This is a genomic window from Donghicola tyrosinivorans (assembly GCF_003003355.1).
In the GTDB taxonomy this organism is placed as follows: Bacteria; Pseudomonadota; Alphaproteobacteria; order Rhodobacterales; family Rhodobacteraceae; genus Donghicola; species Donghicola tyrosinivorans.
In genome coordinates, this window is record NZ_PVTQ01000018.1 from 1 (window position 1) to 55821 (window position 55821).

Annotated in this window: 55 protein-coding genes and 2 pseudogenes (1 of these 57 only partly in view); 25 read left to right on the plus strand and 32 right to left on the minus strand. The window is 59.0% G+C overall.

Going from position 1 to position 55821, the window contains the following annotated elements; all coding sequences use genetic code 11:
• Positions 1 to 181: 181 nt before the first annotated feature.
• Positions 182 to 511: pseudogene (locus CLV74_RS18650) on the plus strand (amino acid ABC transporter ATP-binding protein); the annotation flags it as partial.
• Positions 512 to 604: 93 nt separating this feature from the next.
• On the opposite strand, the gene CLV74_RS18655 reads toward CLV74_RS18650, so the two are convergent.
• Positions 605 to 2272, minus strand: a complete 1668-nt coding sequence (locus CLV74_RS18655) for a methyl-accepting chemotaxis protein (protein WP_106267834.1) — start codon at positions 2270 to 2272, stop codon at positions 605 to 607.
• Positions 2273 to 2527: 255 nt separating this feature from the next.
• Between CLV74_RS18655 and CLV74_RS23220 the strand changes: the two genes are divergently transcribed.
• Positions 2528 to 3286, plus strand: coding sequence for an SDR family NAD(P)-dependent oxidoreductase (locus CLV74_RS23220; protein ID WP_106267837.1), 759 nt, complete (start codon positions 2528 to 2530; stop codon positions 3284 to 3286).
• Between the two features lie 77 nt (positions 3287 to 3363).
• Here CLV74_RS23220 and CLV74_RS18665 read toward each other — a convergent pair whose 3' ends face one another.
• Positions 3364 to 3648 (minus strand): Cif family virulence factor, encoded by a 285-nt coding sequence (locus CLV74_RS18665; protein ID WP_146134982.1) that lies wholly within the window; start codon positions 3646 to 3648, stop codon positions 3364 to 3366.
• Positions 3649 to 3660: 12 nt separating this feature from the next.
• Complete coding sequence (locus CLV74_RS18670) at positions 3661 to 4275, minus strand: NADPH-dependent F420 reductase (protein ID WP_106267842.1); 615 nt, start codon at positions 4273 to 4275, stop codon at positions 3661 to 3663.
• Positions 4276 to 4313: 38 nt separating this feature from the next.
• Between CLV74_RS18670 and CLV74_RS23405 the strand changes: the two genes are divergently transcribed.
• From CLV74_RS23405 to CLV74_RS18680, 3 genes are all read left to right on the plus strand, one after another.
• On the plus strand, positions 4314 to 4613 hold the full coding sequence (locus tag CLV74_RS23405; RefSeq protein ID WP_281260668.1) for a LysR family transcriptional regulator: 300 nt from the start codon (positions 4314 to 4316) through the stop codon (positions 4611 to 4613).
• Between the two features lie 112 nt (positions 4614 to 4725).
• Entirely contained in the window at positions 4726 to 4878 is a 153-nt protein-coding gene (locus CLV74_RS23490; protein WP_211299079.1) for a type 2 periplasmic-binding domain-containing protein, read from the plus strand.
• A 426-nt stretch (positions 4879 to 5304) separates the two neighbouring features.
• Positions 5305 to 12756: a LamG-like jellyroll fold domain-containing protein gene (locus CLV74_RS18680; protein WP_170108104.1), complete on the plus strand. Its 7452-nt coding sequence runs from the start codon at positions 5305 to 5307 to the stop codon at positions 12754 to 12756.
• A gap of 430 nt (positions 12757 to 13186) precedes the next feature.
• Here the strand turns inward: CLV74_RS18680 and CLV74_RS23035 are convergent, their stop codons facing one another.
• The 8 genes and pseudogenes from CLV74_RS23035 to CLV74_RS18705 all read right to left on the minus strand — a co-directional run bounded on the left by CLV74_RS23035 (position 13187) and on the right by CLV74_RS18705 (position 15958).
• Entirely contained in the window at positions 13187 to 13486 is a 300-nt protein-coding gene (locus CLV74_RS23035; RefSeq protein ID WP_211299080.1) for a putative antibiotic biosynthesis monooxygenase, read from the minus strand.
• 18 nt (positions 13487 to 13504) lie between these two features.
• Positions 13505 to 13750 carry an antibiotic biosynthesis monooxygenase gene (locus tag CLV74_RS23040; protein WP_211299081.1) on the minus strand — a complete coding sequence of 82 codons (246 nt, stop codon included), beginning with the start codon at positions 13748 to 13750 and terminating at the stop codon, positions 13505 to 13507.
• The gene (locus tag CLV74_RS18690) at positions 13747 to 13947 is read right to left on the minus strand and encodes a 2-hydroxymuconate tautomerase (RefSeq protein WP_106267848.1); all 201 of its coding nucleotides are present in this window, start codon (positions 13945 to 13947) and stop codon (positions 13747 to 13749) included. Before CLV74_RS18690 ends, CLV74_RS23040 begins: the two co-directional genes overlap by 4 nt.
• Positions 13948 to 13950: 3 nt before the next feature.
• A complete protein-coding gene (locus CLV74_RS23230) occupies positions 13951 to 14187 on the minus strand; it encodes a hypothetical protein (RefSeq protein ID WP_245888605.1) in 237 nt (78 codons plus the stop codon).
• Between the two features lie 24 nt (positions 14188 to 14211).
• On the minus strand, positions 14212 to 14535 hold the full coding sequence (locus CLV74_RS23235) for a 2-keto-4-pentenoate hydratase (RefSeq protein ID WP_245888606.1): 324 nt from the start codon (positions 14533 to 14535) through the stop codon (positions 14212 to 14214).
• Positions 14499 to 14705 (minus strand): hypothetical protein, encoded by a 207-nt coding sequence (locus tag CLV74_RS23240; protein WP_245888607.1) that lies wholly within the window; start codon positions 14703 to 14705, stop codon positions 14499 to 14501. Before CLV74_RS23240 ends, CLV74_RS23235 begins: the two co-directional genes overlap by 37 nt.
• On the minus strand, positions 14705 to 14938 hold the full coding sequence (locus CLV74_RS18700) for a hypothetical protein (RefSeq protein ID WP_245888608.1): 234 nt from the start codon (positions 14936 to 14938) through the stop codon (positions 14705 to 14707). Before CLV74_RS18700 ends, CLV74_RS23240 begins: the two co-directional genes overlap by 1 nt.
• Before the next feature lie 61 nt (positions 14939 to 14999).
• Positions 15000 to 15958 (minus strand): annotated as a pseudogene (locus tag CLV74_RS18705) (DDE-type integrase/transposase/recombinase).
• 179 nt (positions 15959 to 16137) lie between these two features.
• On the opposite strand from CLV74_RS18705, the gene CLV74_RS22905 reads away from it, so the two are divergent.
• Positions 16138 to 16299, plus strand: coding sequence for a hypothetical protein (locus CLV74_RS22905; protein ID WP_170108105.1), 162 nt, complete (start codon positions 16138 to 16140; stop codon positions 16297 to 16299).
• Between the two features lie 83 nt (positions 16300 to 16382).
• Here CLV74_RS22905 and CLV74_RS18710 read toward each other — a convergent pair whose 3' ends face one another.
• From CLV74_RS18710 to CLV74_RS18730, 5 genes are all read right to left on the minus strand, one after another.
• Positions 16383 to 16934 (minus strand): cupin domain-containing protein, encoded by a 552-nt coding sequence (locus CLV74_RS18710; RefSeq protein ID WP_106267850.1) that lies wholly within the window; start codon positions 16932 to 16934, stop codon positions 16383 to 16385.
• Between the two features lie 131 nt (positions 16935 to 17065).
• A complete protein-coding gene (locus CLV74_RS18715) occupies positions 17066 to 17908 on the minus strand; it encodes a winged helix-turn-helix domain-containing protein (RefSeq protein ID WP_106267852.1) in 843 nt (280 codons plus the stop codon).
• Positions 17909 to 18002: 94 nt separating this feature from the next.
• Complete coding sequence (locus CLV74_RS18720) at positions 18003 to 18377, minus strand: DUF983 domain-containing protein (protein WP_106267854.1); 375 nt, start codon at positions 18375 to 18377, stop codon at positions 18003 to 18005.
• A gap of 15 nt (positions 18378 to 18392) precedes the next feature.
• Positions 18393 to 19511 (minus strand): aminotransferase class I/II-fold pyridoxal phosphate-dependent enzyme, encoded by a 1119-nt coding sequence (locus tag CLV74_RS18725; protein ID WP_106267856.1) that lies wholly within the window; start codon positions 19509 to 19511, stop codon positions 18393 to 18395.
• Positions 19512 to 19796: 285 nt separating this feature from the next.
• Positions 19797 to 21161 (minus strand): aminotransferase-like domain-containing protein, encoded by a 1365-nt coding sequence (locus CLV74_RS18730; protein ID WP_245888609.1) that lies wholly within the window; start codon positions 21159 to 21161, stop codon positions 19797 to 19799.
• Positions 21162 to 21541: 380 nt separating this feature from the next.
• On the opposite strand from CLV74_RS18730, the gene CLV74_RS18735 reads away from it, so the two are divergent.
• From CLV74_RS18735 to CLV74_RS18755, 5 genes are read left to right on the plus strand one after another with little or no spacing between them, the layout of a single operon-like run.
• Positions 21542 to 22372: a class I fructose-bisphosphate aldolase gene (locus CLV74_RS18735; RefSeq protein ID WP_106267860.1), complete on the plus strand. Its 831-nt coding sequence runs from the start codon at positions 21542 to 21544 to the stop codon at positions 22370 to 22372.
• Positions 22369 to 23514, plus strand: a complete 1146-nt coding sequence (locus CLV74_RS18740; protein WP_106267862.1) for a Gfo/Idh/MocA family protein — start codon at positions 22369 to 22371, stop codon at positions 23512 to 23514. The genes CLV74_RS18735 and CLV74_RS18740 overlap by 4 nt, the downstream gene beginning before the upstream one ends.
• On the plus strand, positions 23511 to 24161 hold the full coding sequence (locus CLV74_RS18745; RefSeq protein ID WP_106267864.1) for a D-lyxose/D-mannose family sugar isomerase: 651 nt from the start codon (positions 23511 to 23513) through the stop codon (positions 24159 to 24161). The genes CLV74_RS18740 and CLV74_RS18745 overlap by 4 nt, the downstream gene beginning before the upstream one ends.
• Positions 24158 to 25138, plus strand: coding sequence for a carbohydrate kinase family protein (locus CLV74_RS18750; RefSeq protein WP_106267866.1), 981 nt, complete (start codon positions 24158 to 24160; stop codon positions 25136 to 25138). Before CLV74_RS18745 ends, CLV74_RS18750 begins: the two co-directional genes overlap by 4 nt.
• A gap of 14 nt (positions 25139 to 25152) precedes the next feature.
• Entirely contained in the window at positions 25153 to 26196 is a 1044-nt protein-coding gene (locus CLV74_RS18755; protein WP_106267868.1) for an aldose epimerase family protein, read from the plus strand.
• Here CLV74_RS18755 and CLV74_RS18760 read toward each other — a convergent pair.
• From CLV74_RS18760 to CLV74_RS18775, 4 genes are all read right to left on the minus strand, one after another.
• Positions 26145 to 27167 (minus strand): LacI family DNA-binding transcriptional regulator, encoded by a 1023-nt coding sequence (locus CLV74_RS18760; protein ID WP_106267870.1) that lies wholly within the window; start codon positions 27165 to 27167, stop codon positions 26145 to 26147. The genes CLV74_RS18755 and CLV74_RS18760 overlap by 52 nt on opposite strands.
• Before the next feature lie 154 nt (positions 27168 to 27321).
• Positions 27322 to 28062, minus strand: coding sequence for an ATP-binding cassette domain-containing protein (locus CLV74_RS18765; RefSeq protein ID WP_106267871.1), 741 nt, complete (start codon positions 28060 to 28062; stop codon positions 27322 to 27324).
• The gene (locus tag CLV74_RS18770) at positions 28059 to 29063 is read right to left on the minus strand and encodes an ABC transporter permease (protein WP_245888610.1); all 1005 of its coding nucleotides are present in this window, start codon (positions 29061 to 29063) and stop codon (positions 28059 to 28061) included. Before CLV74_RS18770 ends, CLV74_RS18765 begins: the two co-directional genes overlap by 4 nt.
• A gap of 9 nt (positions 29064 to 29072) precedes the next feature.
• Positions 29073 to 30059, minus strand: coding sequence for an ABC transporter substrate-binding protein (locus CLV74_RS18775; RefSeq protein WP_106267873.1), 987 nt, complete (start codon positions 30057 to 30059; stop codon positions 29073 to 29075).
• Between the two features lie 196 nt (positions 30060 to 30255).
• Between CLV74_RS18775 and CLV74_RS18780 the strand changes: the two genes are divergently transcribed.
• The 5 genes from CLV74_RS18780 (at position 30256) to CLV74_RS18800 (ending at position 34408) form a co-directional block, all read left to right on the plus strand.
• Positions 30256 to 31167, plus strand: a complete 912-nt coding sequence (locus tag CLV74_RS18780; protein WP_245888611.1) for a sugar-binding transcriptional regulator — start codon at positions 30256 to 30258, stop codon at positions 31165 to 31167.
• Between the two features lie 139 nt (positions 31168 to 31306).
• The gene (locus tag CLV74_RS18785) at positions 31307 to 32212 is read left to right on the plus strand and encodes a tagatose-bisphosphate aldolase (protein ID WP_106267876.1); all 906 of its coding nucleotides are present in this window, start codon (positions 31307 to 31309) and stop codon (positions 32210 to 32212) included.
• The gene (locus CLV74_RS18790) at positions 32196 to 33071 is read left to right on the plus strand and encodes an ROK family protein (RefSeq protein WP_106267878.1); all 876 of its coding nucleotides are present in this window, start codon (positions 32196 to 32198) and stop codon (positions 33069 to 33071) included. The genes CLV74_RS18785 and CLV74_RS18790 overlap by 17 nt, the downstream gene beginning before the upstream one ends.
• A 13-nt stretch (positions 33072 to 33084) precedes the next feature.
• Positions 33085 to 33630, plus strand: coding sequence for an AAA family ATPase (locus tag CLV74_RS18795; protein WP_106267880.1), 546 nt, complete (start codon positions 33085 to 33087; stop codon positions 33628 to 33630).
• A gap of 49 nt (positions 33631 to 33679) precedes the next feature.
• Positions 33680 to 34408 (plus strand): SDR family oxidoreductase, encoded by a 729-nt coding sequence (locus tag CLV74_RS18800; RefSeq protein WP_106267882.1) that lies wholly within the window; start codon positions 33680 to 33682, stop codon positions 34406 to 34408.
• Positions 34409 to 34470: 62 nt separating this feature from the next.
• On the opposite strand, the gene CLV74_RS18805 is transcribed toward CLV74_RS18800, so the two are convergent.
• The 6 genes from CLV74_RS18805 to CLV74_RS18830 form a co-directional block, all read right to left on the minus strand.
• Positions 34471 to 36144 carry a methyl-accepting chemotaxis protein gene (locus CLV74_RS18805; RefSeq protein ID WP_106267884.1) on the minus strand — a complete coding sequence of 558 codons (1674 nt, stop codon included), beginning with the start codon at positions 36142 to 36144 and terminating at the stop codon, positions 34471 to 34473.
• A gap of 590 nt (positions 36145 to 36734) precedes the next feature.
• Positions 36735 to 37850, minus strand: coding sequence for a Fic family protein (locus tag CLV74_RS18810; RefSeq protein ID WP_106267886.1), 1116 nt, complete (start codon positions 37848 to 37850; stop codon positions 36735 to 36737).
• A 132-nt stretch (positions 37851 to 37982) separates the two neighbouring features.
• Positions 37983 to 38765 carry an HpcH/HpaI aldolase/citrate lyase family protein gene (locus CLV74_RS18815; protein ID WP_106267889.1) on the minus strand — a complete coding sequence of 261 codons (783 nt, stop codon included), beginning with the start codon at positions 38763 to 38765 and terminating at the stop codon, positions 37983 to 37985.
• Entirely contained in the window at positions 38759 to 39589 is an 831-nt protein-coding gene (locus CLV74_RS18820; protein WP_106267891.1) for an HTD2 family dehydratase, read from the minus strand. The genes CLV74_RS18815 and CLV74_RS18820 overlap by 7 nt, the downstream gene beginning before the upstream one ends.
• Entirely contained in the window at positions 39579 to 40688 is a 1110-nt protein-coding gene (locus CLV74_RS18825; protein ID WP_106267942.1) for a CaiB/BaiF CoA transferase family protein, read from the minus strand. The genes CLV74_RS18820 and CLV74_RS18825 overlap by 11 nt, the downstream gene beginning before the upstream one ends.
• Positions 40689 to 40699: 11 nt before the next feature.
• Entirely contained in the window at positions 40700 to 41863 is a 1164-nt protein-coding gene (locus tag CLV74_RS18830) for an acyl-CoA dehydrogenase family protein (RefSeq protein WP_106267893.1), read from the minus strand.
• A gap of 129 nt (positions 41864 to 41992) precedes the next feature.
• Between CLV74_RS18830 and CLV74_RS22610 the strand changes: the two genes are divergently transcribed.
• The 3 genes from CLV74_RS22610 to yghX all read left to right on the plus strand — a co-directional run bounded on the left by CLV74_RS22610 (position 41993) and on the right by yghX (position 44461).
• Positions 41993 to 42913, plus strand: coding sequence for a LysR family transcriptional regulator (locus CLV74_RS22610; protein WP_170108106.1), 921 nt, complete (start codon positions 41993 to 41995; stop codon positions 42911 to 42913).
• Between the two features lie 252 nt (positions 42914 to 43165).
• The gene (locus CLV74_RS23410) at positions 43166 to 43291 is read left to right on the plus strand and encodes a hypothetical protein (protein WP_281260669.1); all 126 of its coding nucleotides are present in this window, start codon (positions 43166 to 43168) and stop codon (positions 43289 to 43291) included.
• 270 nt (positions 43292 to 43561) lie between these two features.
• Positions 43562 to 44461 carry a YghX family hydrolase gene (gene yghX, locus CLV74_RS18845; protein ID WP_106267897.1) on the plus strand — a complete coding sequence of 300 codons (900 nt, stop codon included), beginning with the start codon at positions 43562 to 43564 and terminating at the stop codon, positions 44459 to 44461.
• Positions 44462 to 44610: 149 nt separating this feature from the next.
• On the opposite strand, the gene CLV74_RS18850 is transcribed toward yghX, so the two are convergent.
• The 3 genes from CLV74_RS18850 to repA form a co-directional block, all read right to left on the minus strand.
• Positions 44611 to 45696, minus strand: a complete 1086-nt coding sequence (locus CLV74_RS18850) for a helix-turn-helix domain-containing protein (protein WP_106267900.1) — start codon at positions 45694 to 45696, stop codon at positions 44611 to 44613.
• 241 nt (positions 45697 to 45937) lie between these two features.
• Positions 45938 to 46855, minus strand: coding sequence for a plasmid partitioning protein RepB (gene repB / locus CLV74_RS18855; RefSeq protein ID WP_106267902.1), 918 nt, complete (start codon positions 46853 to 46855; stop codon positions 45938 to 45940).
• The gene (repA, locus tag CLV74_RS18860; RefSeq protein ID WP_245888612.1) at positions 46852 to 48054 is read right to left on the minus strand and encodes a plasmid partitioning protein RepA; all 1203 of its coding nucleotides are present in this window, start codon (positions 48052 to 48054) and stop codon (positions 46852 to 46854) included. The genes repB and repA overlap by 4 nt, the downstream gene beginning before the upstream one ends.
• Before the next feature lie 507 nt (positions 48055 to 48561).
• Between repA and CLV74_RS18865 the strand changes: the two genes are divergently transcribed.
• Genes CLV74_RS18865 through CLV74_RS18875 form a run of 3 tightly spaced genes read left to right on the plus strand, consistent with a single transcriptional unit; the run spans position 48562 to position 50970 of the window.
• Complete coding sequence (locus tag CLV74_RS18865; protein WP_106267906.1) at positions 48562 to 49914, plus strand: adenylate/guanylate cyclase domain-containing protein; 1353 nt, start codon at positions 48562 to 48564, stop codon at positions 49912 to 49914.
• Positions 49911 to 50273 carry a DUF3307 domain-containing protein gene (locus CLV74_RS18870; protein ID WP_106267909.1) on the plus strand — a complete coding sequence of 121 codons (363 nt, stop codon included), beginning with the start codon at positions 49911 to 49913 and terminating at the stop codon, positions 50271 to 50273. The genes CLV74_RS18865 and CLV74_RS18870 overlap by 4 nt, the downstream gene beginning before the upstream one ends.
• Positions 50274 to 50289: 16 nt before the next feature.
• A complete protein-coding gene (locus tag CLV74_RS18875) occupies positions 50290 to 50970 on the plus strand; it encodes a cyclic nucleotide-binding domain-containing protein (protein WP_106267911.1) in 681 nt (226 codons plus the stop codon).
• Here the strand turns inward: CLV74_RS18875 and CLV74_RS18880 are convergent.
• Together CLV74_RS18880 and CLV74_RS18885 are read right to left on the minus strand one after the other, a co-directional pair.
• Positions 50955 to 51584, minus strand: a complete 630-nt coding sequence (locus CLV74_RS18880) for a glutathione S-transferase (protein WP_106267944.1) — start codon at positions 51582 to 51584, stop codon at positions 50955 to 50957. The two genes, CLV74_RS18875 and CLV74_RS18880, sit on opposite strands and share 16 nt — an antisense overlap.
• 101 nt (positions 51585 to 51685) lie before the next feature.
• Entirely contained in the window at positions 51686 to 52045 is a 360-nt protein-coding gene (locus CLV74_RS18885; RefSeq protein WP_106267913.1) for a hypothetical protein, read from the minus strand.
• Between the two features lie 464 nt (positions 52046 to 52509).
• Here CLV74_RS18885 and CLV74_RS22615 point away from each other — a divergent pair, with 464 nt between their 5' ends.
• Both CLV74_RS22615 and CLV74_RS18895 read left to right on the plus strand, forming a co-directional pair.
• A complete protein-coding gene (locus CLV74_RS22615) occupies positions 52510 to 52827 on the plus strand; it encodes a hypothetical protein (RefSeq protein WP_146134984.1) in 318 nt (105 codons plus the stop codon).
• Positions 52828 to 53352: 525 nt separating this feature from the next.
• Entirely contained in the window at positions 53353 to 53673 is a 321-nt protein-coding gene (locus CLV74_RS18895; protein WP_106267917.1) for a DUF1801 domain-containing protein, read from the plus strand.
• A 158-nt stretch (positions 53674 to 53831) separates the two neighbouring features.
• Here CLV74_RS18895 and CLV74_RS18900 read toward each other — a convergent pair whose 3' ends face one another.
• A complete protein-coding gene (locus tag CLV74_RS18900; RefSeq protein WP_106267919.1) occupies positions 53832 to 54566 on the minus strand; it encodes a 16S rRNA pseudouridine(516) synthase in 735 nt (244 codons plus the stop codon).
• A 601-nt stretch (positions 54567 to 55167) separates the two neighbouring features.
• Here CLV74_RS18900 and CLV74_RS18905 point away from each other — a divergent pair.
• Positions 55168 to 55821, plus strand: the 5' portion of a protein-coding gene (locus CLV74_RS18905) for an SMP-30/gluconolactonase/LRE family protein (protein ID WP_106267921.1). It continues 267 nt past the right edge of the window; only the first 654 of its 921 coding nucleotides appear in the window; it begins with the start codon at positions 55168 to 55170; its stop codon lies beyond the right edge, outside the window.

The window sequence follows — 55821 nt, forward strand, 5'->3', positions numbered from 1 at the left end:
AGGACGAGCAACAAAAAACATCAAAGCAACCGCTATGGCGGGTCAATTGTCTTGGGCAAAACTGCTTGACTGAGACGCCCCCGTTACCGAAGTCCAGAGCCTAGATAACTCTCTGTTATCTAATGGGAGTCGCACTTGAAGGTAGCGCGCACCCCACATCCCCGATCAGGCGCATAAGTTTCCGGGTCAACTTTCAGGCGGTCAGCAACAGCGCGTGGCCATCGCGCGGGCGCTGTGCATGAACCCCAAGGTTCTGTTGTTCGACGAGCCGACTTCGGCCATTGACCCCGAAATGATCGCAGAGGTTCTGGACGTTATGACCTCGCTTGCGTCTGAGGGCATGACCATGATCTGCGTCACCCACGAAATGGGCTTTGCCCGCAAGGTTGCCGATCGGGTGATCTTTATGGACCAAGGCGAAATCGTCGAGGAAAGCCCGCCCGAGGCCTTCTTCACCGCCCCCCGAAACGAGCGCACAAAGATGTTTCTTGCACAGGTGCTGGGTCACTAAAGCGGGCGGTCGGTAAGCCTGACATGCAAAAGGCGGCACCGAATGCTATCGGTGCCGCCTTTTCTTCATGCTGAACCCGTAGGCTCTACGCTGTTAATCAAGATTGAAGCTGAAATCTCCGGACTTGCCGCCACCAAGATTGCCTTCCGGCAGCTTCACGATTTCAGCAGTTGCCTGAGGCGCCGCTTTGGCCGCTGTAGCCGCAGCTTTTGGTGCCGTTTGGGCATGTTTTATCGCATTAGGATCAACCGCCACGGTTGCGTCAGTGGTCTTGAAGAAAAGCACCGCATCCGCCAGGGCCTGCGCCTGACTTGAAAGCTGGGTCGCTGCCGAAGACATCTCTTCCGATGCCGCGCCATTGCCTTGGGTGACCACATCCAGTTCCTGAATCGAGCGATTGATCTCGACCGAGCCCTGCGCCAGTTGCCGCGACGCCACGCTGATTTCGGTAACCAGTTCCGAGGTGCGCTCGATATCCGGCACCAAGTCCACAAGAACCTTTCCGGCAGCAACGGCAGACTCGACCGTGTTCGCCGACAGCGCCGAGATTTCTGCAGCCGCTTTCTGGCTGCTTTCGGCCAGTTTGCGCACTTCGGACGCCACAACAGCAAAACCCCGACCGTGTTCACCCGCACGTGCCGCTTCGACAGCCGCGTTCAGGGCCAAAAGGTCGGTCTGGCGGGCGATTTCCTGCACGACCAGAATACGCTCTGCGATGCGCTTCATATCGTTGACCGCCGTAGCCACCACACGGCCGGATTCTGTTGCACTCGACGCCGATCTACGGGCGATCGTTTCGGTGGTGTTTGCATTTTCAGAGCTATTCGAGATGTTTGACGCCATCTGTTCAACCGAAGCCGAAACGCGCTCGGTCGAGCTGGCCTGCTGCACAGCGCCCAACGCCAGATCTTCCGAGGTCGACGCCATCTGGTTCGCGCCGGCTGCCACGTTGCGTGCAGCCTCAGCCACTTGGCCAACGGTTTGACGCAGCCGAAGGACCATCTCGTTCTGCTCGCGCAGCAGATCCCCGATTTCATCATTGCGCTTGAAAACGGACAGCTCGCGCAGATCGCCTTGCGCCACACGCTTGGCCTGCGCCAAAGCCTTGCGCATCGCACGGTTGAACGACGTGATAATCATAAAGGCCGCATATACACCAAACAGCGCGACAAGCCCTGCTGCGCCCAGTGAATAAAGGACGACATCGGACTTATCGATATCTGCCTGTTTGACAGAAACCTTCATCTCGTCGGTGAAATCAGCAACCAGTTGTTCAACAAGCTGGAAAATCTTGGCGGAAGCAATCTTGGCGGTGGAATGGAACACCAGGTTTGCATTTGTTCCATCGCCCGAAAGCTCATAAGCAATCGACTTTTTGTTCAGGCCCACAAGCTCGGTGTGCAGCGCCGCAATCTGCTGCAATACATCCTTGGTTTCACCGGGCATCCGGTCTGCCAATTCATTGATCTGATCAAGCAGCTTGGCGCTGTCAGCTTCGATCTGCTTTTGCAAATTCGGAATGCGCGCCGGATCATCCTCGTCCAGTCCGATCAGGATTTCAGCAACCATCGAACGGATGGTCAGCTCATCTTCCGCGATGCCCTTAACGAACATCAGGTCTTTCGCTTCAACGTGAACGATCTGCGCGAATTCACTCGTGACACGCTGGAAGCTTTGGATTGAATAGCCGATCACACCGCCTAGCATTATGAAAATAAACGAGAATGTCAGGATCAGCTTTGATTTGATGGTAAAACGCATTGTTCCTCCTAGAGGTCAGCCTAATGTGATCAGCAATTTAACGAAGTGTGGCGACCAGTCAGGCAGCGCCATCCCGTATCGCTGAATCACCAACGATATTGACTGACCCAGAAATACGCCGAAAAAACGGGCGTCGTTAGTAGCCCCAATCTAAGTCGATTCAATCATATACCAAATGAAAGGAACCCTCTCGGTCGAACGGAATTCCAGACAATTAGTTAGCACGCCTCAAAGCCCAATTACGACGCGGTTCCTATGGCCTTTGGATATCAAGGTGTCCCTTTGGCAGAACAAAGCGGGCGGGCGTGGGGGTCGCATGGGGCCAACACGCCGAAGTCATCAGCAAAAGCACCCAGATCGCATGCAGCGCGTCATCGCGGCTCAACTCTGGCAGATGCCTTTGTAAAGCAGCGGCGACTGACTGCGGACGGGTTCGAGCTGCAATTGGGCACCAACCATCTGGGCCATTTCGCCTTGACCATGTGCCTGATGCCGTTGCTTCTTCGGTCCCCTGCCCCGCGCGTTGTCAGCCTGTCCAGCAGCATGCACGAACCCGGCAAGATCAGCTTTGATGCCCTGCAATCGGCCAAAGACTATTCAGCCGTCGCGGCCTATGGGCAATCAAAGCTAGCCACGCTGATGTTCGCAGTTCAACTGGACGCCCGCATGAAGGCCCAAGGCCTGCCCCTGATCAGCGCGGCAGCCCATCGGGGGATTGCACGCACCGAACTGATGAACAACCGGCCTGCCGGTCAGCCGGTTTTGCAAGCGATCTTACATTTGATCGAATGGATCATGGGCCAGTCCGCCGCTGATGGCACCCTGCCCGTCTTACGCGCAGCCACTGATCCGGCGGTCAAGGGCGGCACCTATTTTGGCCCCGCAAAGTGGGCAGAATCCAAAGGCCCGCCGGTTCCGGCAAGTAGCACTGCCAGTGCGCAGGACAAAGACGCCCACGCACGGCTATGGCAGGCCTCGGTGCAGCTGACCGGTGTCGACCGGCCAGAGGGTTAAGGGATCACAAAACGCCCCCGCCATCATGGATCGCGGGGACGGATGCGTTATTGCGCGGGTAAGGTTGTTGCAAAGTTCTAGCGGGCAATCTTCCACGCCGTGCCCTCTTCGCGATGCAGAACAAACAGTTCCTGATTGGCGTTGGGGATCGTCGCGGGCGCATCCCCCTTGATCGTGATCTGACCGCCGGAACGGGTGCGGACCACGGCGTAATCGGGACCGGTCTGCAACGACTCGTCAAAGCTGAAGTCGATCTCAAGGTCCAGCATACCGATCAATCCGCCATAGGTGGCCTTCACGGCTGCGCGGCCCACGGCAAGGGCGCTGGCCATCTGAGCCAAAGACAGACAAATCGCTTTCATCATCTGTCCTCCTCACACCCACGCCGGCGCGACCGAGGTTCCAGGCCCCTGAAACGCGCCAAGCTGGATATTCAGCATTCCGGTCGGCTCGATAAAGCGGGCGTTGCGCAGGGGGCCAGCAGTCACAGGCGTCAGACCAATCAACCGCGCCACCTGCCCCACTTGGGCCACCACATCCGCATCATTGGCGGCCACAAAGGTCTGCACATTCTTGCCTTTGCGGGCTTCAGGGGAAATCAGACCAGCAAACAGGGTGTTGAAGGCTTTGACCACATGCGCCGTCGGGGCCAGCGCCTGTAATTCCTCAGCCGCAGAGGTGGTGTGACCGACCACTATGCGCTGGAAATCTTCGGTGATCGGGTTGCTGATATCCACCAGAACCTTACCCGACAAATCACCGGCCTGCGCCAGAAACGCCTGTGCCTGCGCGTAATACAGCGCAAGGATCACCACATCCGCCTGTGCGGCTGCCTCATTCGGGGACAGCACATCTGCGCCGGTCTCTGCCGCCAGCGCCGCCACCTTGGCCGCATCCCGCGCCCCAAGCACAACCTGCACCCCAGTTCCGGCCAAAGCGCGGGTAAACGCACCGCCCAAATTGCCTACTCCGATAATCGCGATCTTCATGAACCGAAAGTGGATCACTTGAAACCAAAAGGCGGCAATTGGACAAGCTTGCAGGATTTGAAACCTTCGTCTGCGCGGTCGAGATGAGATCATTCACGGCAGCCGCCGACAGTCTTGGTCTGTCCTCGCAGCAGGTGGGCAAACAGATCCGCAATCTGGAACAGCATCTTGGCGTCAAGCTGCTGCACCGGACCACACGTCGCCAAAGCCTGACCGACTTTGGCCGAAGTTTTTACGAACAGGTCACGATCAATGCGCGTCCACGGGGCAAGCTGCGGGTGAATGCTCCGGTCAGTTGGGGATGCGGGCGCTGGCCCCGCAGCTACCTGCCTTCATGATCGCCAACCCCGATATCAAGGTTGAACTGTCCCTGAGCAACCGCATGTGCGATCTGGTCGACATGGGCTTTGACGCGGTGTTCGGGTGGGCCAACTGGACGATAGCAGCCTGATGGCGCGCAAGCTGGCGCCTTACCGGCTGCTCCTATGCGCCGCGCCCGCTTATCTGGCCGCCCATCCGCCAATCACCTGCCTATCCGATCTGGCCGCGCACAATTGTCTTGGGTTCGTACATACGGAATTTCGCGCGCAATCACAGACCTAGGATGTTACAAACGTCCCGTATTTAAGGCCGCAACCTCAACAGTTGTTAGGCGATTAGTCCCTGCACTGCACGGCGCTTTGGGATGAATCGGACGCTCTATCTTCAGGACTATATCCCGATCCGAAACATTATGTTTACAGCGGCGACGTGATCTCTTCCGCGAGTTGCCACCGAGAATGGCGTACAAGCAAAAGATTAGGGCAAAAATTCTTTACCTTCTTTCTCTCTAACATGATGTGTTTTCGACAGCTTCCCGCAAGAGTTGCGCGATCTTCACACACTCAATCTAGCACTACTTACAGCTCATCCTCACCTTACAAAAATGTACGATGTAGCGCTGGAAATACCTGTTCGTAAGAGTGTCTGATGCGTTTGCGAAAATGGCGATCAAGCCACGCAACAATGCAACTCAGGACGGAGCCAGCCATGTCGCTAGCCACGCATGTCGATGTCACCCGCAGCACCCAAACCATTGCGGATCTAACGGGTTTGCCCTCAGGGGTCCGACTGACGGGGACTGGGTTGGATGGATTGTTGACCTTGGTCGCGACGGATCGGGCGCTAAACTACTATGTCTCGAGTTTTGACATCCAGACGGCCATTTCGGCAATGGGCGAGCTGAATGCCATAGTTGTCCAGTCGGTCCATGCAACCGGAGTTGCGGCAGACGGAGAAATCGGCACGCCTGATGTGCATGCCCTATCCGAATATATCTCGACGAATTTCTCCGACGAATGGGCCAAATTTCACGGTGATGACGAAGGCACCGAGGAAACCGGTTTCCATCTGGTCCAGAACGACGGAGCGCGCAGCACCTTGTTCGGGGAAAACGCAGTAAATACCGTCATTGATGGGCTGTACCACTTGGGCTTTGGCAGTATCGGGAACAACCTGATCAACGAAGATGGCAACCGCAACGTGCAGGTTGATGATGCTGCCTTCTGGCTGAATGCCTTGCTGGCGCAAGACATCGCAAACGGTGTTTTCGCCAATGACGTGGCGCCTGCTGCGATCGCCACCACGGGGACCGGGCTGGATGCTCTTGTGGCCATGATCATGACCGACGAGCGACTGAACCAACGCCTGAGCGATGCCGATTTGCGCGGTGGGGCCCAGGCCGCGAACACGATGAACACGATTATCATCGAGGGAATCAAGGCGCTTGGCTTGGCCAATGATGGAACGATCACGGCCTCGAACGTCACGGCTTTGTCTGACTGGATCCGCGCGAACTATTACGACGAATTTGTGACCGCCCATGGTGACGACGAAGGCAACGAGGAAACCGGTTTCCATTTGGTCCAGAATGACGGTGCGAACACGCGCCTTTTTGGTGAAAACGGTGTGAACACCGTTGCCGATGGCATCTACCATCTGGTCTTTGGCTACTCTGGCAAAAATCTGATCAACGAGGACGGCAACCGAAACGCCAATACCGAAGATGTTGCCGACTGGCTGAACCGCCTGCTGGCGGATGATTTGGCTGCGCTGGCCAATCCCGACGTTGCTGAAAAAGTTGTCGGGACCACAGGCAGCGGACTGGACCGGCTGGTTTCCATCATCGTGAATGACGACGGCCTGAACCGCAATGTCTCGGACTCTGAACTGCGCGGCGGAGCCGAGGCCGCGAACACAATGAACACCATTATTGTCGAAGGGATTAACGCGCTTGCACTTGGCGATGACGGGAAACTAACAACCTCTGAAATCCTGACCCTGTCTGATTGGATCGCCGAAAATTACTACGACGGCTTTGTCACTGCCCACGGCGACGATGAAGGAAGCGAGGAAACTGGCTTTCACCTGGTGCAGAATGACGGCGGCGAAACGCAGCTGTTCGGCAACAACGCAGTTAACACGGTGGCCGACGGCATTTACCATCTGGTGTTTGGCTACGACCGCTCGAACCGTTTGGTAAACGAAGATGGCAACGCCAATGCCCGCGTCGAAACCGTGGCCTATTGGCTAAACGAGCTTTTGGCCGAGGATCTGGAAAACTGGCGCGCGGCGGCAGATACAGGAAACGCGATCGAAACGGGTCTGGACCAGATCCTGTCTGTCATCGTCAATGATCCAGAGTTAAATAATCGTCTGCCACTGACCGAAATTCTGGATGGTATGGCTGCGGCCCAAGGCATGAACGCAATCATCATCGAAGCCATCAAGGCGACGGGTGTGGCCGCCAATGGCACCTTGTCAGCAGGTGACGTGCGCGCGATTTCCGACTGGATCAACACCAACCGCTATGACCAGTGGGTGACCCTCCACGGCGATGACGAAAACGGCGAGGAAACAGGTTTCCATCTGGTGCAGAATGACGGCGCTGTCAGTCGGCTGTACGGTGAAAATGCCGTGAATACGGTGGCGGATGGCATCTACCATCTGGGCTTTGGCTATAATCAAAGTGGCCGACTTATTAACGAAGACGGCAATGCCAATGCCTCGACCAATGATGTTGCTTATTGGCTGAACGATCTACTGGCGGACGCGCTGGCAGATGGGTCGCTGCGCTCTGATATCAATCCATATGACGTCGCAAGCACGGGCACCGGACTGGATGCGATTACCAACGCGGTGTTCTCGGACGCGGTTCTGTCGCGTAACTTTGCGACCTCTGATCTGAATGTCGCCGCGACCGCAGCCGATGGGCTGAACACCATTCTGCTACAGGCAATCCATGCCACCGGAACTGGCAATAACGGTGCCTTTGACGAAAACGACGTGCGTCTGATCAATGCATGGATCGCGCAAAACGCCCAAGCCGAATGGAACGCCCTTTATGGGGCGGACAGCACCGCCAGTGATGGCTTTGGCAAGATCCAGCGCGAAGGCGCTGTCGCGACAATCAATAACGAAAACGTCATCGATAAAATGGCTCGGCTTATCTATGCGATGGGCAACACGATCACTTGGAACGTGCAAATCCGTGATGCCAATGGCTCTTACATCGGACGGGTTGAGGATGCCGCCAACTATCTGAACATCCTGCTGGCGGACGAACTGGCCTCGGGCACGCTTACGAATGCGGACCTCTTGGCGGCTGACCCCGCAAGTTTTGCGGATGCGTTGGTTCTTGATATCGACACCCCAATGACCTTTGGCAATGGCGAGAACGCCCTGCTGGTTGCCCACGATGCTGCTCAGGAGGTTGCGCAGGGCGCGATTGCGGTTACTTTTACAGCCGACACGATCGAAAGCTGGCGTTCCCGCACACTGGTGTCGAAGGACTTCCGTTATTTCGAAGACGGCGGACATCTGACCATCCTTGTGCGGAACGAACGAGTCGAGGTGCGTCTGGAATCCGAAGACGCCACCTATGTGCTGACGTCGCCTTTGGGAATGCTTCAGGCCGGTGTGTCCACCGACATCGCCGTGAACTTTGGCGAAAATGGCGCACAGCTGTATCTGGATGGTGCCTTGGTGGCCGAGAATACGGATGCCGTCACCAGTTGGCTAAACAACGACAATCCGATCGCCATAGGCGAGTCCCGCATTTGGGCGTGGAACGATGGCAACACGAACCGCGACCTGTTTGATGGCGAGATCTCTTTGGTTCAATTCTACAACCGCAACCTGACTTCTCAGGAGGTTCTGGCACTGGACAACGACCTGCCAGAAGCGTCCGCAGCCGTGGCTGTGGATTTGCCAGAAGGTGCCCTCCAAACAGTCGGCAATGGCCTGAGCGGTACGGTCTATGACGTCAATTCGTCCTTCTCGGCGGTCGAAAAGCTGATCACAGGCATTGATAACGGGACCCTGGCAGCGACCCATACCTTCACTGCCAATGCGATCAGCTTTTCCGGCACGGGCCGCCAGAGCCTGACCGATTTCCTCTCTGAACATGGCACCGTCACATCCGGCGAGGGCAGCACCGCAGTGCATACGATGGGCATGCACCTGACCGGCTATATCTGGCTGGATGCGGGCGAGCACACTTTCACCGTTCGTTCCGACGATGGCTTTGCACTGGAGATTGGCGGGACGGAACTGATCAGCTTCTCTGCGGCCCGCGCTGTCGGCTCCAGCATCGGGACCGGCACGTTCACAGCGGGTCTGTATCAAATCGACCTCTACTACTACGAGAACGCCGGCTCTCAGGTGCTGGATTTGGCTCTGGATGGGGAAGCGATCAAAACGGCTCAGCTTTACACCAGTATCGAAGCCTATCTGAACGCAGCAGAATACGATGCCGCCGCAAGCGAAGTTGCCCTGACCGGCACGGGTCTGGATCAGATCGTTGACTGGATTTCCGAGGATGGAGGTCTACAGCTAAGCACCCTGTTTGCAGACCGCGCCGAGGCGATCGAGGCAGCCAAAGGCATGAACCAGATCATCGTAGAGGCGATCAAGGCCCTTGGCGCCGCAGATGATGGCACCATCAGCACATCCGAAGTGTACGACATCGCCACTTGGATCAACGAAAACCGCCTGGAAGACTGGGGTCTTTTGCACGGTGATGACGACGGGAACGAAGAAACAGGCTTCCATCTGGTGCAGAACGACGGCGGACAGACTCTGGTCTTTGGTCAGAAGGCCATCAACACTGTCGCGGACGGCATCTACCACCTAGGCTTCGGTTACAAGAACCAGCGCCTGATCAACGAGGATGGCAACAACAACGCCAAGGTCGAAGATGTCGCTGACTGGTTGAACCACATTCTGGCGGCTGATCTGGCCGACGGCACGCTTGCCTCTGGCAATGATGTCTATGTTCAGGGCACCACCGGCACCGGGCTGGATGAATTGGTCGAGGTGATTGCCACCGACACCGAATTGGGCCGGCGTATTCCCGAATCCGATCTCATCCGCGCAGCAAATGCCATGAATACCATGAACGCGCTGATCCTTGAGGGGGTTCAGGAACTGGGGCTGGCAAATGACGGTGTGATTACGGCTGCTGAAGTTGCTGGCCTATCCGATTGGGTTCAGACAGATGCGCACCGTCTGGCCACCTTTATCGAGGCACACGGCGATGACGAGGGGAACGAGGAAACGGGCTTTCATCTGGTACAAAACGATGGTGCCTACACCCGTCTTTATTCCCAAAACGCCATCAACACCGTCGCCGACGGTATTTACCACCTGCCGTTCGGTTACGCCAAGGGTCGCCTGATCAACGAAGATGGTAACACCAATGCATCACTGAACAGTGTGGCGGAATGGCTATCGAACCTCTTGGTTGATGACATGGGGGCCTTGGCGAACCCTGACGCGACAGCCGTGGTGACGGGAACCACTGGCACCGGCCTTGATGATTTGGTTAGCCGGATCGGCGCGGATCTGGGACTACAGGCGCGCATCACGTTGGCCGAAATCAACGAAGGTGCAGCGGCGGCAGATGGAATGAACCACATCATCGTCGATAGCATCAAGGTGCTGGGTTATGCGAATGACGGCACCCTGACCGAGAGCGAAATTCGTGGCCTGTCCGAATATATCGCCGCCAACTACGCAGATGGCGCAGCATCCGCTTGGCTGACCCTGCATGGGGATGACGAAAATAACGAAGAAACGGGCTTTCATCTGGTTCAAAACGATGGCGCGAATGCGCGGATTTTCAACGAGAACCTCGTAAACACCGTTGCTGATGGCATCTACCACTTGGGCTTTGGCTACAACAAGTCGGGCCGTTTGATCAACGAGGATGGTAACTCCAATCAGACGATCGCGGACATTGCTGACTGGCTGAACACGTTGCTGACGGACGATATGACGGCACTGGCCAACGCTGATGTGGTTGCCTTTAGCGGCAGTACCGGCACCGGACTGGATCAATGGGTCGACTTGATCATGGCCGATATCGGACTGAATCAGAATATCTCGATTAACGATATCACCACGGGCGCGTTTTATGCCGACCAGTTGAACACCATGATCGTGGACGGGATTATCACGACTGGCATCGCCAGAAACGGTGGCTTTAGCGCCAGCGATATTCGGGTTCTGTCGGACTATATCGCGCAGACCTACTATGGTAGCGACGCGACCTCGGCCTTTGCCATCGCGCATGGTGATGACGAAAATGACGAGGAGACAGGCTTTCATCTTGTCCAGAACGATGGTGCAACTGCTGAATATTACGGCGAAAATCTGGTGAACACCGTGCTAGATGGGGTCTACCATCTGGGCTTTGGCTACAACGCTTCAGGCCGCCTGATCAATGAAGATGGCAATTCCAACCAGCGCCTGTCCGATGTTGCCTACTGGCTTGAGGCCGCCTTGGCCGTGGAACTGACCACCGGCGCATTGGTCACCGAAGCCTCTGCCAACCCCTATGTCACGGGCAAAACCGGCACCGGACTAGATGCCTTGGTGAATTTGATTACCGAAGATGACGCACTGAACGCCAAGCTGACCACGACCCAGATCGCCGAGGCCGCCTCTGCCGCTGATGGCCTGAACACGCTTCTGCTAGAGGCGATTACCGCGACCGACGTGGCACGGGACGGGGCGCTGACCATGTCCGACCTCAAGGATATCTCGGTCTGGCTACAAAATAACTATTCGGCTGAATGGGCAGTCCTGAATGGCTCATCCGCATCCGGTTTCGGACTGTCGATGGATGCGCGAACGGGCTTATTTGGTGAACGGGCTGTGCAAACCGTGATGGATGGCCTCTATAACCTTGGCTACGGTTACCGCTATGATCGCGTGGTCAATGAAGCCGGCGGGACCGATGAAAAACTATCGGAAATGGCGCTGTGGCTCTCTGATCTTCTGGCCGACGAATTGGCAGATGGGTCGTTGGTCGGGCCGGCTGTGACGGCTGACAGCTTTGACGCTGTTCCGTTTATGACCCGCACGGATTTGTCCGTGCAAAGTTCGCAGCAGGCAGAGCTAAGATATGTGGATGCCACCGCTGAAGGGTCGATTGTGGCCAGCTTCACACTGGATGAAATGACCTCTGGCAGCCGCTATACCCTGTTCTCTCGCGGGGCGAATGGTGATGCGGACGGCTTCTATCGGGTCTACATGCTAAATGGTGAGCTCCGGATGGATGTCCGCCAGGGCAGCCATTACGCTTACCTGAGAAGCGATCAGCTGGGGATCGAAGCGGGTAAGGAATATACCGCTGCGCTCAGCTACGATGGGGACACGATCAGCCTCTACTTGAATGGCGTCAAAGTCGAGGCCGAGCATAATCCGTCGATCGACTTCGGCACTATGGATCAGGACCTGATGCTGGGGGCGGCCTTCAGCACCGGATCGGCGGGGCAGGTCTATCCCTGGTGGAGCTTTGACGGCACCATCAGCGCGCTGTCGGTCTACGATGAGGCACTGAGCAACACCGAGATGGACTACCTGAACACTTCGGGCAGTTGGGTTCAGGCCCTGATTGTGGAAAATGTTGCGCTTGCCGCCGAAGAGGCCGCCATGGGTGACGGCTTGAACGGCGCGGTATTTGATGTGGACAGTGCAATCGGTTCTGTCGAGGTCTTCCGCACGTTGACCGAAGGCACAGAGGCCGACATCACCTTTGACGCCAAAGCGGTCGAATTCACGTCCCCAGCATATGGGTCCATTGATGCCTTTGTCGCGTCTAGCGGAGATAACCAGACCGGTGATGGGTCAGCCCGCGCGGATACCTTTGGTTTGACGCTTGACGGCTTTATATTTGTCGAGGCTGGTACCCACAGTTTTGACGTTTACAGTGACGATGGTTTTTCCATGAGCATCGGCGAAGAGGTCGTGGCGGAATATGCCGGACTGCGGTCACAGGAAACAACCCGTGCCGAGGTCATATTTACCGAAAGCGGCTATTACCAAATACACATCGACTACTTCGAAAACGGCGGTGCTCAGGTCCTGCGTCTGGAAATGGACAATGACATCCTAGACGAGGAAGTGCTTTTCAGTGCCCTGCCGGAATTGGTCTAGAATGAAACACAGAGGTGGTCGCCGAAATCAAGGCCAACGCCGAAGGTGGATCGCATGACGAAAGAGACGATCCAGAAAGGCAACGAGAAAGAACCACTCTCCTGATTTCAAGTCTAAGTTGGCTATTGGCGCGATCCGCGAGGAGATGACACTCGCGGGGCTGTCTAGGCTCCAGACTTCGGTAACGGGGTCGTCACGGACAAGCGTCTTCACCCAAGTCAAACTGATCCGCCTCGGCGGTTCTCTAGTTGCATTCAGAAAAACCAAATGAATGCGCGAACGAAGCCAGCAGCGAGCGCAGTGCCTGTGAAGCGAAATTTACACTGGTTTGGTGATTGATTGTTGGCAGGCAATGGATGTTTGGTGTTTCTGCTCGAAAACCGCGGCTAACGCTCGTGACGGGGCAGGCGTGCGCCAGTCAGCGAAACAGCTATCCCTTAAGGGCGCGGGTCACGCGGGGCATGACGAAGTAAGTCATGAGCAAGACCTGCGTTACCGCGATAGTCAGGGTGCGCAGACAATGCGGCCAGCCTGCCGTCAACGGGGTCACGATCAGCTGGAGCGGGTAGACGATCACGAAGACCACGACGATCAGGGTGATGGCCATCTTCCACCGGGGCGCGTGCTTTGCCGTGGGGACTTCGGGTAAGTCGAACCAAGCGTCCAGCCCCGTCACGCGGCGCATTTCCGCTTCGCCTTCGACCAAACCTTCGAGCCGATCGACCCACATAGCTCGGGTTTCGGATTTTTACCAAGCCTCGCAATGGGCGAAACTGTCGAAACGGTAGATCAACACGTAGCGCCCGTCCGTTTTGCCAGAGGGGCGCAGGATGTTAACGCCGAGGTGGCCTGGAAAATCGGAGGCCGCCTCGACAACACCATGTAGCCAGTCTTCATAGTCGGCCTCGCGGCCCGTGACGACACGGCGGCTGATTTGCAACGTGACCGGGCCCTCATGGCCCGGTTCGACGGTGGTTTTTTGCGGAGTGCTCATTCCGCTGCCTTGGCCTTCGGGAACTTAGGCTTTCCGCCCACCCCCCACTGGTTGCCCGGCACTTCGCGGATCACAACGCGCACCGTTTCCATCGGCACGCCCGTGGCCTCTACCGCAGCGGCGGACAGCTTTGCGATGAGATCCTCTTTCATCTCATCACTGCGGCCCTCAATCATTGTCACGTCAATGAACGGCATGGGTTACTCTCCCACGTTGAAGGCGACGTGACCGAGACCCTCGACTTCTAGCAGGATCGACTGACCCGCCTCCATCGGAACCGCAGCCGTTCCCCCGCCAGCAAATACGATATCGCCAGCCGCGAGCACTTCGCCTGCTTCCGCAACCATACGCGCCGCTGCGACCAACGAGCGTACTGGATGACCGAGGATCGCCGCCGAAGAACCGATCTTTGCGGGGCGTCTGTTGACGTTGAGCACCGAGATATCGGTCTCATTGGGCGCCTATTGGCCAAGGATAAAGCCCGAGGACGAGGAGTTGTCGGAAAAAACAACGCCCACGTCGAACTTGAAGTGCTTGTAGCGGCTGTCGATGATCTCAATGGCGGGCGCGATGGCCTCTACCGCATCCATCGCCTCAAGTGCAGAGACCTTGCTCGAGAGCGGCTTCTTCATCAGAAACGCGATTTCGGGCTCGGCGCGCGGGTGCACGTAATCGGCCATGGATACGGTCCCGCCTTCTTCCTCGCGCATGGCGTCGGTGAGGCGGCCCCAGACCATATCTTCTACGCCTAACTGCACCATCTTGGCGCGGGAGGTGAGACCCATTTTATCCCGATCCGCTTTTCGCCGCGCGCGTAGCGGCGCTGCATGGAAAGAGCCTGAATGGCGTAAGCCTCATTGAGCGTGAGTTTTTTGGTTTCGGAGAATTGCGCGATGTCGGTGGCGGTGCGCACCCCTTCGTCGACGATCTCGGCGGCTTTGGTAATTTCGGTCATTATTCCGCTGCCTCCTGTTCTTTCACCATGTCGAGAGCCACGTCCACGAACATGTCTTCCTGACCGCCGACCATGCCGCGGCGACCGACTTCCGTCAGGATGGCACGGGCGTCGAGGCCGTACATGTCGGCCGCTTTCTCTGCATGGCGCAGGAAGGAGGAGTAGACCCCCGTATAGCCGAGTGTCAGGGTTTCACGGTCCACACGCACGGGGCGATCCTGTAGCGGCCGCACGAGATCATCAGCGGCGTCCTGCAGCTTAAAGACATCGCAATTGTGTTCCCAGCCATAGAGGTTAGCTGTCGCATCCCGGATGATTGTAGACCCGCTTCCTGAAGAGATTGGGTCTTTGGCTTTGCCAGTCCTTTAGCGTGGCGATGGGGGATCTTCCCTTCAGGACGGTTTGCGGAAGCTGGCTGTTGTAGAGGTGGACGTAGCGCAAGATGGTTTGCTCGAGGTCCTCACCACTCTGGAAGTGATGGCTTTGAAGAACGTCCTCGATCCGGCCGTTGAAGCGCTCGACCATGCCGTTCGTCTGCGGTCGCATTGGGGGCGCGAGGCGGTGCTCGATGCCAAGGTCGGCGCAGAGCAGGTCGAACTCGTGCTGTCCCGTGGGGCTGCCCTTGCGCAGGCCGAACAAGCGGTCGGTGAAGGCGCGTCCGTTGCCGGTCAGTACCCGGGTGATCTTCATTGGTGCGGCACGCTGCAGGTCACGCAAAACGCGACGCGCGTTTGCTGCGGTCTGTGCCGGAGAGATGCGCACGAAGACCCAGCGGGTGGCACAGTCAATCGCCACAAAGAGGTAGCGGCGGCGATTTTCGTCAGCCATTTGAGGCAGGTATTTCACGTCGATGTGCAGATAGCCGGGCTCGTAAGCCTTAAAGGTCCCATGCGCGGGTTTCGGGGCTTTCACTTCAGCGCCCGCAGGTTGCCCGCCCCATACCGCCGCAGGCAGCGGTCGAGCCCCGAGCGTAACACGTCCGGATTCAGGAACTCGCGCATCACCGCCAGCAGTTCGTAGAGCGGCAACAGCAAGGTCACCGCAACGGCTTCCTGTGCAGGTGTCAGGGTAGTTTGCAGCCTGTGTGCGGTGTGGCTGCTGTCATGAACGCTGTCCCGGTTCTGCCACTTCCACACCGTCTGTTCGGAGATCCCGTAGCATTTCGCGACCACACGGGCAGGCTCAGAGCTGGCCTGAATTGCCGCCCGGATCCTGGGTGTTGTCGTTGCCTGCTTGTGAAGTGAGATCAGCATGCTTGCCTCCCGTCCCGAACTTCGCGCAGGATCGATCTTGCCATGAAAAAGGGGCAGAGCGCCGAGGGTCTATGTGATCGTCTGGGACGGGACACCTATTTGCGTCCTCATGACACTGACAGGCTAGCGGGCTGGGGACGAAAACATGCCCCCGCGGGGACGCTGGCCGAGGTTCGCTTGTGGTTGGCAAATCAGGCAATGATCGGCTGGCGGGCACCGACCAAAACGACAAGCTGACCGACGGGCTTGGTACGGATCGCTCTGTCTCTACGAACGACATTCTGTACTTTGAGGTCGGCGTAGACGTGCTTGGCCGGTCAGATGCGGCTGCGTTGATCTGATCTCCCGTCGCGCCGCTGGCGTTCGGGGGTCATAATACAAAGGCGACGCCCCACCTCCACGGGCGGGGCGCCGCTCGCTGCGATTAGCCCGGAATAAAAGGCTGCACGGGGTCTTCTTGAGCGTTCATCAGGGCCTCGAACTCAGGCAAGCCAAAGGTGGCCAGCGTCTCGTCATTCGGGCCCAGAATTTCGTAGATAATGCCGTTGGTCACCTTGTTGCTGAACCAGCCGATGCAATCCACATCGCCGCCCCCTTCGGTATGGGGCGCACCGCCGCCGGGCTTTTTCACATAGCTGGCAGTGGGGCGAATTTCGGTCAGCGCCCCTTCAGCGTCATAGATGCGCAGCTCTCCTTGCAGGATAAAGGTGCTGTAGTCTGCGTGATGGCGATGCAGGGCGATCTTCTGGTTGGCCGAGAACTTGAACAGCACGTCCACCACTTGCAGATCGTGATCCACATTCAAGACGTGATACCACAGGTGATCCAACCCCGGCAGGCTGTTCCATTTGATGTTACTCTGGTCAAAAGCCGCTGCGGCCTTTGACGCAGCCGTGGTGGCATCCGCCCCCGTGGCAACTGAGGCGACAACGGCCCCCAATGCGGCCAGCCCTTCGCGGCGGGTCAATTTGGTCATGTGGTTCCTCCCGGTCTTTCCGATAATGTTGGGTGCGCTGCCCGTCGGCAGCAGGGAAAGAACAGCAAAGGCGCGCGCATCTTGTGCGAGGTTTGTGCAAAATCTTCGCAAGAACAGTGCAAAATCCGCCCTTACGGCAGCAATCGATAGCCCACACCGCGGACGGTCTCGATCAGGACCGGCAGGGATTTGTCGGGGTCTAGCTTGCGGCGCAAAGTGATCATGTGCTGATCCAGCGCGCGAGAGTTCGGCATGTAATCGCGCCCCCAAGCGCCGTCATACAGTTCATCCTTGGTGACCACATCGCCGCAGCGGTCCGACAGCAGGGTCAGCAGCTTTAGATCACGGGGGGTCAGGGGAACCTCAAGGTTGCCGCGCAGGGCCAGATGACGCTCTGGCAGCAACTGGAAGGTGGCGGCCTGCGCATCCTCATTGCGGCGGGACATGCGGCGGCGCATGGTCAGGGCAGACCACCCGCAGACCACGCCGCTTGCCAGCAGGATCAGGCCGAGCAAGGACTGGCGGCTTTGCGACAACAGCGCCCCCGAGGGCAAACCCAGCCCCTGCACCATCTGTTGCCGGTCATAGATCAGACAAATGTCCGGCTGGGACCGGCAATACAGCAGCTTGTCCGTTGTCGCGTCAAACTGGTCCCAATGAGGCGCCGGGCTTGCCGCACGGATGCGGGCCAAGCGGTTCACACTGTCCTCTGACAGCTCATAGGGAAACGGGGTCATGCCCGCAGGAACGGGATATAGACGCTGGCCGTCATCGCCCCAAATCACCACATGCAGCAGCGCCGGATCTTGCGAGAGCTGCCAGCTGATCTGATCCGTGACCCCGATGTTCTGGTGGATCCGGTCGGCATCCTCTGCCGCCTTGGCGCCGGCGGCCTGCCAAGGATCAGGCCGCAGGGCAGAAAACACTCCACCCGCGACAAGCACCACGCCAAGAACTGTCAGCCACCGAACCATAGCCCGAATTTACAGGCGATGCCCGCGCCGAGGGTAACCGGACTTTAGTCCATGTCCTCTGTCATGGAGGGCGCCGCAATCACCGGATCGACCCTTAAAACCCGTGCATCCGCTTGGCCCATTGGATCGCAACGAAAGCGCCCTTGACGGGGGGCAGCATCACAAGTGAGGCCGCGATCGCGACCGCCGCCAAAATCAGCGCCAAGGTCAGTGGATCGTCTCTGAAGCCGTTGAACGTCAGGTGCAGCACAACGCCCATGATGTGGCACATAATCAGGATCACCACATAGGCTGGCCCGTCGTCGGCACGCTGCGCGGTAAAGTCCTGCCCGCAATGCTGGCAGTGGTCCGCAACCTTCAGGTAGCCGCGAAACAGCTTGCCCTCGCCGCAGCAGGGGCAGCGCAGGCGCAGACCGTTCAGCAGCGCCGTTTTCATGTCCCGCTCAGGGGTCGTGTCTTGCTTCGTCATCGGGAATTCCTCAGTTCAGGCCCGCCAGCCCATTTCGATCGCGATGGTTTCCAGCCCCAGAGACAGGGCTTCGATGTCATCAGCGGTGTGGTGAGTGCCGCAGGTAATCCGCAGATGCTCATGCCCTGCGGTCTCAACGGCGGTGACCGCAATCCCGTAGTGATCCCGCAGCAGACTGGCCGCAAGACGGGTTTGGCGCAGGTTCCGGACATGCACGCAGACGATATGCGACGCGGCATCCGCCACCGGCAGCCCGATATAGGTCAGTGCCGCACACAGATCATTGGCCACACCGCGCAGCTTGGCGCGGGCCTCATCCTGCCTTTGGATCAACGCCACCGCACGCGGCACCGCATCCAGCAGGAACAGGGGTACGGCCAAGGCACGCTCACCCGCCAAATGGCCCGAGACCATCGCCACCAAGTCCGCCTGACCGGCCACATAGGCGACCGGAAGGCCAAGCGATCCGGCGCTATAGACCAGCGCAACGCCTGCGTCTGATAGCCCTGCACCCTCTGCACCGAGCGCCCCGACGCCATTACTGTCATCCAGAATGACGCGGGCGCCGTGGTCTTTGGCAATGCTGCAAATCCGCGCCAGCGGAGCAATCGCCCCGTCGTTCCGACCAATGCTGTCCAGCACAATCAAGGTCGGACGGCTGGGATCGGCCTCTGCCAGCGCCTGCGTCAGGGTCTCAGGGTTGGCAGGGTCAAAGCCGGTCTGTGTAGGTGCCACGTGGGACGCGATGATGTTGCACCCGCCAAGCCCTGCGACCAGCGCCGCCAGAACGCGGTCCATGCCCGCCCCTTGGAGCACGCAGGCGGCGGGCTGATTGTGCCACGCGGCCAAGGTCTGCTCTGCCACCAAGCGCACGGGATGCAGGCCGGGTAAGGCGCTGTCATCCCCTGCCCCGTGAAACTCGATCCCGTCACAAATCGCCCGATGCAAAGCGGGCATGGCAGCGATCCCCAAGGCATCGGCCGAGGTCCACAGGGTGATCTCTTGCTGTGCATCATCATAATCGCCGCGCAGGGCCTTGGGGTATGGCGCGAGGCCAAAGACATAGGTCGTCTGCTGCGGGGCGCACGCGGTCCTGATTTCATCTGTCCTGAGGCAGGTGGCAATTTCGGCCATGTTGCATCTCCTTCGCGGGACATCCGCGATTCACCCTGGCCGGATTGCTATGGATTGACTGCATACAAATCAAGTCAATCAATCAGATTGATTTGCGTATAATGACCGATTGACTGGACGCAAACTAGCTTACGAAGATTCCGAAAAATGTTATAAACTCAAAATAATTCAGCACTTTAGCATCAATCCAACAAGTCACCCGAAAGCGCAGCGCCCTAAAGGTGCGGCACTTTGAACCAACGGCACCCCACATAAAATCCATACATTACATACAATATGACACCCTCAGCCCAGAAACGTATTCAGCACCATAGCGTTAGACAGCTCATGCAGCGCCTCACGTAGGGCTTCGCGGGTGATCGGCCCGCCAAGACCCACGCGGATCTGCTCTTTCGGCGCCCCAAGCACAGTAAATGCGTCCGAGGGCATCAAGCCGATCTGCCGCCGCGCCATGCGCGCCACCACATCCGCGCGCGAGGTCCCATCGGGCAGGGTCAGCCACAGGTTAAACGCGTTTTCCGAGGACAGATATTCGAAATCCCCCAGCACCTCGGCGGCCAGCGCCTGCCGCGCTGCGCTTTCAGAACGGATAAAGCGGCGGATGCTATCGGCGGTGCCGTCCTCAATCCATTGGGTGGTCAGCGCAATCGACAGGGGCGAGGGCATCACCGACAGCGCCCTGATCGCCTGCGCCAGATGCATCGCGCAGCGTGCTGTGGGCGCAATCGTATAGGCCAGCCGCAACCCCGCCCCGATGCACTTGGCCAAGCCGCCGATGTGCCACGTCAACTCTGGTGCAGACAGAGCAATCGGCGCGGGCGCTTTGGCGGGGATAAAGCCGTATGCGTCGTCCTCGATCAGGAACAGTTTGTGCTTCAGCATCACCTCGGCAATCGCCTCGCGCCGGTGGGCGGGCACGGTCAGGGTGGTGGGATTCTGCAAGGTCGGGTTCAGGTACAACGCCTTGGGCCGGTGCAGCGCGATTGCCTCGGCCAGTGCCTCGGGGATGACGCCGTCGCCATCCATCGCAACCCCGATCAAGGTCACGCCGAACCGCGCCGCCACGTTGCGCACACCGGGATAGGTGATCGCTTCGCACAGAACCACATCGCTAGGCTTGGTGATGATCGAGAAGATCGCCGCCATCGTCGCATGCGCCCCCGGCGTCACCGCCACACGATCCAGCGCGGGCGTCAAACCACGCATCGACAACCAACTGGACGCCGCGACCTTGTCCCGCTCGGCCCCGACGGGGGACTGGTAGCGCAACAGATCAATCAGGTTGGCCGAGACAAGCCCAAGCCCCGCCTCCATCTTGCGCAGCAATTCGGGGTCCGTGGGTTCGGGCGCCATGTTCATGGACAAATCCGCTTCACTGGACCGCGCCGGATCGGGCCGGTGTGCCGCTACATTGCCCCGCACAAAAGTGCCGCGCCCCACATGGCTTTCCACAAGCCCGCGGGCCTGCGCCTCGGAATACGCGCGGGAGACGGTGGTGAAATCGATCCCCAAAGCCTCGGCCAGTTTGCGCTGGGGCGGCAGGCGCATCCCGTCCTTCAACCGCCCGTCCGCGAGATCGCGAGCGATGGCATCGGCGATAGCAAGATAGCGCGGCTTGCCGCTTTCAAGGGATTGGGGCGTCCAATTCATTGGGGCTTCCTTCATGGCGTCTGCCTGCCCCTTTAGCGCGGCTTTGCAATTCAATGAAGCACCAATTGTATGGAAGCTTTCACTGCTGCCGTTCTTGGATCCGTGTCTGATATCGCCAGATAACCCCGAAAAAAGCGTCGTTCGGCCGCTTTGGCGCGCACTCGTAGCGCGAAACCAAAAGAAAAAGGCACGCATCATTGTATGCAAAGCACCTAGCGATTTTGCACCAACAATTTGAGGGGCCAGACGTCATCCAACGCATGGGCCAAAGGCTGGAGAGCCGCTGGCCCCACTACAACCTTAAGGCGCTTGACAGGTGGCCATTTGCCCTCATACCAATTCATGGAAACGTTTCCATACGTATTTGGAGGAGGAATACGATGAAAACCGCACGGATGAACCGGCTGTTTGGACAGTCCGGCAACTGCTTTGACGTGGCCATCGATCATGGGATGTTTAACGAACGCTCGTTTCTGGGCGGGATCGAGAATATGGCCACGGCGGTTGATATCGTCGCCAATGCCGCCCCTGATGCGATCCAATTGCCGCCGGGTACTGCGCCGCTGCTGCAATCACGAAAGGGCAAGGACCGCCCCGCTTTGGTCCTGCGTACCGACATCGCCAATGTCTACGGCACGCCCCTGCCCCGCGTCCTGTTTTCCGAGCTGATCGACAAGCCCGTCGAACAGGCCGTGCGTCTGGATGCGGCCTGCGTGGTGGTGAACCTGCTTAGCCTGCCGGACCAGCCCGAGGTCTATCGCGCCTGCATTCGCAACATCAACGCGCTGAAACATGTGTGCGATCTGGCCTCGATGCCGCTGATGGTCGAGCCGCTGGTCATGCAGGACAACTCCAAAGGCGGTTATATGGTTGATGGCGATCTGGAACAGATCCTGCCGCTGGTTCGTCAGGCGGTTGAACTGGGTGCCGACATCATCAAGGCCGACCCTTGTGACGACGTGAGCCAGTACCACAAAGTCATCGAAATCGCGCAGGACATTCCGGTTCTGGTGCGCGGCGGGGGCAAGGTCTCGGACCAGGAAATCCTGACCCGCACCAAGGCACTGATGGAGCAAGGTGCCCGCGGCATCGTCTATGGCCGCAACGTGATCCATCATGAAAAGCCCGCCGCGATGACCCGCGCGCTGATGGCCATCGTCCATGACAATGCCAGCGTCGCGCAGGCGCTTGAGATGGTGCAGCAGGCATGAAAACCATCCGCTTCGGCATCATCGGCTGCGGACTGATGGGGCGCGAATTTGCCTCGGCCGCGGCCCGCTGGATGCATCTGACCGACACCAAGGCCCGCCCCGAAATCATCGGGGTCTGCGACAAGAACGAAGCCCTGATGGGCTGGTTCACCACTCATCTGCCATCGGTCACGCAGACCACCACCGATTTCCGCGATCTGCTGGCCAACCCCGAAATCGACGCGATCTATTGCGCCGTACCCCATGTGCTGCACGCCGACATCTATCCGCAGATCGTCGCGGCGGGGAAACACCTGCTGGGGGAAAAGCCTTTCGGCATGGACCGTGCGCAGAATGAGGCGATTGATGCCGCTATTGCTGCGCGTCCCGATGTGCTGGTGCGCTGCTCATCGGAAATGCCCTATTTTCCGGGGGCGCAGAAGGTCATCGACTTTGTCCGCTCGGGCGCGGTGGGCAATGTGCTAGAGGTCGAGGCGGCCTTTTTGCACTCGTCCGATATCAACCCCGACAAGGTGATCAACTGGAAGCGCGACGTGAACGTGAACGGCGCCTATGGCTGTATGGGCGATCTGGGGATGCATGTGTGCCACGTGCCCCTGCGCCTTGGCTGGAGGCCGGATCGCGTGCATGCCAGTCTGGTCAAACAGATCACCCAGCGTCCCGACGGCAAAGGCGGCATGGCCCCGTGCGAGACATGGGACAACGCCACGATCACCGGCAATGTCCCGTCCGAGAACGGAAATTTCCCGCTGGTCCTGAAGACGTGGCGCATCGCGCCCGGTGAATCCAATACATGGTCGCTGCGGGTGCTGGGGATGAACGGCTCGGCCTTTTTCACGACCAAATCGCCGCGCCAGTGGCAGTTCATGCAGTATGAGGCGGGCGGTCGTCAGACTTGGCAGGTCGAGGATCTTGGCTATCAGTCTCTGTTCGGCTCGATCACCGGCGGGATATTCGAGTTCGGCTTTGCAGACGCGATCCAGCAAATGTGGGCGGCCTTTGTGGATGAGCTGGCAGGCGGCGACGCGGGCGGATTTCACTGCGCCACCCCGTCCGAGGCCCGCGCCCACCACAACATCCTGACGGCGGCATTGGCATCGGGGACCAGCGGACAAGTTGTGCCGGTGGACTATGCGCGATGAAACGCTCTGCCATGAACGCGGCCATCCGCGCCGCCGAGGAAACGCTGGCCGCGCACAGGTGGGCCTTGCCCGCTTGGGCAGGTTGGAGCCCGCAGGATCACCGCGATAACTCCGATCTTAGCGCTTGGCTGCGTGACCGGCAGTTAGGCTGGGACGTCACCGACTTTGGCCAAGGGGATTTCGCCGCCCGTGGTCTGACCCTGTTTTGCGTGCGCAATGGCGGGCAAGGACCGGATGAGCGGCCCTATGCGGAAAAGCTGCTGTTTGTCGGCGTGGGTCAGGAAACCCCCTTTCACGCCCATAAAATAAAGCTGGAGGACATCATCGTGCGCGGTGGCGGCACCCTGTGCGTTGAATTCTCTCGGCAAGGGGCGGTGCTGGACGGCACCCCCGATGAGGTCCGCATCGATGGCGTCCCATCCCCGATCTATGACCGCATCCACCGCCTGACCGCCGGTCAAAGCATCACCGTTCCGCGCGGCGTACAGCACCGGTTCTGGGGCGAGGATGCGCCGGTGTTTGTCGGTGAGGTCAGCCAATGCAACGACGATTTCGGGGACAACTATTTCCTTGAACCGCTGGGGCGCTTTACCGCCATAGACGAGGACGCCCCCGCCCATCGCCTCTGCTGGAACGAAGCGCCATGAGTGCGCAGCGGCAAGGCATCATCTGCGCGGGCAACTGGATCTTGGACCTGATCCACGACATCCCCTATTGGCCGCAGAAATCGGACCTGATCGAGATCGCCTCGCAGACGGCGGGGATCGGGGGCGGGGCGGGCAATGTCTCGCTTGATCTGGCGGCGCTGAAGGTCGGCTATCCGGTGATCCCGATGGGCTGCGTGGGCGACGACGCCTATGGCGAAACGGTCCTGCAAATCTGCCGCGCGGCGGGTTTGTGGGTGGATTACATGCAAGTCATCGCTGGCACGCCAACCGCCCATACCCATGTGATGAACATCCCCGGCGACAGCCGGACGTTCTTTTATTCCGGCGGCGTCAATGATCTGCTGGACGAAGGGCATTTCCCCGTCACTGGCATTTCCGGTGCTGACCCCAAGATCTTCTACTTAGGCTATCTGAACCTGCTGCCTCGGCTGGACCACGTTGACCCAACCGGCACCACCGGCGCGGCGCGGCTGCTGGCGCGGGCGCGGGCGGCAGGGATGATGACCTGCGTCGATCTGGTCTCGACCCAAAGCGAAAGCTACGCGCAGACGGTCAAGGCCACCTTGCCGGAAATCGACTGGCTGTTCCTGAACGAGGTTGAGGCCGCCCGCGCCACCGGCATCACGGCTACGGATGAGGCTGACCGCGACAGCCTGTTGCGTGCCGCAGACGCGCTGCTGGCCTCTGGCCTGCGCCAAGGCTGCGTGATCCACAGCCCGCGCCTGTCCTTGTGGCGGACCCGCACTGCCACGGTCTGGCGCGACTTTGACCCGCTGCCCAAGGACCAGATCAAAAGCGCGGTCGGCGCGGGCGATGCCTTTGCCACCGGCATCCTGCATGGCCTGCACGAAGGCTGGCCGCCTCAGGACTGCCTTGATCTGGGCCACAAAGCGGCCTGTGCCTGTCTGCGCCTTCCCACCGCCTCGGGCGGGTTGCCGCCCTTGCAGGATTTGTAGATCGGAGACCAGAGATGATACCCGCAAGCACGTTCCAGCCGGTCGACACTGCCACCCAGTCCACCTTGATCTGGCCAGACGGTAGCCTGAGCCTGCAACGGCGCGGCGCGATGATACGGGATCTGACCCTGCGCACCGAAGACGGCTCTATCGTGCGCCCTCTGCACACCGCCCCTTGGGTCGGCACGCCCGAGGCCGACGGGCTGACCGGATTGATGCAAGGGCTTAGCGGCGAATGGCCCTGCGTGCCTTTCGGCGTGGCCCATGACGGATTGCCTGCGGAATGGACGGCTCCAAGCGGTTGGGAAGATCCCTTTGCCCACGGCTACGGGGCGCATCATGACTGGGACATCGCGGTGACGCCGGACAGCATTGAGGCACAGATCGACTATCCCGCAGATCACCCGATCCAATCGCTGCGCCGTCGTCTAACCCCCAGCAAACACGGCATCACAATCGAACTATGGGTGCAGCCACGCCGTGATTGCCGCCTGCCGATCGGCCTGCATCCGGTCTTTTCCCTGTCCTCCAAACCCCAAAGCACCGAGGTGATCGTGCACAGGGCCAACCAAGTCTGGTCACATCCGCAGGTGTCCAGCGACGATCCCACACCGGCCCGCGACAATGCCCGCTCAGCCAGTCTTGAGACAATCCAAAGCTTTCACAGCAGCCCGCTGGATTTCAGCCGCCTGCCCCGTCTTGAGCAAAGCGAAACGCGGCTTTTGGCCTTGGGATGCGACGGGCGCGTCACATTGCGCGACCGCGGGTCGGGCATCCAGCGGCATCTGGACTTTGACCCCGAGCAGTTCCCCTTTGTGATGCTGTGGGTGTCGAACCAAGGGCGCGCGGCGGCGCCTTGGTCGCGGCGGCATCTGGCCTTGGGGGTCGAGCCTGTGCGCGCGGCCTTCGATCTGGGCACCGCAACCTCGGCGCAGGCAAACCCGCTATCCGCCACCGGACAGGATACTACCTTTGACCTGCGGGCGGATCAGCCGTTCTACACCCGTTACGCGATCTCGGTCTCATCGGGCGCGGCAGGGCCAGTGGATTCACGCTGACGCAAGGCGACCGGCAGAACTGTGTCTTTGGCCACCGCATCGCTTGGGGCGCGGATCATCTCTAGCAATGCGGCAATCGCCTCATCCGCGATCCGGTCAATGGGCTGTGCGATGGTGGTCAGCGCGGGAAAGACATAGGACGCCAGCGGCGTGTCATCAAAGCCCGCAACGGACAGCTGCGATGGAATGTCGATCCCCATGGCGCGGGCGGCATGCATGATCCCGATGGCCGCAATATCGCTGGTGCCGACGATGCCCGTTGGCCGGTCGGCCCGATCCAGCAACTGCCGCGCCAATGCGGCGCAATCCTGCACCGTGTGATCCGGTCCCAGCATAACCGTCGGCGCGGGCAATCCCTGCGCCGCGCAAGCCTGCACCGCACCCGCAGCGCGGGCCTGCACGGGTGGCGACTGAGCCGGTGCGCCAAGTACCGCGATCCGCTCATGGCCCAAGTCGATCAGATGCTTGGCCGCAAGCTGCCCACCGCCAAAGTGATCTGCCCGCACCGACGTGGCCGCCGGATCATCCAAGGACCGGTCCAGCGCAACAATCGGCACGCCCGCCTGCCGCAACTTGTCAAAGGCTTGGGGCTGATCGCCCACCGGCACGACCAAAAGCCCGTCGATCTGCTGTGCCAGCAACATGCGGACATATTCGGCCTCATGCTGGCTGTCTTCGGCTGTGGAACAGATCAAGGTCTGATAGCCTTGATCAAACAACCGCCGCTCTAGCCGATGCGACAGACGCGCAAAGAAATCCACCTTGATCGAGGGCACCAGCAGCCCGATCAGATTGCTGCGCCCGCTGCGCATGACACGTGCACCGGCGTTCGGGCGGTAATCCAGTTCGGCAATCGCTTGCTCGACCCGCTTTCGGGTCGCCTCCGAGACATAGCCGCTGTTGTTGATGACCCGCGACACAGTCGAGATTCCGGCCCCTGACAGTCGGGCAATATCTTTGATTGAGGCCATTGGGTTCCTCGACTTGGGTCTTTGGCGCAGCTTACCGGTCTGCTCTGTGCAATACCACTTTCGAAAAGGCCAGCTTTGCCGCAGGGGCGTAGGCAAAAAGGCTGCCTCCGGAGAGCAGAGGCAGCCTTGGAATTCGCACGAAACGGGATGCCGCTTAGGCAGTGGCCCCCATCATCAGCCGCACGATTTCCTCATCGTTGGTCTCGGCAGGGCGGCGTTCGCCGCCAACCACACCACGGGCCAGAACGATAATCCGGTCCGCCGCCGCAAAGATATCCGGCAGGTTGTGCGAGATCAGGATGATCCCCACGCCCTGCTCTTTCAGGCGGTGGATCAGAGCCATCACCTCGCGCTGTTCCGGCACGCCAAGGGCGGCTGTCGGCTCGTCCATGATGACCAGTTTGGCCTTCCAGTGGATGGCGCGGGCAATGGCAATCGCCTGCCGCTGTCCGCCCGACAGATCGCGCACTGGCGCGGAAGGATCGGGGACAACGATGCCCAAACCTTTCATCACCTCTGCCGCGTCTTTGCGCATCTGGGCCCGATCCAGAAAGGTGAACCCCATCACGGATTTGGTCTTTTCGCGCCCCAGATAGAGGTTCAGACCCGGATCAAGGTTATCGGCCAGCGACAGATCCTGATAGATCGTCTCGATCCCCGCGTTCCGCACCCCTTCGGGGGACTGGCCAGTCAGCAGGTTGCCGTCAAAGTAAACCTCGCCCTCGGTCGGCGTATACACCCCAGAGATCATCTTGATCACTGTGGACTTACCCGCCCCGTTGTCGCCTGCCAGAACCACGCATTCGCCAGCGTTGACCTCAAAGTTGACGTTGCTGACAGCCTCGTTGCCGCCGAACCGCTTTTTCAGCCCTTTGACTTGCAGAAGTGCGCTCATACCCGGCCTCCTGTCAGCTTGCTTTTCGACTGATCCACCAGAACCGCGACGATGATCACCAGACCCACGGCCACGAACTGCCAATAGGGGGGCAAGCCGGTAAAGACCAAGCCGAACTGGATCACGGCGATGATGATCGCGCCGATGACGGTGCCGATGATCGTGCCCTGACCGCCTGTCAGCGACGCGCCACCGATAAAGACTGCGGCCACGGCGTATAGCAGGATCGGCTCGCCCGCGTTGGCAGCGCCAGCCGAGAAACGGCCCGTGTAGACCAGCCCGCCGATGCCCGCCGTCACGGCCGAGATGACGAACAGCTTGATCAGCAGCTTGTTCACATCCACACCCGCCCGCTCGACCGAGGCGCGGTTGGCCCCCAGCGCATAGGTATGCACGCCGAATTTGGTGTAGGTCAGCAAATAATGACAGCCGACCGCCAGAACGATGGCCACCACGACGGGGATCGGAACCCCCAGCAGATCGCCATTACCAAAGGCCCGCGCCTCGTCGCTGCGGATCGAGACAGTGGCCCCGCCCGCAACAATCAGTGCCGCGCCGCGCGCCACGCCATAGGTGCCAAGGGTGCCGATGAAACTGGGCACATCCAGCTTGGCCACAAGCCAGCCGTTGACCAGACCGACCACAATCGCGGCCCCCACCCCGACCAGCATGGCAAGGATCACCGCCAAGAGCCCTGCATCGGGACCAGCGGCGCGGATAACCAAGGCCATGACAACCGCTGAAAGCCCCGTGGTGAACCCGATCGACAGGTCGATGTGACCGGCCACAATGACCAGCGTCAGCCCCAGCGCCAATAGCAGGATCTGCGAGGACGCCACCGCGATCGACTGAAGGTTATAGGCGCGGAACAAGAAGGTATTTCCTGCTTCAAGCTGCGCGTAAATCTCGAAAAAGCCCAGGATCAGAACCAGAAACAGCCATGACCAGGCGTTTAGGAGGGACCTCAGTAATGAGGTCCCAGTTTTTTGTGTCTTGCTCACCAGTTCTACTCACTCGGAATAGATGAACTTGGCGATGTTCTCGTCGCCCACGTTGTCGGCGGTGATGACGGTAAAGCCGGTCCCGATCGAGGTCGGCACGGATTCACCAGTCAGAACGGCATAGGCCGCCATGACGCCGAAATAGCCGATCTCAGCGGGGTGCTGCGCGATGGCCGCGTCCACCAGACCCGACGAGATGTTGTCGACGATGCTTTGCGGAGCATCAAAGGCAATCACGGTCACGTCGTCGGCTTTGCCAGCGCCTTCAACACCGTTGCCCGCGCCCAAGGCCGAGAACAGGTTGGCCCCGAACACGCCTTTGACATCGGGGTTCCGTGCCAGAACCGCAGCGAACTGCGATGCGGCCAGAGACGAGTCATTCTCGTTGTACTGGGTCTCAAGGACGGTGACGTTGGGATAGTTCTCGGCCATCTCGGCCTTGAAGCCCTCTTCGCGCTGGTCCGTGGTCGAAATGCCCGGACGGACGTTCGATACATAGACTTGCCCTTCACCGCCGATGGCTTCGGCCATGTAACGGGCCGCCATACGGCCACCGCCGGTGTTGTCCGAGGCGATATAGGACATCGGGAAATCCCCATCGCCCGAGCCGGTCTGGTATTTGCCGTCGTCAATAAAGGTATCGACGGTCACAACCGTGATGCCCTGATCATGGGCGCGGCGCAGGGGCTCGATCATCTGGGTGGTGTCGGTGGGCGCGATCAGGATCGCGTCAGGCCCACGGGCGATGACCGCATCCAGAACGGGGGTTTGCAGAACCGGATCAAATTCTTCCGCGCCCTGAAAATCCACGGTGATGCCAAGCGCCTGCGCCGCTGCTTGGGCCCCGCGGTTCATGGTGATGTAGAAAGCGTCGGTCGTCAGACCGGGCACCAGAGTGATGTTAATGTCTTTTGCGTCTTCGGCATGAACTGCGCCGACCAGACCCGATAGCCCCATGACGGCGGCCAGTGCGGTCGTCTTGAAATAATTGAGCATACAAAGCTCCTCCCTTAATTGCGCAGCACCCCTCCTGATGCTGCCAAATGTGACGCGCAGCCTTTTGGGTCGCGGCACTCAGACGTTGTCTGTAAATATATGTTTGCGCATCCGGCGCTGATCGCACAAGAATAAAATGTCAGAAATAAATTTCACGGGGCCGCAAATGACAGAACGCTTAAAAAACACAGGGCTTATGAATCGCACGTTGATTCATACGGCGGCCCGACTGCACTACATTGACGGCCTGCCGCAGGTCGAAGTGGCCCGCAGAATGGAGATGTCGACCGCCAGCGTGTCCCGATTACTGACCCGCGCACGGGAAGAAGGCATCGTCCGATTCGAGGTCCCGCCCCTTGAAGAGCTTGCGAACGAACATGACGCGGTGGCCCGTGCGCTTGGCCTCAAACAGATCCGCGCGATTGAAACGGGGCACCCGCCTGCCCTGTCGGTAGCCGTGGGCAAGCTGATCCAAGACGCGAACCTTGATGCCAATCCGGTGGTCGCCATCGGCTGGGGCCGCGCCATGCAAAGCGTGGTCACCCACGGCCTGCCTGCGCTGGCGAATGCAACGGTCGTCCCTGCGACGGGCGGCATGAACCAGACCCAGTCACACTTTCAAATCAACGAGTTTGCCCGCACCACAGCCGAGCAAATGGGCGGTCAGGCCAAGCTGCTGTTCGCCCCTGCCCGCCCCAGCCCCGAGCTGTACACCCAACTGGTGCGCACCCCAGAAATCGCCGAGGTCATGGCCCTGTGGGAACGCGTGGATGTGACGGTGACGGGCATTGGGAACTACGTGGATGCCTCGACCAGTCACGGTCCGGGCTTCTTGCCGGAACAGGCCAGCCGCGTGGTTGGCGACGTGGTGCGCCAGTACTTCGACATCGACGGCACCCCCATCGAATGGCCCAACCAAAGTTACCAAATGGGCATGAGCCGCCAGCAGCTGCGCCGCGTTCCCTTGGCGATTGGCGTCTGCGTCGGGGCCGACAAGGTTGATCCGATCATCGGCGCGGCGCGGGCGGGCTTGATTAACACTCTGGTCACAGATGCGCGCACCATCGCCTTGGTCGAGGCAAAGCTGGATGTGTCAGAAGCCGAATGAAAACAAGGGCCAACCACGTCTTGAAATATCTTTCGGAAATTAATTGTTGAACGGCGATTTCGGAATCGCTAACCCTCTATGCAAGCCAGCATTCAGGCGCGCCTTTCGGCGCGCCAAAAACCATAGAGGAAAGCGAATTATGACAGCGCAAATGACGACGGCTGAACGGCGCGGCTACCAGCAGATCTGCTCGGACAACGGTTTTATGATGGTGGTCGCCTGCGATCAGCGGGGCGGAATGCGCAAAGTGCTGGCCGATACGCCCGAAGCCCAAGCCGCGATTGGCGTGGATATTCTGGGGCAAACCAAAGCGGACATTACGAAATTTCTTGCGAACAAAGCCACTTGCGTGCTGCTGGATGCCACCTGCGCCGTACCGGCTGTGGTGGATGACGGTGTTCTGGCCCGTGACACGGGCCTCCTGATTGGCCTCGACGATTCCGGCTGGGACATCGATGAAAACGGCTACCGCAAGTCGATCCTGACCCCAGGGATCACCGCCCGCCGTGTACGCGAATTGGGCGGCACGGGGGCCAAGCTGATGGTCTATCTGCGCCCCGATCTGCCCGAAGCCAATGCCTACAACGTCCAGATCATCCGCGACTGCGTTGCCGATTTTGCCGCCGAAGACCTGCTGCTGGTGGTCGAGATTCTGACCTATCAGGTCGATGGGGAATCCGACACTGACTACAAAGCCGCCTTCCCCGACCTGATCGTCGGCTGTGCGCGGATGGCGCTTGAGGTTGGCTCGAAGGTGCTGAAACTGCCCTACCCCGGCACGCCTGAAGCCTGCGCCGAGATCACTGCCCTGTGTCAGGGCGTGCCGTGGGCCGTTCTATCCGCTGGGGTGGATCATGAGACCTTCGTGACGCAGGTCCAGACCGCCATGGACAACGGCGCATCGGGCGTCATCGCGGGGCGGTCCCTGTGGAAAGACTGCATTTCACTGGACCGTAAGGTGTCCGAAGAGCGCCTTGAAAAGATCGCAAGCGCCCGCCTTGCCGAGATCTTTACCATTCTGAACGCACATGCAGACAAAGCCTGAGACAGCCATCGGACTGGACGTCGGCGGCACGCGCATCCGTGCCGCCCGCATCGAGCGTTGCGGCCACATGCGAGCGCGACTGGCCGAACCTGTTGCCCGTGATCGCGCAGCGTTTGTGGCTCAGGTCGTGCGCCTGATCGAGGCGGTGCGCGATGGGTCCACCTGCGCCGTCGGGATCGGTCTGCCGGGCCGCATCGCCGGTGTGACGGGCGGCGTTCATTCCGCCGGTTATCTGGACATTGCCGGATTGGACTTGGCTGGCGTGGTCACTGAACAGACCGGCCTGCCCTGCCGTATCGGCAATGATGCCGCAATGGCTCTAGTCGCAGAGGCGCAGGGCATGGCCGGTCTGGTCGCTATGATCACAATCGGAACCGGTGTCGGCGGCGCGCTATTGTTGGACGGGCGGCCCTTTTACGGCAGCAATTTCGCGGGCCAGTTCGGTCATATGGTCGTCGATCACGAAGGCCCCTTGTGCAAATGCGGGCAGCGCGGCTGCATTGAGACTTTCTGCGCTGGACCCGCCTTGGGCGCACTGATCACCAAAGGCGGCTTGCCGGAAACGACCAAGGCCGAAGACCTGCTGGATGCCACTGACGCGGGCGACGAGGCCGCCGCAGAACTGGTCAAAGCATGGGCAAGCCCCATGACCCGCGCCCTGCAATCCCTGATTGCAGTGGTCGATCCGGCCTGTATCATTCTAGGGGGCGGGCTGGGTCACGACATGGCGCGGGCGCTGGGTCATTTGCCCAAGGCAGGCACTTGGTTTGATCGTCCTGTTGTCGCGGCACGGATGGGCGATGATGCGGGCACCATCGGCGCGGGCCTAGCCGGTTTTCTGGCCGTTGGCCCCACATAAGGCAGACCCGATCATGAGACAGGCAGTTTTGATCAACGGGGTTCCCGCCAGCGGCAAATCCACCATCATGGCCGATCTGGTCCCTTTGCTGCATAAGGCGGGGCTTTGCGCCGTGCCGCTTGGGTTGGACACCGTGAAAGAGGGGCTGTTCGCTCAACTAGGCACCGGCGACCGAGAGTATAACCGGATGCTTGGCCGTGGCAGCTATCATGCGATTTTCAACTCGATCGCCGCCTTTCCCGACCAGCTGCTGCCGGTGATCGACGCATGGCACGGGTTCCAACCGCCCGAGGTCCTGCAAGCCCACCTGAAACGGGCGCGGATCGACCGCGTGGTCGAGGTTTGGGTGCAGATCGCGCCCCAAACCGCCGCCGACCGCTACCGCGCCCGCAGTCAGCAGCGGCATGCAGGCCACCTGCCCGCCTCATACGCGGATGAGCTGTTCACGCTGGCCCAAACCGCCAAACCGACGGGCTTCGGGCCGGTCATCACCGTGAACGGCCAAGCGGCCCTGTCAGCGGCCGAAGCCCACCAGATCATAGATATTTTAACTTCCTGAACCTGCCACCCCGGCGATTGACCGGCTTTCCTCATTGAAAGGACACCCCATGAAAGGACTGGATAAAGGCCCGATACTTGTCACCGGCGCGACCGGCGGCATCGGCGGCGCGATTGTGCGCCAACTGACCGAGGCAGGCGCCGACGTCATCGCAAACGGTCGCAACACCGAGGGCCTTGAAGCGCTGGCCACGGAGACCGGATGCCGCACGCTGGCGTTCGATCTGGAATCCGAAGACCAGATCCGAGACGCGCTAGAGGGTCTGGACCTGTGGGGCGTGGTGAACTGCGGCGGCTTCGGCGGCGAGATTGCCACCCCGATGGAGACCGACATCACCGTCTTTGACAAGGTCATCGCAATCAACGCGCGGGGCGCGCTTTTGGTGACCAAATACGCCTCGCAGTCGATGATCCGATTGGGCAAGGGCGGCGCGATCGTCAATGTCTCAAGTCAGGCATCACTGGTGGGCTTGCGCGGGCATATCTCTTACGGCTCATCCAAGGCGGCGCTGGACAATATCACCCGCGTCTCCGCGATGGAGCTTGGACCCTACGGCATCCGCGTCAACAGCGTGAACCCGACCGTGGTTATGACGCCCATGTCCGCATGGTACTGGGGCCGCCCTGAAATCGAAAAGCCGTTCCTGGACACCATGCCCCTGCAAAAATGGGCTACCGAAGACGATATCGCTGCGCCGGTGGTCTTTCTGCTGTCGGACGGGGCCGCGATGATTTCGGGCGTCAGCCTGCCGATTGATGGCGGCTTCACCGCAGTCTGAATAGAAAAGGCGGCACCGGTTTGACCCGTGCCGCCCTTTGTCCCGACCTAAGGCCGATGGCCTCACGCTACATTAAAGCTGTAGTCGGGGGCCTTTGCGGGGGCAGTATTCGCAGCACTGGGCTTTTCAAGGTCAAACGTGACCATCTCAACCTTTGGCTTTTCAGCGGTTTGGTCATTGGCCGCATCATCCGTATGCTCAACGGCAAGAGGCGCCAGATCATCAATGGCCTCTGCGTCCGTAGTTTTGAAGAACTGCACCGCCTCGGCCAAAGCCTGCGCCTGATAGGACAGCTCAACCGCCGCCGCAGACATTTCCTCAGAGGCCGCGCCATTGCCTTGGGTTACAACATCCAGATCACGGATCGAGCGGTTGATCTCGTTCGAGCCTTCCGACAAGCGGCGCGAGGCATCGCTGATCTCTGTGACCAGATCGGACGTCCGCTCGATATCAGGGACCAGATCCGCCAGCACCTTGCCTGCGGTGACCGCCGATTTCACCGTGCTGACCGAAAGCTCCGAGATTTCCGAGGCCGCCTTCTGGCTGATCTCGGCAAGCTTGCGCACCTCTGAGGCCACAACCGCGAAACCGCGACCATGCTCGCCTGCGCGGGCAGCCTCAACGGCGGCGTTCAGGGCCAGAAGGTCGGTCTGACGCGAGATTTCATGCACCACCATGATCCGTTCCGCGATACGTTTCATGTCGTCCACCGCAGCGGCTACGGCCTTGCCGGTCTCGGCCGCGCTAGAAGCGGACTTGCGGGCGATATCTTCGGTCAGATTGGCGTTCTTGGAGGCGTCTGCAATGCTAGTGGCCATCTCTTCGACCGAGGCCGACACACTTTCCGAGGTTCCGGCCTGCTGCGCGGCCCCCGATGCCAGATCCTCTGAAGTTGAGGCCATCTGGTTCGCACCGGACGCCACATTCCGCGCAACCTCGGTCATCTGACCCACGGTTTCGCGCAGGCGTAGGACCATGTCATTCTGGGCGATCAGCAGATCTCCGATCTCATCATTGCGATTGAAGGTGGCCAGTTCGCGAAGGTCCCCTTGCGCCACGCGCTTGGCCAGCGCCAGCGCCTTGCCCATCGCACGGTTAAAGGATGTAAGGATCATAAAGGCGGCAAAGATACCAAAGGCCCCGACCAGCGCCGCAGCGGCCAGCGAATACTGCGTCAGGTCGGTCTGCGCCTCTTCGGCGTGATCAACCGCGGCCACCATTTCCGCCGTCATGCTGTCGCTCAGATCTTCGACAAGGTCGAAAATCCGCATGATGACGATCTTGGCATCGCTATGGAAAACGACGTTCGCGTTCTCGCCGTCGCCTGCAAGCTCAAGATCGGTCGCCCGCTTGTTCGCCTGAACCAGCGCATTGTGCTGATCCGCGATTTGCGCCAGCAGCTCTTTGCTGTCGCCCGTCGAGCGGTCCGCAAGCGCGTTGATCTGTTCCAACAGCGCGGCGCTGCGGCTGTCTACTTGCTCGACCAGATGGGGAATGCGTGCGGGGTGATCATTGACCAGCGAGATCAGAACCTCGGCGACCATCGTGCGGATGGCGGACTCTTCTTCCGCGATCCCCTGCACGGCCATCAAATCCGGCGTGTCCACATGAACGATTTGCCTGAATTCACCAGTGACATTCTGAAACCGCACAAGCGACAGACCGATCACCGCCCCCAACATCAGAAATATAACCGAAAATACTGCGATAAACTTTGCTTTGATCGTGAAACGCATAGGTCCTCCTTACCGATCACTACTGCCAAACCCTCACCCATTCGTATTTTGGAATTTATTTGTCGGAGGCTGTATTGCGGGTGTCCCTAAATCCCACGCAATTTTCCACGACTCTTCCATGAATCGGGGTTACGGCAGAAAATGGAACCAAGGAACCGGGGCTAACCCAACGCCCCTTGCACATATACAAAGTGGGTTTTGCTTTCGGGATTGGTGCCAAATAGCTTTGTGTTTCCACATGCTTACGCAGAAAGTGCAGTAAAATAAGGCAAAAGTGACGTAGCGACAGTCTGGTTTTCAGGGCGCTTGGGGCGTGGAACCGGCGTCTTTCGCCTTATCCGGTTCCATTCGAAAGCAAGCCGAAAATATATTCGATGGGCCGCATATCTTTATTTCCGAGGCACCGAGAATCGCGCAGCCGCGATGGAGCCGGAACAATTGGAAGTGCATATTTCAAAACAGCCGCTGCTGTTGTCCCGGCGGGTCGCGCAAGACTGAAAGCACGCGGCCATACACTTCAGTCCTGAGGAAAAAACATCGACGCAGATGCACAGAAGGCTCGGCAATTCGCCCGTCCCAACAGCGATGCACTAACCACCCGATGCCGTCAGCCCCAGCCAGTAGCGCGTGTATCGGCGCTCGCCAGTGCGGGTGAGGGCGCCAATCTCGACAAGGTCTTGCAGATCCCTCGTTGCGGTCGCCCGCGATGTGCCTGTGATTGAGATATACTTCTCTGCGCTTAAGCCACCTTTGAACCCGTCCGGACCTTCGCGGAACATCCGCGCAATCACCTTGGCTTGGCGGTCATTTAGCTGATCACGATGCCGGTCGTAGAAATGCGCCTTGGCAATGAAAAAGCCGACGCGGTTCAAGGTGATCTGCTGCGCTTCCAGCACGGCCTCGGCGAACCAGACAAGCCACGCCGTGACATCCAGCGTTTTCTGATACCGCTCAAGCTGATCGTAATAGTCCTTCCGCTTTCGCTCGATTGTGAAGGCCAAGGCGATCAGACTGGGCTGACCGATGTTTTGCGCCAGAGATTTTTCTGCCAAGGCCCGACCCAAGCGACCATTGCCGTCCTCAAATGGATGGATGGTTTCGAAATAAAGATGGCTAAGGCCCGCGCGGGTCAGTGCTGGCAAGGGCGCGTCACCCCCCGGCCCGCTCTGATTGAACCAGTCCACATAACGGTTCATTTCCGCCTGAACCTGTTCCGACGGCGGGGCCTCAAAATGCACGACAGGGCGATCCACGCGCCCCGAGACGATCTGCATCGCGTCTTCGTGCCGCCGGTACGCGCCGACCGCCTCTAGCCGTTTGTCGAAAGACAACAGCATGTCATGCCACCGAAACAGCGTGTCATGCCCAAGCGCTGCGGCAAAGGTCGAGTAGACATCAACCATCATTTCGGCCACCCCTTGCTCGCGGGGTTTGTGCGGATAGCTGTCCGGTTCCAACCCGAGGTGCCGGCGGAGAGAGGATTGAACACTAAGCCGGTCCAGCATTTCGCCTTCAATGGCGCTGGTCTTCATGGCCTCATCGCTGAGCAGATCAATGCGGAACTGGTCGCGCTCGGTCGGATTTACATGGTGAACAGCCCCAAGCACCTCGCCCGACGACATCAGAAATCGCTGTTCAAGCGGTGCCAATGCTGCCGCATCATACCGAAATTCAGGCCAGCCGGATATCTGCCAGTTCCATGCCATGAGTTATAGGACCTCTTTCTATAACTCATAACTAGATCATTTTTGAGGTATAAGAGTCAATTCTATGCCTCAAAGCACCCTGACGACTGCTAGACCGCCCTGTCCCGCGCGATGGATCGCGGCAAGGACATCTTAAACCCCCGCCAGAATGGCGCGGGCGCGCAGGCGGACGGGTTCGTCCACCATCTCGCCATCCACGCGGGCGGCGCCTTCGCTGGCGGCCAGAACGCGGGTGGCCCATGCGATCTGCGCGGCATCTGGACGGAAAGCCTGCGTTGCGGGGGCGATTTGGGCGGGGTGGATGCAGAGCTTGCCGCTCATCCCCAGCGCTTTGGCGCGGGCCGCATCAGCGGTCACGGTGGCGGGATCGTCAATGCGGGTGGTCACGCCATCCAGCGGACCCGCCAACCCGCCAAGACGGGCGGCCAGAACCAGTTCAGAGCGGGCGGTGAGCAGAGCCTCGGGCGTGTGATCGCACCCCAGATCAGCGCAGTAATCGACCGAGCCGAAGGCCAGACGGACCACCCCTGCGGTCTGCGCAATGGCGCGGGCGTTTGCCATGCCCAAGGCGGTCTCGATCAAGGCGACCAAGGGTTTGCCAGTGGTTTCAGAGATGCGGCGCAGGGTTTCGGGGTCTTCGGCTTTGGGCACCATGACGGCGGCGCAGTCCAGCGCGGCGACAGCGGCGCAGTCGTCCTTGTGCCAAGGGGTGCCTGTGGCGTTGATCCGGACGATGACCGGACAGTCGAAACCGGCGCTTAAGTTCGCGCGGGCGGCGTCTTTGTCATCGGGCAAAACCGCGTCTTCAAGGTCCAGAATAATCGCATCCGCACCCGAGGCCGCCGCCTTGGCAAAGCGGTCAGGGCGGGTTGCTGGCACAAACAGGGCGGTGCGCAAGGCGTCCAGCGTTACCATGAGGCTGTCGCCTCCATCGCGACGGGACCACCCGTGCGGTTGGTCCAGAGCAGCAGATCGTCGCCGTCCTCATCGGCGTTGATGTAGAAATCATCGGTGTCGAAGATGGGCGAGAGGCTGCGGAAGCGGAAGCTGGCAGGCACGCTGCCACGCACATCGGCGGCCAGTTGCGCCAGAAGCGTGGCCTGCATCGGGCCGTGGATGATCAGACCGGGATAGCCTTCGGTCCGCGTGGTGTGCGGGTTGTCATAGTGGATGCGGTGGCCGTTAAACGTCAGCGCCGAGTAGCGAAACAAAAGTGGGGCCGAGGCGATGATGCCCCGCGACACATGCCCCTTGGGCGCAGTCTCGCCTTCGGGGACCGTGGCAGATGAGATGTCGCGATAGACGATGTCCTGCCGTTCCGTCACGGCCAGCGTGTCGCCGCTGGAAATCCGGTGTTCCACGGTGACGAAACATAGGGTGCCAGAGCGGCCCTCTTTCACCACCACATCCAGAATCTCGGACTGGCGCGTGACCGTATCACCGATGCGGATGGGGGCGTGGAAACTGAAGGCTCCGCCAGCCCACATCCGGCGGGGCAGCGGAACGGGGGGCAGAAAGCCGCCCCGTGCGGGGTGGCCATCGGGGCCAAGCTCTGCCGTGGGCACGGCGGGTTGGCACAGGCACAAGTGGATCAGCAAAGGGGCCTTAGCCCCAAGGGTCAGATCAGAGGTCCGGTCGAAGGTCGCGTTGAAGCGCTGCACTTGTGATGGGGTCAGCAATTCGGACTGGGTTTCCGTGCGGCCAATCCATTGGCGCAGGTGGGAAAGATCAACGCTCATCTTGGGTGTCCTTGATCGGGGTCAGCGCAGGGACCGCGCCAAAGCTGCGGGCGGCACCGTCAAACAACGCGGCAGGCGCAGGATAGCTGACCGGCCCGTTGGGCGTATCCACGGTGACGCGGCGCAGGTGGGGATGTTCAGACAGACCCTGCATGTCATTGACCGAGGCAAAGGCCACATTCACCGCCTCTAGGGCGGCAATCGCCTCGGCCTTGGTGCGGGTGGCGAACCCTTGGGCGACGGCGTCATCGACCTCAGTCCGGTTGGCGACGCGGTCCACATTGCGGGCATAGCGCGGGTCCGTGCCCAGTTCGGGGCGGTTCATGAACCCATCGCACAGCATCCGCCATTCGCGGTCGCTTTGCACCGCCAGCAGCACCTGCGCCCCGTCCCTTGCGGTGAACACGCCATATGGCGCGATCGAGGGGTGCGCCATGCCCATCCGGCGCGGCGACTTTCCCCCCTGATGGTTCAAGAGCGGCACGGTCAGCCAATCGGCCAGCACGTCGAACATCGAGACCGAGATCGCCGTCCCCTGCCCCGTGATCCCGCGCTGAATCAGCGCCTCAAGGATTGCCGCATAGGACGTGGCACCCGTGGCAATATCGACGATTGAGATACCGACCCGCGCGGCCTCGGACGGGCCGCCGGTGATGGAACACAGACCGGATTCCGCCTGGATCAGCAGATCATAGGCCTTGCGGTCGGCCATCGGGCCAGCCTCGCCATAGCCCGAGATTGAACAGGTAATGAGGCGCGGATAATCGCGGCGTAGACGGTCAACGCCAAAGCCCAACCGCGCCAGTGCGCCGACCTTGAGGTTTTGCAGCAGCACGTCTGCATCCTCAAGAAGCGCGGCCAGTTCGGCCTTGCCCGCATCGCTGGCCAGATCCAGCGTTACCGAGGTTTTCCCCCTGTTCAGCCAGACAAAGTAACTGGACTGCCCGTTCGCCACATCGTCATAGCCACGGGCGAAATCGCCTTCGGGGCGTTCGATCTTGATCACCTCGGCCCCTGCATCGGCCAGACGGCAAGAGGCAAAAGGCGCGGCCACGGCCTGTTCGATGGCCACGACCTTGACCCCCTTGAGGGGCTGCATCACGGCCTCCATCAGAACGACCTCGGCAGGCCGAGGATGTGCTCGGCTACGTAAGACAGGATCAGGTTGGTCGAGATCGGCGCCACTTGATACAGGCGCGTTTCACGGAACTTGCGCTCAATGTCGTATTCGCAGGCAAAGCCAAAGCCGCCGTGGAATTGCAGACAGGCGTTCGCCGCCTCCCAACTGGCTTTGGCGGCAAGGTACTTGGCCATGTTCGCCTCTGCCCCGCAAGGCTGGCCGGCGTCGAACAACTGACACGCTTTGTAGCGCATGAGGTTGGCGGCCTCGACCTCGATAAAGGCTTCGGCGATGGGGAACTGAACCCCTTGGTTCTGACCGATGGGGCGGCCGAAGACATGGCGCTCGCTGACGTATTTGGTCACGCGGTCGGTAAACCAGTAGCCATCCCCGATGCATTCGGCGGCGATCAGGGTGCGTTCAGCATTCAGGCCGGTGAGGATGTATTTGAACCCCTGCCCCTCTTCACCGATCAGGTTGTCGGCGGGGATTTCCAGATTGTCGAAGAACAGCTCATTCGTTTCGTGGTTCACCATGTTCAGGATCGGACGCACGGACATGCCCGACTGCATGGCTTGTTTCACGTCCACGAGGAAAATCGACAGCCCTTCGGACTTTTTCTTCACCTCGGCCAAGGGAGTGGTGCGGGCCAGCAAGATCATCAGGTCTGAATGCTGCACACGGCTGATCCACACCTTTTGCCCGTTGATCACATAGCGATCGCCTTTGCGCACGGCGGTGGTTTTCAGCTGGGTGGTGTCGGTGCCGGTGGTCGGCTCGGTCACGCCCATGGACTGAAGGCGCAGCTCGCCGCTGGCGATCTTGGGCAGATAGGCCTGTTTTTGCGCCTCGGACCCATGCCGGATCAAAGTGTTCATGTTGTACATCTGCCCATGACACGCGCCAGAGTTCCCGCCCGCGCGGTTGATCTCTTCCATGATGACGCTGGCCTCGGTCAGACCAAGACCCGAGCCGCCATATTCCTCGGGGATCAGGGCGGCCATCCAGCCTGCGCGGGTCAGGGCATCGACGAACTCTTCAGGGTAGGTGCGGGCCTCATCAATCTTGCGATGGTACTCGTCAGGGAATTCGGCGCACAGGGCGCGAACCGCATCGCGGATGTCCTGAAATTCGTCATTGGCGGGCTGGTACATGGGAATCCTCATTGGCCTGCTGTGGCGTTCAGTCGGTTATGGCCCACCGGCATGATATATTTCCAATATATGATTTGCCTGATCCCTATATCAAAAATATATACCCTCTATCCGCGACAGGAGGCCCCGATGGATTTCAGGCAGCTCAGATATTTTCAGGCCATCGTGGAAGAGGGATCGTTTTCCCGCGCGGCCAGCCGGTTGAACATCGCGCAACCGGCCCTGTCCCTGCACGTCCGCCGGATGGAAGAGGACATCGGCGCCCCCCTCTTGCTGCGCGGCCCCCACGGCGTCACCCCGACCGAAGCGGGCGAGGTTCTGGCCCGGCGTGCGGCAGCTTTGTTGGCTGACCTCGCCCAAACCCGAGAGGAACTTCGATCCTTAGGGCATGAGCCCACAGGAACCGTGCGGCTGGGGTTGCCCGGCACGATCAGCAATCTGATCTCGGTTCCGGTGATCGCGGGCAGCCAAGCGCAGTTCCCCAAGATCAAGATCATCGTTGCCGAAGCCATGAGCGGCTATGTCCGTGAATGGCTACTGGACGGGCGGATCGAACTGGCGGTGGTCTATACGGAACTGCGGGATGCCGGAGTGCGCTCGGAACCGCTGCTGCACGAAGATCTGGTGGTCTTTGCCCCAGCGGGAACTGACGCGGATTTAGATGCGCAAACCCTGCTGGCCAAGATGCCCCTGATCCTGCCCACCGGATCGCACGGGCTGCGCAAGATGCTGGACGACCGGCTGCGCGGCATGGACATCCCCGTTGATCCCGCGATTGAGGTGGACAGCTTTGCCAACATCAAGCGGCTGGTGCGCGACGGGTACGGATGCTCGGTCCTGCCATTGCACGCCGTTCAGGCCGAGGCGGCAGAGGGCGCTGTCACCCTGCACCCCTTCGGCGGCGCGGGGCTGCGCCGCACGGTCTATCTGGCCTATAGCACATCACGCCCATTGGGTCGGGCGGCGGCAGCCATTGGCGCTCTGCTGCGGGAATTGGCCGTGGACATGGTGCAGAAGGGCCAGTGGGCTGGGGCCGAACTTGCCGAATAACGGCGCAGGATCGTTTCCCCAACCTGTTCAGTCTGGATTGGGCCTTTGGCGGGTCGTTTGACCACGGTTCAAAAAATCACACACCTCAGAATCTTACTGAATTTCAGTGCACATTCTGACCACATATATGCACTTACTTTGGTGTGTCTTGGCGTGGCCCGATTTCTCGTAAAAAGTGGCCCTGATATCCGCTGATCGCACACACTGCAAAAATAGCCCGTCTATGAGCTGCGGAACAGTGAAAACGGCACCATGTCTGCGGTCATTCCCCTGCCCCACTCTGCCTTGATCCTGTCCGATGCGAACCATGCCGCGCCGATGGATGTTGATGTGCGGCATGCGTGGGAACGCCTGCCCGTGGAAGACCGCCCGTTTTGACACCGCTCTGATATGGTCCGAAATCAAGGATGCAGCGCCAGCTTCGCAACTGGATCACACCATGGTTTGACCGCGGCCAAGGCGCGTGCTGCGCCAGCCATGCACAGCGCTATTTTCAAATGTGGAGATTGCCGAGACCCCCGCAACGTATTTGCTTGCGTGTTCACCGGCACCCTGCCCTGATCATCTACTGACAAACTTGTGTAGCCCCTGCGCGGGAAAACGGGCGTACCCTGACCATGGTCAATTTCCATGCTATTGGAGGAATCCATGGAACAAACGTCCCAGCGCCGTTTGACGGCGAAAGATTTTAGTCCCGAACTGCTCGAACTTTATGACTTTTACGCCCACGGCATGATTACCAAACGCGAGTTTCTGGACCGCGCCGGAAAGTTCGCCATCGGCGGTTTGGCGGCCACAACCATTCTTGGGTTGATGAAGCCGAACTATGCGCTGGCCGAACAGGTCAGCTTTAACGATCCTGACATCAAGGCCGAATGGATCACCTATCCGTCCCCAAACGGACACGGCGAGATCCGTGGTTATCTGGTGCGTCCAAGCGGACTGGAAAAGGCTCCGGCCGTCGTGGTCGTCCATGAGAACCGCGGTCTAAACCCCTACATTCAGGACGTGGCGCGGCGGGTTGCGAAAGCAGGTTTCATTGCGCTGGCCCCTGACGGGCTAACCCCGATGGGTGGCTATCCTGGCAATGACGACGAAGGGCGCGAGCTGCAAAAGCAGGTAGATGGCACCAAGCTGATGAATGATTTCTTCGCCGCGATCGAGTTTCTGATGGCCCATGAAGATGTCACCGGAAAGGTCGGGATCACGGGCTTTTGCTACGGTGGCGGCGTCGCCAATGCAGCAGCGGTGGCGTATCCCGAACTGGGCGCGGCAGTGCCGTTCTACGGGCGTCAGCCCGACGCGGCGGATGTGCCTTTGATCAACGCGCCGATCCTGTTGCATTACGGCGGTTTGGATGAGCGGGTGAACGCGGGCTGGCCCGCCTATAAAGCCGCGCTGGATGAAAACGCCAAGACTTATGAAGCCTACATCTATGAGGGCGCGAACCACGGGTTTCACAACGATTCAACTCCGCGCCATGATCCAGAAGATGCCGAACTGGCATGGTCGCGCACGATAGATTGGTTCAAACGTAACCTTGTTTAATCCGACACTGACCCTGCCGGATCAGGTTCGGCGGGGTTCTTCTTTGACGAAGTACAGGTGAAGTTGACCGTGGTCTATCAGAGTTATTTCAAGCCTGAATGAAACTGCTCCGTTACTGAAAATAAGGCATGACGCGTTTAGCTTGAAGATTACAAGGTGTGACGAAGATAGCGATCCGGATTTGCAATCTCTGCGCATTTCTCAGTAATCGTATCCAGTCTCACCAGCATTCCTAAGATACCCGCTTTTTGTAAACCACTTGCCAAGGTTTCTTTGGTTACTCCCAGCATATGACCAAGAGATCTGATGATCGTTATTGCGGCGTCCTGTGTCTGAGGTTCTTCAGGGAAGAAGGCACTGACAGATTTTAGATCGCTCCAGCGTTTGACTTCTGAGCGCGATTTTTTTTGAGTATCTGATTTTAATGGTTCTATGTGCCGGACGTTTTGTCCGTCTGTGGCGGTCGTTTTGTTTGTGTTTGACCGCGGGCAGGGGGTTGGTTTTGGGGTGCTTTCGACGGCGGTAGGTTGCTCTGCGGGTTGATCATCGGGGGCCACAAGGCCCTGCATCCAATTCAGCAGCGCACGGATTTCAGTGACAGAGGTGGTCGCACGGCGCAGGATGTTGCGCACGCCCAACAGCCGTTCGGTGACATGTGTTGGCAGTGACAGGTCTCCACACAAGCCAAGCAGTTTGCCGATGCGGGCCTTCAGACCGCGCAGCTCTTGCTGTTCGGCTTCGCGCTTTTCGGCCAGTTCAACGATCTCTTCGGCACGAGAGAGCAGGGGGCTCAGATCAATCCCATAGGCACCGATCACGTGGCCACCTTCTTTGATCGGGAAGCGTTTGCCGTTGTTGCTGTCGCGGCGGGTGATCAGGCCAAGGCTTTCCAGCTTGTCGAAATGGCGGCGTAACTGGCGATCGGTCAGGCCTTTGGAGCGTTCGCAGAGTCGGTCGTTTGAGGCGTAGACCGTCAGCAAGGTTAGGGGTGTGATGGGGCGTTCCGATTGGGTTTGCGGATCGCGGCAGGCCAGAAAGCTAAACAGCGCATCCAGAACGACCAGATTGCTGGACCGCAGACCAAGGTCTTTGGCCGCCGTATTGACCGCTGCCAAAAGGGCGCGGCGGGTGATCGGTTTGAAGAAGGGTTGCGCGGCAATCGCCCCCATTCCTGCGAAGGGCAGGGCGCACGCCTGCTTTGCCCCGACGCGAACGGTCGTGGATGTGTGATTCATATCAATTTCAGCGGACAATAAGTGTTTGACCACCCAAAAGGTGTTGCGCTGATTCGAATGTTGGGCTACGAATTAGGTGCTAATCAAGTTCGGAGCCCCTCGTTTGCTTAACCGCTTTCGGGGGGTTTCTTCTTATATGGCCTTCTGCTCCTCTGCTCTGTTTTCGTTCGTTGTTGGATAAATTGACCAGTGGTCAAAATAGGTCCGTTTTGCTACCTAAATTGACCGCCGGTCAATCTGGTCACTTCTTCTGCCCGCGAAACTCGGCTAGCAAAGCATCCATCCGTTCGTCCAGAAATTCGGTAAAGCCATCGGTGTCATTTCCTTTGACTTTGATTAACAAACGGGAAGGGCTGCGTTCGATACGCAGGCTGCCGGATGCAACACTGCGCTTGGCGGCTTCGGGCTTGGCGGGTTGTTCGCTGGTGGTCAGTTGCTTGACCAGTGCGGTCAGGCGATCTTTGGAGGGCAGCGACATGTTGATCTGCTTCAGGACCTTTGCGGTGTCCTGACCCGCGTTGATCAATTCGCGCAACTGCAACCAAGGGCGGCGACCGGCGTCATGGGCGGGGCCGATGGCGCGGATGATCTCATCAGGGATCACACGAACCACGCCGAGCATCCGGCTGACGGTGGTCTCATCCACAGCCAGAACATCCATCACCTCATCGCGGGACAGATCATGTTCGATCAGGCTGTAGGCATAGACCGCCTGTTCGATGTAGCTGCGTTGCAGGCGGGCGGCGTTCTCAAGCCCCTGCGAGACCAGCGCATCGTGGTCCGACATATCGGTGATATGGGCGCGGACGGGGATGCCGATCTGGCGGCAGGCCTCGATCCGGCGGCGACCAAAGACCACCTCATAGGGACGATCCGCGCCTTTGGTGCGGCGCAGCAGAACGGGCAGCTTTTGGCCCGACCGTTCGATTGATGTTTTCAGATCTTCCAGACCGTCGCTAACGCTGAAGCGGTCCTTGATGATGCTGTCCTGAATAAGGGCGGTATCCACGTCTTGCGGTGCGCCAGAACTTAGATGCTCTAGACCCTTTTGGACGGCCATAACGCCAGAGGTCTTGCGCGGGGCAGGGGCGGTCTCTTCGCCCGCCGATTTACCTTCCTTAACCCGCTTGAGGCTGCTGGCCAGTAGATCTTTCCTCATGCCGAACGTCCCCAGCTGGCCTGAATGATCTGCTCCATCTCATCAGTGATCTCATGGACCGACTGGATGGCGCGTTCATAGGTCTTGCGGTTTTTGACTTCGGTCAGGTCCACTTCCAGCACCGTCTGCTGAGAGATGCCCGCCTCACTGACGGCCGAGGATTTCAGGAAGGCCGATTTCATCACGGCATCGCCGAACAGTTCGCGGATAAAGCCCGCCAGGTCCACTTGGGTCGCGACGTTTGTGTCGAAGCGGCTCAGCAGGAAGCGGAAGTTATCAAACAGGCCGATGCCTGCGTTTTCGTGCAGCACTTCGGTCAGGCTGGCCGCCATGTTCAGGAATTGCGCGGCTGATGCCATATCGACCCGCTCGGGGATCAGGGTCATCATGATATTCTGCGCCGCGCAGATCGCCGAGAGGGTAACGTAGCCAAGCTGCGGCGGGCAGTCCATGATCACCAGATCATAGTCATTCTCTACCGCCTTCAGGGCATCGCGGATTTTGTTGAAGAACACCGGCAGTTCGCCACGGCTCAGGGCCGAGGGGGTCTCATGTTCGAACTCGGCCACCTGAATGCCGCCCGGCACCAGATCAAGGTTCGGGAAATAGGTGGTCTTGATGATGTCGGTGATCGGAACGGGGCCTTCGCCGCTTTCCTTATCCTTGTAGCGGATCACATCATAGAGCGAGCCGGAGTCGAAGAAATCGATCTCGGGCTGGTAACCGAAGAAGGTGGTGATCGAGGCCTGCGGGTCGCAATCCATCACCAGCACCTTATAGCCCTTCAGCGCCAGTGCGTGGGCCACGTGAATACCGGTCGAGGTTTTACCCGACCCGCCCTTAAAGTTCACAAAGGCCCAGACCTGTAGCGCGTCCTTTTCCAGATCGCGGCGTCCGGGCATGAACTGTTCGGGCTTTTTGGCGGTCTCTGCCAGAACCTGACGGATCTCTTGGATCTGTTCGGCGGTGTAGCGGCGGCGGTTACCGGGGCCCATCTCGACATCGGGGATGCGGCCTTCGTGATGGGCCTTGCGCAGATAGCCGTCGGCGACCCCAAGATAATAGCTGGCCTCACCGGCGCTAAAGCTGCGCAGGCTTTTGACGTCATGGGGTGCGAATGAGCTTTCGGACATCGCCTTCAGCGCTGTGGTCAGATCGCCTGCGAAGCCTTGCAAGTGCTTATGAAGTAGATTGGACACGGGTATGCCTGTAAACTGCTGGGGACTAAGGAACGCTTTCGTCCCGTTTTTTGTCTTCTTAGCGTTCAGTTTATGCCTTCAGGCTGGGAAGCTGGCAAGAATTCTTTCAGGGGATAAAGACGCTCAGGGGGCTGTTTTGCCGGTCAAAGCGTTCTTAATCCTAAGGTGACGGATGAATTTCGATCCGTAAGTGTTTGTTATTTATGAATAACGTATGTGGCAACCGGTCCGCAACGCCCGTTTTTCAACAAAAACCGTGATTTTCGTGTTCGGAACGCCTGATAGTCCTTAATGACGCATTTCCCCCGAATTTTGCGCCGCTGACCGAATCTGACGCGACTCGGGGCACGGCGGTAGGGCAGGGACCTTTTGCATGGTGCCTTACATGGTCTCGGGCAGACCAAACGGCCCGCCGATGGCCCTGTATGCACGTCAAAGGTGTAAGGAATACCTGCCTTGGCACATGAAAATTCCCGCCCATACTTTCAGCTTTCAAGGGTGGTACGAATGATGAGAGCCGAAGTTTCCATACGATCGCCAGAAAGCGATCCGAGGCGCCAGAGGGCGGCGGCGATCCGTGCCCTGCTGCAAGTGCCGCCGCTGTATAAGGTGGTGACCTTCGGTCAGGACCCCAGCGATGACGACCGGACGCGGCGACTGAAAACCATGGCGGTGATCGTCGCGGTGGTGATGACGCTCTTTTCCGCCTCGATGCTGTTTGTGCCGGAACGCTCGCTTTTCCTGCGCCGGCTGGATGTGCTGATCGTGGCGGCAGAGGTAAACGGCTTGTTCTGGTACTGGCGCATCCGCACGGCGCCTTCGCTGTTCTACTTGGTGGTGCCGCCCTATTTCGCCTTCATGGCGTTTTCCGCATTGATCAATGGCACGACCGAGGGCGATCACTTTGCCATCATGCTGATCCCGACAGCCGCAGTGGTCATTCTGGGGCCGGATCGCGCTTTGGGCTGGTTGGCTGCGGCGTTGGCAACGCTGTTTGCGGTCTATAGTCTGGACCCGTACCTGCCCCATTGGACGTTTGAAAGCGTGCGCAGCGTCGGGCATCCGGACGGCTCGCTGTTCCATTCGGCCTACAAACAGCATCCGACCTTTTTGGAAATGGAAACAACGATCTACGCGACGATCTTGTTCTTCTTCATCACCCGCTCGGCCTACATCCAGTTGACCCGCATGGGAGAGCAAATCAAGGCCGAGAAAGCCAAGGTCGACCAACTGATGGACGCGGTCTATCCGGCCTCGGTCAGTGAACGCTTGAAGGTTACGGACGGTCAGATCATCGCAGATGACATCCCAGAGGCCTCCGTTCTTTATGCGGACCTTGAGGGCTTTTCGCGGTTCACCAAGCAAAACGATCCTCAAGATGTGGTGGCCTTTCTGGACGCAATGTTCGGTCGCTTCGACATGCTGGCCGAGCATCACGGTGTCGAAAAGATCAAAACCATTGGCGATGGCTATCTGGCGGCCTCGGGAGTGCTGGCCGAGGATACCTCGGACGCCGCTGATCTGTGTGCCTTGGGGCTGGATATGATCCATGCGGTGCAGGTGCTGTCCAAGGTGCATGGTGTCTCGATCGGGGTGCGGATCGGGATTCATACGGGGCCGGTGATGGCTGGCGTTATGGGCCGCAAGCGTCCTCACTTCGACATCTGGGGCGGCACGGTGAATATGGCGCACCGGCTGCAAGCCACGGCGCCGCGCAACACGATCCAGATTTCAGAGGAAACCTGCGGACGCGTGGCGGGAGTTTTCGATTTCAAACATCGGGGCGATGTGCGGATGAAAGGGCTGGGATTTGTGCCGTGCTGGACGCTTAAGCCCACCCTCTTAAAGGCCGCCGCATGATGGCGTGGGTGGCCCCGCTGATCGCCTTGCAGGTCAAACATGTGCTGTTCGATTTCTGTTGTCAGACCGGCTGGATCCTAGAGGGAAAGGCCCGATACGGCGCTGCGGGCGGCGTCTTGCACGCGGGCCTACATGGCGCGGGAAGTTTTCTGGTTCTGCTTTTTGTGGCGGCCCTGCCGGTCGCGCTGGTCCTGTCCTTGCTTGAGGCCGTTGCCCACTATCACATCGATTGGCTGAAAGCGCGGGTGGGCGACAAGGCAGACACAGGGTCACCACGGTATTGGTGCCTGTTCGGGCTGGACCAGTTGCTGCACCAACTGACGATGATCACCGTGCTGGCCATCGCGCTAACTCTTTGAAGGGGAGGAAAAGACAATGATCATGTTCGATTTCGGCCCCTCGATCTTTGCGCAAGGGGCGCTGCTGTTCTACGTGATCGGCCTTTTGATGCGCGACGGGCTAAAGCTGCGGCTGTTCCTGCTGGCGGGCACCAGTTGCTATCTGGCCTATTACTACACCATCGCAGACCAGCCGCTTTGGGATGCGATCATTTCAAGCTCGGCCATCGGGATCGCCAATCTTTACGCGATCTTCAGCATTTTGCTGGAGCGTACAACCTTCACCATGTCCCATGAGGACAAAGAGCTATACGCCCATTTCCCCACCATGACCCCCGGCCAGTTCCGCCGGATCATGCGGTTTGCCCATCATGTGGATGTCACCCGCACCCAGAAACTGACCTGTGAGGGGCACCCGCCGCAGGCGCTGTATTTTGTCTCGCACGGGCCTATGACGCTTGAGCGTGATGACCGCTCGGTCGCTTTATCCGGTGGGCAGTTCATCGGTGAGGTGTCCTTTATTGGCGGTCGCGACACCCCCGCCAGCGCCACCGTCAGCGTGTCGAAAGGGGCAAGGTTTGTCTCATGGGACCGGCGCAAGCTGGATCGGGAATTGGAAAAGTCCAAGCCCATCGCCAACGCCTTTAGCGCCCTGTTCAACCGAGACCTCAGCGCGAAGGTCACCCAAAGCTGGCCAGGGGCCTATGCGCCGAAATAGACCGGTGCGTCCCCTTCGTGCCACTGGGCGAATTTCGGCATGGCACGGGCAAAGCGGGGGCTCTCCAGAAAGCGGTTCAGCCAAGCGATCAGATCGGGCCAAGGCTGCGCGTCGAACCAAGCGCGGTCGATATGGGCGAACTGGCGCACAAAGGGCGCAATCGCAAGATCGGCAAGGGTCTCTCGGTCGCCCATCAGCCAATCCTGCCCGTTTAGGCGCTGGTCCAGATCGCGCAGATAGCTTGATGCCGTGGCGCGCTGCGCCTCCGGGTCACTGTCGGGATAGCGGGTGACGTATTTCGTCCGGTCCAGCGCCGTTTTGAACGGCCCGTCATTGGCGGTGATCAGATCCCATCCCGCTTGGGACATTTTCAGCAGGTTTTCTGGATCGTTATGGCGCAAAGCCCAGACCATGATGTCGAGACTTTCGTCAATTATCACATCCCCCGCCTTCATGGTCGGCACCGTCCCCGTGGGCGAAGTCGCTAGAAAAGCCTGCGGCTTGTCCCGCAGCACCACTTCGCGCAGTTCAACCGTGAGCCCCGCACTCAGCACCCCCAACCGCGCTCGCATCGCATAGGGGCATCGGCGAAAACTGTAGAGGATCGGGGGCAGGTTGGACATGGGGTCGTTCTTGATGGGATGAAGTGGTATACGCCAACATCAATTCCCGCACCCTCCGGGTCAACCCACCTGCAAGTTTGGCATAGTAGGGGCTACCCCAGCAGCCGGTTTAACAAGCCCTCTAGGGGCGCAGCTGCCCATGCGAATGCTTTGCCTATTTCGCCGACCTTCTTTGCGATATTTAGGGCATCCTTTTGGCTGAGGTCATTTTTCTCCAAAGCGTCCTTGATGGGTTCAAGCTCTGCTATGGCGTTTTGCAAGTCATTGATTGACTTGCCATTTGCGAGTTGGGCGGCCTTTAGGTCTTTCAAGGTTTGCAGCCAAAGTGTGCCTTCATTCTTGTGGTCTGAGGCAACTGTTGCTGTAGCAGTATTGTTGTTGCCCTGAACAATATTGCCGCTGGCGAAATGTCCGCCGTTTAGGTTTATATTGAGATTTCCTTTGCTTGTCATTATGCGCTACCCATTCTGGAATCTACAGAGTTGGACTGGCCCTGAATAATGTTGCCGAATGATGCGCGACCGTTTCCTGCAACAGTAATGTTCATGATCTGAGCGCTTTGCTGCTTGAGGTAGGAGATATCCACACCATTTTCTTCTAATAAGCTTACGAGCTCCTTAAACGTCGTCCGTTGTATGATCCGAAGTCTGGCAGTGGCGTCAATTCTCTCAAAGTCACTATTGTAAATTTCTAAGATAGAATTCCGAACTATTGTCCGTCCGCGCAGCTTTGGAATAATCCAGAACCATATTGTGAGTGGACTTAAGGACACGGTTACGAACTTCTTGGTGTTGCTTTCGTAACCCCCCGCAACGACCCACCAACTGAATGACTGCACTTTGCCGATTGCCTCAGTTCTCAGGACAAGCGAGTATCGCGTTCCTCGTGAGGTTCTGAAAATCTCGGATGCGCAAAAATGTCTGGATTCGTGATTGATGAGCTTCCTGTCACGGTCATTGAAGTCCAGCGCTTTGAAGTCAACGTCTTTTGTGATGCCCTTAAATGCGCGGTCAACGTTCTGAAGGAAGGTGAGAGAAAGCGGCTTGTCGCATGTGAAGTCGTGCTCAAAAGACCAAATACGGCTTCCAAAGCGGTTGAACATTCCGAAGCGTTTGAAGGTCTGGGCCGTGTCGCCTTGGCTTCGCATCCTTTCTGTTCGAATGATGCTGATTGTGATGATCATGCAGATGCCGCAGGCGAAAAGAAACCCGAGTGTATAGATAACGACACCTGAATCGGAGCAGCTCCAACATTCATCGTAAAGGAACATGTAGATAAAGGTGGTTATGACTAGGTAGGATATAGTGATCAGCAGGAATGGAATTATGTGAACTCTATTTTTTAGGTTGAAATTTTGTCCTTGCATTGAATCTCCAATCATCGAGCGTCTGTTGAAATTAATTAAATAGTGGCTGATAGGTGATATGTGGGGCTTTTAAAGTGAAATATAACTTTGCATCAATATAGGAAACAATGCCTTTAAGAGTAAGAATTTTTATGCGACTTGAACTAAGTCATTCCGCGAGAACATCAATTTTGTGAATATGTTGAAGGATGCACACGTATAGCGTGCTAATTAAAGGCTTTTGTGGTGCGCAAGCCGCCGGAAACAAATGTCCAGATTTTTTCCTTTCAGAGCTGCCGCGCCGCCTGAGACCACTAGTTTGCCCGCTCTCATGGGGCCTCATTCTTGCGTCAGTCTCCGCTATGGGATTGGATGACCCGCATTCAGCAAATCCAATTTTCGTAAAGTTTGAACATGGACGATACCCTCCGCGACCAGATTACCGCTGCCATAGCCGCATTGATCCGCGACGTGATGCCAGACGCCAGCTTTCATGAGAAATACGGCGGCATCGTCGCCCGCCGGCCGCACGACAAGCCCACCACGCAGGTCTGCGGCTATTATGTCTACCAACAGCATGTGGCGTTGGTGTTTACGCAAGGCGCGCGGCTGGATGATCCGGAGCATCTTCTGGAAGGTAGCGGCAAGCTGCGCCGTCAAATCCGTCTAGAAAGCTGCGAAGACATCGAAACCAAGCGCTGCCGCGCATTCCTTGAGCAGGCCTATGGTCTGTGAGCGGATGTTTCTAGGCAAAATTTGTGGCTTAGTTTTGCTTGGGCTGCGCTGCTGAAGGCCAAGTCCGTTTTCGAAAGACGCTTTCATGTAGCGCAGCACCCACTATGACCAGCTTGGCAGGGCCGCGTGGCGCGAGCGGTGGGACGCACGCGCTCGCTTCACTGAAAAATCATGGCGATTTCGTCTTCGCTCAGCAGCTTCCACTGACCGGGTGCCAAGCTATCGGGCAGGGACAGGCCGCCCATACATTCGCGGTGCAGGTCCTCGACGTGGTTGCCCGTGGCTGCAAACATGCGGCGCACCTGATGATATCGGCCTTCGGTTACAGAAAGCAGGGCTTCGGTTTCCGAGATGATCACCAGTTCGGCAGGCGCCAGCGGCTTCTCTTCACCCTCAAGCATCAAACGGCCCGAAGCAAACAACGCGCCTTCGCTTCCATCGAGAGGGCGGGCCAATTTGGCACGATAGGTCTTCTTGACGTGACGCTTTGGGCTAATGATCCGGTGAAGCAGGGCACCGTCATCGGTCAGCAACAAAAGGCCTGATGTCTGCTTGTCCAAGCGACCAATGGTCGAGATCGCCGGATTACGCCGTCTCCATCGCGCGGGCAGCAAGTCATAGACGAGTTTTCCCACTTCCTTGTGCGAACAGGTCACTTCCAAGGGCTTGTTCATAAGAATGACCATGCCCGGGATGGGATCGAGCATATCGCCGTCAACCATCATTCGCTTTGGCAGATCCGGCGTGACAGGGATACGTATGCTGACATCTAGAAGCGGGGCAGCGTCCAAAGTTATGCCACCCGCCATTGCCAACCGCGCCATTTCCTTTCGCGATCCATAGCCCATTGAAGAGAGCAGTTTGTCGACGCGAGAGGTTGGGGTCTTCGGCATAGTTCGTCGTTCCTTATGTTCCTCGCATGCGCGGGGATGAACCGCTGGCCGTGCGGAGCGCGGACCCGCTTTTCCCTGCATGCACCGGGGTGAACTGACAAACAAGGATGCTTTGAAAGGGATGCGGCCCGGCTCATGATTTTAGCCCATGAGGGAAAAACGGTACAAGGTGGGATGGGCGTGTCCGCCTTTTGTGTTGCGTAACCTATCTGCTATCTCGGAAACATGCTGGACATCGGTTGAACAGAACTTGGACGAGATCGGACATTCTGTGACCTTTGTCCAAGGACCGGCTTGCCTTGGGACGGCAACATCCGGTTGATGCCGCTTTCAAATGCGGGGAGCGGTTTCATGTCGGTTGGCAACGCATCTCTGCGCAGCCTACCGATCTATGGCCCTCCGAGACATGAGATAGACCCGATTACGCCAAAATCATCTCACTAAGCCTCTGACAGAAAAAGGTTATCTGGAGTTTCCTGTGAGCAAGCAGTTTGCGGCAGGATCGTCTGGCGATAGGGCGAGCCGCGTCTCTGATACACTAATATATTAATGTATTGACTCACCAAAGGTATGATGTATGACCTTTAGGAGGGAGAGAGACATGACTGCATTGCAACCTTTTGGCGAAACTGCCGAAGCGCTGAAATTTGATGTTCTCACGGATACTCGTGCAGAGTTGGCCGAGTCCCCCACGTGGGACGAGCGGCGGCAGTGTCTGTTTTGGTGCGATATTCCCAAAGGGCTGATCTGGTCGTTTCATCCGGAAACGGGGCGGGTCCGCGACTACCAGTTGCCGGGCCGCGTCGGCAGTCTGGGCCTATGTGAAAGTGGCCGACTGATTGTTGCGTGCGAGCGGGACGTCCTGTTGCTGGACCCTGATACTGGCGAAATCACCTACGTGCTCACGGTCCAAGAGGACTTTGAAGGTCGCCTGAACGACGGGCGCGTCGGGCCGGACGGCGCTTATTGGGTGGGTAGCGTTTCTGATGCACCCTTGGCAGAGATGCAGCCGGTGGCGTCCCTCTGGCGGATCACCCGTACCACCGCGAAACGGGTACAGACGGGGATTAAATGCTCGAACGGGTTGGCCTTTGGTCCCGACGGTAACGCGTTGATCCATAGCGATTCCGTTGCAGCTTGGGTGCGGCATCACCGCTTTGATCCGGCCACGGGCGCTGTGTATGATGGCCGGATTATCTGCACCCCGGACGAAGGCGCAGGCAGGCCCGACGGGGCCGCGATGGATGTGGATGGC

What these genes read in the sequence shown, in the direction of transcription:
- CLV74_RS18820 (WP_106267891.1), bottom strand. Translation starts at nt 39,589, where the DNA reads ATGAGCGTTGATCTTTCCCACCTGCGCCAATGGATTGGCCGCACGGAA.
- CLV74_RS22615 (WP_146134984.1), top strand. Translation starts at nt 52,510, where the DNA reads ATGTCTGGATTCGTGATTGATGAGCTTCCTGTCACGGTCATTGAAGTC.
- CLV74_RS18825 (WP_106267942.1), bottom strand. Translation starts at nt 40,688, where the DNA reads ATGCAGCCCCTCAAGGGGGTCAAGGTCGTGGCCATCGAACAGGCCGTG.
- CLV74_RS18875 (WP_106267911.1), top strand. Translation starts at nt 50,290, where the DNA reads ATGATCATGTTCGATTTCGGCCCCTCGATCTTTGCGCAAGGGGCGCTG.
- CLV74_RS23040 (WP_211299081.1), bottom strand. Translation starts at nt 13,750, where the DNA reads ATGAGCACTCCGCAAAAAACCACCGTCGAACCGGGCCATGAGGGCCCG.
- CLV74_RS23235 (WP_245888606.1), bottom strand. Translation starts at nt 14,535, where the DNA reads ATGGGTCTCACCTCCCGCGCCAAGATGGTGCAGTTAGGCGTAGAAGAT.
- CLV74_RS18790 (WP_106267878.1), top strand. Translation starts at nt 32,196, where the DNA reads ATGCAGACAAAGCCTGAGACAGCCATCGGACTGGACGTCGGCGGCACG.
- CLV74_RS23035 (WP_211299080.1), bottom strand. Translation starts at nt 13,486, where the DNA reads ATGTGGGTCGATCGGCTCGAAGGTTTGGTCGAAGGCGAAGCGGAAATG.
- CLV74_RS18755 (WP_106267868.1), top strand. Translation starts at nt 25,153, where the DNA reads ATGATACCCGCAAGCACGTTCCAGCCGGTCGACACTGCCACCCAGTCC.
- CLV74_RS18710 (WP_106267850.1), bottom strand. Translation starts at nt 16,934, where the DNA reads ATGACCAAATTGACCCGCCGCGAAGGGCTGGCCGCATTGGGGGCCGTT.
- CLV74_RS18885 (WP_106267913.1), bottom strand. Translation starts at nt 52,045, where the DNA reads ATGACAAGCAAAGGAAATCTCAATATAAACCTAAACGGCGGACATTTC.
- CLV74_RS23410 (WP_281260669.1), top strand. Translation starts at nt 43,166, where the DNA reads ATGTCTGCGGTCATTCCCCTGCCCCACTCTGCCTTGATCCTGTCCGAT.
- CLV74_RS18785 (WP_106267876.1), top strand. Translation starts at nt 31,307, where the DNA reads ATGACAGCGCAAATGACGACGGCTGAACGGCGCGGCTACCAGCAGATC.
- CLV74_RS18870 (WP_106267909.1), top strand. Translation starts at nt 49,911, where the DNA reads ATGATGGCGTGGGTGGCCCCGCTGATCGCCTTGCAGGTCAAACATGTG.
- CLV74_RS18900 (WP_106267919.1), bottom strand. Translation starts at nt 54,566, where the DNA reads ATGCCGAAGACCCCAACCTCTCGCGTCGACAAACTGCTCTCTTCAATG.
- CLV74_RS18760 (WP_106267870.1), bottom strand. Translation starts at nt 27,167, where the DNA reads ATGGCCTCAATCAAAGATATTGCCCGACTGTCAGGGGCCGGAATCTCG.
- CLV74_RS18780 (WP_245888611.1), top strand. Translation starts at nt 30,256, where the DNA reads ATGAATCGCACGTTGATTCATACGGCGGCCCGACTGCACTACATTGAC.
- repB (WP_106267902.1), bottom strand. Translation starts at nt 46,855, where the DNA reads ATGAGGAAAGATCTACTGGCCAGCAGCCTCAAGCGGGTTAAGGAAGGT.
- CLV74_RS23240 (WP_245888607.1), bottom strand. Translation starts at nt 14,705, where the DNA reads ATGACCGAAATTACCAAAGCCGCCGAGATCGTCGACGAAGGGGTGCGC.
- CLV74_RS18865 (WP_106267906.1), top strand. Translation starts at nt 48,562, where the DNA reads ATGATGAGAGCCGAAGTTTCCATACGATCGCCAGAAAGCGATCCGAGG.
- CLV74_RS18680 (WP_170108104.1), top strand. Translation starts at nt 5,305, where the DNA reads ATGTCGCTAGCCACGCATGTCGATGTCACCCGCAGCACCCAAACCATT.
- CLV74_RS18690 (WP_106267848.1), bottom strand. Translation starts at nt 13,947, where the DNA reads ATGCCGTTCATTGACGTGACAATGATTGAGGGCCGCAGTGATGAGATG.
- CLV74_RS18665 (WP_146134982.1), bottom strand. Translation starts at nt 3,648, where the DNA reads ATGAAAGCGATTTGTCTGTCTTTGGCTCAGATGGCCAGCGCCCTTGCC.
- CLV74_RS22610 (WP_170108106.1), top strand. Translation starts at nt 41,993, where the DNA reads ATGGATTTCAGGCAGCTCAGATATTTTCAGGCCATCGTGGAAGAGGGA.
- CLV74_RS18715 (WP_106267852.1), bottom strand. Translation starts at nt 17,908, where the DNA reads ATGGTTCGGTGGCTGACAGTTCTTGGCGTGGTGCTTGTCGCGGGTGGA.
- yghX (WP_106267897.1), top strand. Translation starts at nt 43,562, where the DNA reads ATGGAACAAACGTCCCAGCGCCGTTTGACGGCGAAAGATTTTAGTCCC.
- CLV74_RS18800 (WP_106267882.1), top strand. Translation starts at nt 33,680, where the DNA reads ATGAAAGGACTGGATAAAGGCCCGATACTTGTCACCGGCGCGACCGGC.
- CLV74_RS18765 (WP_106267871.1), bottom strand. Translation starts at nt 28,062, where the DNA reads ATGAGCGCACTTCTGCAAGTCAAAGGGCTGAAAAAGCGGTTCGGCGGC.
- CLV74_RS18810 (WP_106267886.1), bottom strand. Translation starts at nt 37,850, where the DNA reads ATGGCATGGAACTGGCAGATATCCGGCTGGCCTGAATTTCGGTATGAT.
- CLV74_RS18750 (WP_106267866.1), top strand. Translation starts at nt 24,158, where the DNA reads ATGAGTGCGCAGCGGCAAGGCATCATCTGCGCGGGCAACTGGATCTTG.
- CLV74_RS18745 (WP_106267864.1), top strand. Translation starts at nt 23,511, where the DNA reads ATGAAACGCTCTGCCATGAACGCGGCCATCCGCGCCGCCGAGGAAACG.
- CLV74_RS23220 (WP_106267837.1), top strand. Translation starts at nt 2,528, where the DNA reads ATGGCCTTTGGATATCAAGGTGTCCCTTTGGCAGAACAAAGCGGGCGG.
- CLV74_RS23490 (WP_211299079.1), top strand. Translation starts at nt 4,726, where the DNA reads ATGGCGCGCAAGCTGGCGCCTTACCGGCTGCTCCTATGCGCCGCGCCC.
- CLV74_RS18795 (WP_106267880.1), top strand. Translation starts at nt 33,085, where the DNA reads ATGAGACAGGCAGTTTTGATCAACGGGGTTCCCGCCAGCGGCAAATCC.
- CLV74_RS18740 (WP_106267862.1), top strand. Translation starts at nt 22,369, where the DNA reads ATGAAAACCATCCGCTTCGGCATCATCGGCTGCGGACTGATGGGGCGC.
- CLV74_RS18720 (WP_106267854.1), bottom strand. Translation starts at nt 18,377, where the DNA reads ATGACGAAGCAAGACACGACCCCTGAGCGGGACATGAAAACGGCGCTG.
- CLV74_RS18895 (WP_106267917.1), top strand. Translation starts at nt 53,353, where the DNA reads ATGGACGATACCCTCCGCGACCAGATTACCGCTGCCATAGCCGCATTG.
- CLV74_RS18670 (WP_106267842.1), bottom strand. Translation starts at nt 4,275, where the DNA reads ATGAAGATCGCGATTATCGGAGTAGGCAATTTGGGCGGTGCGTTTACC.
- CLV74_RS18805 (WP_106267884.1), bottom strand. Translation starts at nt 36,144, where the DNA reads ATGCGTTTCACGATCAAAGCAAAGTTTATCGCAGTATTTTCGGTTATA.
- CLV74_RS18730 (WP_245888609.1), bottom strand. Translation starts at nt 21,161, where the DNA reads ATGAATTGGACGCCCCAATCCCTTGAAAGCGGCAAGCCGCGCTATCTT.
- CLV74_RS18735 (WP_106267860.1), top strand. Translation starts at nt 21,542, where the DNA reads ATGAAAACCGCACGGATGAACCGGCTGTTTGGACAGTCCGGCAACTGC.
- CLV74_RS18830 (WP_106267893.1), bottom strand. Translation starts at nt 41,863, where the DNA reads ATGTACCAGCCCGCCAATGACGAATTTCAGGACATCCGCGATGCGGTT.
- CLV74_RS18775 (WP_106267873.1), bottom strand. Translation starts at nt 30,059, where the DNA reads ATGCTCAATTATTTCAAGACGACCGCACTGGCCGCCGTCATGGGGCTA.
- CLV74_RS18815 (WP_106267889.1), bottom strand. Translation starts at nt 38,765, where the DNA reads ATGGTAACGCTGGACGCCTTGCGCACCGCCCTGTTTGTGCCAGCAACC.
- CLV74_RS18655 (WP_106267834.1), bottom strand. Translation starts at nt 2,272, where the DNA reads ATGCGTTTTACCATCAAATCAAAGCTGATCCTGACATTCTCGTTTATT.
- CLV74_RS18725 (WP_106267856.1), bottom strand. Translation starts at nt 19,511, where the DNA reads ATGGCCGAAATTGCCACCTGCCTCAGGACAGATGAAATCAGGACCGCG.
- CLV74_RS18850 (WP_106267900.1), bottom strand. Translation starts at nt 45,696, where the DNA reads ATGAATCACACATCCACGACCGTTCGCGTCGGGGCAAAGCAGGCGTGC.